Source organism: Thiomonas sp. OC7, assembly GCF_900634595.1.
GTDB classification, from domain to species: domain Bacteria; phylum Pseudomonadota; class Gammaproteobacteria; order Burkholderiales; family Burkholderiaceae_C; genus Thiomonas; species Thiomonas arsenitoxydans.
Window position 1 is genome coordinate 2,123,735 of record NZ_LR131953.1, and the last position, 57,671, is coordinate 2,181,405.

The window sequence follows — 57,671 nt, forward strand, 5'->3', positions numbered from 1 at the left end:
AGGCGAAACGTACCCCGGCGCGCTTGCCGATCCAGTTCTCCTGCATCAGCCGCACCCGCTCGGGCCAGCCGGAGAGATAGTTCTTGTCTTCGGGATCGGCCACGGCGGCCAGCAGTTCCTCGGCGTAATCGGTGATCTTGAGGTAGTAGCCGGGAATCTCGCGCTTTTCCACCACGGCGCCGCTGCGCCAGCCGCGGCCGTCGATCACCTGCTCGTTGGCCAGCACGGTCTGGTCCACCGGGTCCCAGTTCACCACTTGGGTGCGGCGCTCGGCGATGCCTTTTTCCAGCATCTTGAGGAACAGCCACTGGTTCCACTTGTAGTACTCGGGCGAGCAGGTCGCTACCTCGCGGCTCCAGTCGATCGCCAGACCCATGGCCTGCATCTGCCGCTTCATATAGGCGATGTTGTCGTAGGTCCACTTCGCCGGGGGCACCTTGTTTTTCATCGCGGCGTTTTCGGCGGGCAGACCGAAGGCGTCCCAGCCCATGGGCATGAGCACGTTGTGACCGTTCATCCGCAGATGGCGGGTGAGCATGTCGTTGATGGTGTAGTTGCGCACATGGCCCATGTGCAGCTTGCCCGAGGGGTAGGGCAGCATGGAGCAGGCGTAGAACTTTTCGCCCGGCTTGTCTTCGCGCACGCGGTAGGCGTCGGTGCTTTGCCAGTGGGCTTGCGCGGCGGCTTCCACCGCGCTGGCGTCATACTTCTCGTTCATCGTGAGGCTTGCAGGTTGAGGCCGCGCGGGCGCCCGGACAAGGATGGTTAAGCGGGCTGCGGCGTGAGGCTGCATGTTAGTGGTCGCGCAGCCGCTTGCGCCCGCACGCAAGCCGGTCTCCAATAAGGCCTTGCACCGACAACCCATCATCATGTCCCAGACTTCTACTGATTCCCCGCTGCCTCGCATTGTCATCGTCGGAGGAGGCGCCGGCGGGCTGGAGCTGGCCACCCGGCTGGGCGACACCCTGGGTCGCCGCCGTCAGGCCGACATCACGCTGATCGAACGCGGCCGCAGCCATCTCTGGAAGCCGCTGCTGCACCAGGCGGCGGCCGGCACCCTGGGCATCGACGACAACGAGCTGAACTACCTCGCCCAATCCACCTGGCATCACTTCAAGTACCGGCTCGGCGCCATGGACGGGCTCGACCGCGCGCGTCGCGAAGTGCTGGTCGCGCCCACGTTAGATGAGACCGGGCGCGAAATCGTGCCGCGACGGCGCATCGGCTACGACATTTTGGTGATCGCCGTGGGCAGCCAGAACAACGACTTCGGCACGCCCGGCGCGGCCGAGCATGCCATTGCGCTGGACACGCCCGAAGACTCCCGGCGTTTTCACCGGAGGCTGGTGAATGCCTGCATCGCCGCCAACACCCAGGTCGAGCCGCTGCGCCCGGAGCAGCTCAAGGTCGTGGCTATCGGCGCCGGAGCCACCGGGGTGGAGCTGGTGGCCGAGCTGCACAACTCCACGCGCGTGCTGGCCGCCTATGGCCTGGACCGCATCGACCCCGAGCGCGACGTGCGCCTGAGCCTGGTCGAGGCCGCGCCCCGCATCCTGCCCGCGTTGCCCGAGCGGCTGTCGGCCGCAGCCGCGGGCGAACTGGCCAAACTCGGCGTGCAGATGCATACCGGCAAGCGCGTGACCGAAGTCACCGCCACCGGCGTGCGCACCGCCGACGGCGACTTTCTTCCCGCCGAACTGGTGGTCTGGGCAGCGGGCGTCAAGGCCCCGGATTTCCTGCGCGACATCGACGGGCTCGAGACCAACCGCATCAACCAACTGGTCGTGCGCCCCACGCTACAGACCAGCCGCGACGACGCCATCTACGCGCTGGGCGACTGCGCCGCCTGCGTTTGGGAAGGCCATGCCGGCAACGTGCCGCCGCGCGCCCAGGCCGCGCACCAGCAGGCCAGCCTCATCGCCCGGCAGATCACGCGGCAACTGCAGGGCAAGCCGCTGCTGACCTTTCACTACCGCGACTTCGGCTCGCTGGTGTCGCTGGGCGAGCACAGCACCGTGGGCAATCTCATGGGTGGTCTATCGAAGGGCAGTATGTTCATCGAAGGCCATTTCGCCCGCTTCATCTATTGGCTGCTCTACCGCATGCACCTGCACGCCCTGCACGGTTTCTGGAAGACCGCCTTCCTCACCCTGGCGCGCATGATCTCTCGCACCACCGAGCCGCGTATCAAGCTGCATTGAGTTGAACCCGCATTGTCGGACCGGAAACCACGTCCGTTACAGTTTGGCAATTCATGCGGTTTGCATTAGGCTGAATCACACGACGAGGAGACAACACATGCGACACAAATCGTGGTTTATGGCGATCGCCACGGTAGCCATGGTTTCAACAGCATGGGCAGATAACTGGATGCCCGTGCTCAAGAACACGCCGCTGCAGCGCTTCAGCCAAGCCGACATCAACCAGCTATCGGAAGAAGGTGCGGCATTTTTGGGCAGCGATGCCACACTTCTGGAATGGCGCAACCCCGAGAGCCGCGCGGGCGGCAGTTTCAAGTTGATCGCCTCGGACACGCATGAAGGGCGGTTGTGCAAGACCTTTCGGGTGACGCTCTACACCCCGCGTGACCCGGCCAAGTCCGCCCGTTTGCGGGCCTGCCGCCAGCCCGCGGGCGAATGGCGCCTGGTTCCTTAGATAGCGTCGTCACGAGTTGTGGCATGATGGCGCTGTTCATACCAACCGCGCTATTGAGATGCCCGAGACGCTTCATCGACACGATCTATCAGATCGGCACTGGGAATTGCTCGAACCCCACTTGCCTGGACGAGCGGGAGTTTGGGGCGGGGTTGCGCGGGACAACCGCCAATTCATCAACGCCGTGTTCTGGATTCTTCGCACCGGTGCGCCGTGGCGAGACCTGCCCGCCTCATATGGCGGCTGGAAAAACACCCATCGGCGTTTTTGCCGCTGGCGCGACAAGGGCATTTGGGAGTCGCTCCTGGAGCAGTGCATTGATGAGCCCGATTTCGAGTGGATCATGATCGATGCCAGTCACTGCAAGGTTCATCCGCACGCAGCGGGTGCGCGGGGTGGCAATCAGGCGATGAGCCGCACAAAAGGGGGCTCAACACCAAGATACATCTGGCCGTGGATGCGCATGGTCTGCCGCTCCGAGCGGTTATTACAGAAGGTACCCGAGCGGATTGTGCAGAGGCTGAGCGGTTGATGGACGGGTTCAAGATGGACTACCTGCTTGCCGACAAAGGCTACGACAGTGACGCCATCGTGGCGCATGCCCAAGCGCAAGGCGCGCAAGCCGTGATTCCGCCACGCAAGAACCGCAAGCAACCCCGCACGTATGACAAAGCACTCTACAAACTACGTCACCTGGTCGAGAACGCCTTCCTGCATCTCAAGCGGTGGCGGGGCATCGCCACGCGCTACGCGAAAAACGTCGCCTCATTCGTTGCCGCCGTGCAAATTCGCTGCCTTGCCCTCTGGCTGCAAATCTTGTGACGACACTATCTAGGTTCAACAATTTGATATACAGAGTAGTCATCCGATTGCAGGCCATCGACGTCATCAAGTGCCCGTGGAATAACGCCACCCATCGTCAATGAGAGGCGATTTTTGACCTGCCCCCTCGCGCCGTACCAACGTTAAGTCAGGAGTCCGGGTTGCAAGGTTAATTCACCTCGTTGGGGGTTGCGGGGTGAGCAGCATCGCCAGCGCGCTGGCGATGCTGCTCGGCGAATCGCGCCGGAGGTATCCGACCCAGACTGCTGTGGGGCCGCACCTCGTTGAAGTCGCGGCGCCATTCAGCAATGGTCACTCTGGCTTGGTGCAGCGTCTCGAACCATTGCTCGTTGAGGCACTCGTCGCGGAACTTGCCGTTGAAGCTCTCGATGAACCCATTCTGCGTCGGCTTGCCCGGTGCGATCAGGATGTGGCGCACGCCGCGACTCGTGGCCCAGGCCATGAATGCCTGACTGGTGAATTCCGGTCCGTTGTCGGTTCGGACGGCTGCGGGGTAGCCGCGAAATTGGGCGGCTTGATCGAGCAGGCGCGTCACGTAGGCACCGGAAATGCCGTAGTCGACCGCAATGTCCACACATTCATGGCTGAAGTCGTCGGCCACGGTCAGGCACTTCAACCGTCGGCCGCTTACCAAACTGTCGCTGACAAAATCCATGCTCCACACCTCGTTGACCGTTTTGGCCAGTTGCAGCGGCACGCGCTCGGCCGCCGCGCGCTGGACCTTCTTGCGCTTGCGCACAGCCAGGTTGGCCTGGCTGTACAGCCGATACACCCGCTTATGGTTGATGCCCGGAAATGCGGGGCGCAGCAGGTCGTGGATGCGCCGATACCCGAACCGCCGCCGGACATGCGCGATCTCAACGATCTTGCCGTGCAGTGCCGTGTTGAGCGCATCCTGCTGGGGCGCATGGCGATAGCTATCTCTGCTGAGCCCCACGAGGCAGCACGCTCGGCGCTCGGACAAATGATGCTCGCTGATCATCTTGCCAATGGCCTCGCGTTTGACCCGTGGGGCTAGATAGAGTCGTCACGAGTTGTGGCATGATGGCGCTGTTCATACCAACCGCGCTATTGAGATGCCCGAGACGCTTCATCGACACGATCTATCAGATCGGCACTGGGAATTGCTCGAACCCCACTTGCCTGGACGAGCGGGAGTTTGGGGCGGGGTTGCGCGGGACAACCGCCAATTCATCAACGCCGTGTTCTGGATTCTTCGCACCGGTGCGCCGTGGCGAGACCTGCCCGCCTCATATGGCGGCTGGAAAAACACCCATCGGCGTTTTTGCCGCTGGCGCGACAAGGGCATTTGGGAGTCGCTCCTGGAGCAGTGCATTGATGAGCCCGATTTCGAGTGGATCATGATCGATGCCAGTCACTGCAAGGTTCATCCGCACGCAGCGGGTGCGCGGGGTGGCAATCAGGCGATGAGCCGCACAAAAGGGGGCTCAACACCAAGATACATCTGGCCGTGGATGCGCATGGTCTGCCGCTCCGAGCGGTTATTACAGAAGGTACCCGAGCGGATTGTGCAGAGGCTGAGCGGTTGATGGACGGGTTCAAGATGGACTACCTGCTTGCCGACAAAGGCTACGACAGTGACGCCATCGTGGCGCATGCCCAAGCGCAAGGCGCGCAAGCCGTGATTCCGCCACGCAAGAACCGCAAGCAACCCCGCACGTATGACAAAGCACTCTACAAACTACGTCACCTGGTCGAGAACGCCTTCCTGCATCTCAAGCGGTGGCGGGGCATCGCCACGCGCTACGCGAAAAACGTCGCCTCATTCGTTGCCGCCGTGCAAATTCGCTGCCTTGCCCTCTGGCTGCAAATCTTGTGACGACACTATCTAGCAGCCCGCTGGCCAAGTGCTCTGGCGTATTTGAAGGACTCCCATGCGCAAACCTTCCACTCCCCATCCCGGCGCTCAAACCTCGCCGCGTTCTGCCTTTTATTGCCGCTGCGGTGGCGATGAGGCCTCGCAGGTGCAGCGACGACTTGAGCGGGCATTTTCGCGCCGCGATTTTTTGCAGAGCGCGCTGGTTTTGGCTGCAGGCGTTGGCGGGCTCAGCCCTGCCGCTTCTGCGCAGCCAGCGCCCTCTGGTTCGGCAACGGCAGTTGCAGCGCCTATGGTTTTGCGCAATGTGCAGCTTTTCGATGGTCGGCGAACCCGCTTGCAGCCAGGCCTGCAAGTCGTGATCGAAGGCGCGCGGATTCGGGCCGTCGAGCCGCAGGGGCAAGGCGCACCGCAGGGTGCGCAGATCATCGACGGCGGCGGCCGGGTGCTCATGCCGGGGCTGATCGATGCGCATTGGCACAGCCTGATGGCGGCGATGTCCATGCAGCACTTGCTCATGGCCGATCCCGCGCTGATTCACTTGGCGGCTGGTTCTGAGGCGCAGCGCACCTTGCTGCGAGGTTTCACTACGGTGCGCGACGCAGGCGGGCCGGTGTTTGCGCTCAAGAGTGCCATCGACCAAGGACTGGTGCAGGGGCCGCGCATTTTTCCAAGTGGCGCCATGATTTCGCAGACCGCAGGGCACGGCGACTTCCGCTTTTTGCACGAGGTCGGGCCGGGCGCGGCCTGTAGCGCGGTAGGCCATGCCGAACACCTGGGCGCGTCGGCCATTGCCGACAGCGCCGACAGTGTGCGCAAGGCCACCCGCGAGCAATTGCTGCGCGGCGCTTCGCAGATCAAGCTCATGGCCGGAGGCGGCGCGTCATCGCTCTACGATCCACTCGATTCGGTGCAGTTCACCCTGCCCGAACTGCGCGCGGCGGTGGAAGCCGCCGAGGATTGGGGCACTTACGTCATGGCCCACGTCTATCTGCCCAAGGGCATGCAGCGCAGCATCGAGGCTGGCATCAAGGTCATCGAACACGGCCAGCTGACCGACGAGGCCACCGTGCGCCTGATGGCAGACAAAGGCATCTGGTGGTCTTTGCAGCCCTTCCTGCCGGAGGCCGCCCCGACGCCAATGGCCGATCCCGGCTCGCAGGCGAAGAGTGACGAGATCGCCACCGGAACGCGCCGGGCCTACGAACTGGCGATCAAACACAAGGTGCAAACCGGCTGGGGCAGCGACATTCTGTTCGCGCCGGGAAAAACCCATTACCAAACCGTGCGGCTGGTCGCCCTGGAAAATTGGTATTCGCCCCTGGACGCGCTCAAACAGGCCACCTCGCAAAACGGCGAATTGCTGGCGCTTGCCGGTCAGCGCAATCCCTATCTCGGCGCCAAATTGGGGGTGATCGAACCCGGCGCCTGGGCCGATCTGCTGGTGGTAGATGGCGATGTGTCGCGCTCGCTCAAGCCCTTGCTCGAACCCGATCAGCATCTCAAGTGCATCATCAAGAACGGGCGGGTGGTGAAAAACACCTTGTAGGCGCAGGGCCTCGTCTTTCGGGCCACCTTGCGCCGCGCCGAGGTGGGGGGCCTGTGTGGAGGACAATGCCCGTCCACACCACCGGGGATAGCCCATGAGCATGAAAAAGACAGACCTTGAAAAGCACCTTGCCAAGAAACTCGACGGCAAGCTGAAGTCGGGCACGATCCCGCAGCGCTTCGGTCAGGGCGCCAAGGCCGTGGCCGCGAAAGCCGAGGCCAAACCCAAGGAGAGTGCGCCCAAGCAGGTGCAACTCACCTGCAAACTGCCCGCCGATCTGGCGCAGCGCCTGCGCGACCGCGCCGTGACCGTCGAGGGCGGTGTGAATGCCATCTTGGCACAGGCCGCGAGGCAGTGGCTGGAATCGGCTGCGGGGGCCGGCCGGAAATATGAGGGTGGCAGGGCGACGGGCTAAGATCCGAACTCAGGTAGAACGACTGGATGCTATCCAGCTAGCCCCAAGTTTGCTAGTGTTCTCAACAAGAAGGAGAGCGTGAAATGCAAGAAGTGAAGATTGAGTTGCCCGATGATGAGATGCGACTCAAGTTCGAGGCGAATGAGTCTATCGTGTTCGCTTCGTCGTCCGGGCATTGCAACCTCGATTGCAGTTATTGCGTGGTCGAACCGGTGATCAAGCACAAGCCATCATTGACGTACGACGACCTCCGTTTTGTGCAAGATCGTCTCGGCGGACGTGTTTTTTTCATCTTTTCGGGCCGGGGCGACTTTTTCGCGGGGTACCGAAAGAGCGAACGCCTTCTCGCCCGACTACTGGAACATGAGGACGTCGCGGTGGCGCTGGACGTTAATGGCGTGGCGATTCATGAGTTTCTGGAATTGACCCGTGAACAGTTGACGCGAATTCGCCACATCAACCTGACGTTTCACTACCGGCAATTGATTGATCACCGCGCGCTTGGGACTTGGCACCGCAATGCGCTGGCCATGCTGGACGCCGCCGACGGCGACGATTTTTTTGTGAACTACATTCTCTCTCCCCCTGAGCGTGAACTGTGGGAGTCAGGTCTTTCTTGGTATCGGGAAAACATCTTTGATGTGTGCGGCAAACAGCTCGTGCTAATCAACAATGTGAACCTGCCGCTGTCGGGGGATGACGAAGCATTCGTTGCGGCACTGCGCGAACGGTACGGCTCAATGATCCGTAGCCTGCGCATTGGTAATTTTGAAAGCATTCTCAAAGAGTTCACGCAAGTCTCTTGCCCGGCCGGGCAGACATATTTACGAGTCTGGAATGATGGGCAAATCGACGCATGCCCGAATCTGGTCCCGCTCCAGAATATTGGTAACGCGAAGGAACGGCGCCTAGTGTAGTGTTTGATTCTTGAGTGAACTTAATTGAGTTGCTTGTCTCCAATGTTTTACTACGGTTTGCATTGGAGAGAGCAAGTGCGCGTTGCCCCGGCGATTGAATTGACCACCGAGCAGGAAAGCGAGCTGACGCGGCTGGCGCGTTCCAAGCGCACCAGCGTGCGACTGGCGCAGCGCGCGCGCATCGTGCTGCTGGCCGCCAAGGGCGTTCAGAACAAGGAGATCGCCGAGCAGCTTGGTATCGGTCGCGTGCAGGTCGCGCGCTGGCGCGAGCGCTATCTGCAAGCGGGGCTGCAAGGCATCGAGCGCGACCTGCCACGTGGCGCGCCGCCGGTCAAGGTGGACGCAGCCAAGCTGGTGGAGCTGACCACGCAAAGCACGCCCGAGACCGCCACGCACTGGAGCACACGCAAGATGGGTGAGGTTCTGGGCGTCAGTGCGAGCACTGTCATGCGGCATTGGCAGGCGCACGGTCTGAAGCCTCATATCGTGCGTGGCTTCAAGGTCTCGCGCGATCCGAAATTCGTCGAGAAGCTCGAAGACATCGTGGGGCTGTACATGTCCCCGCCCGAGCATGCGCTGGTGCTGTGCTGTGACGAGAAGAGCCAGGTCCAGGCGCTGGACCGCACGCAGCCGGGCTTGCCCATGAAGAGGGGCCGTGCGGCCACCATGACGCACGACTACAAGCGCAATGGCACGACCACGCTGTTTGCCGCACTCAACGTGCTTGACGGCCAGGTCATCGGCCAGTGCCAGCAGCACCATACCCACGTTGAATGGTTGAAGTTCTTGCGCCAGATCGACCGCGAGACGCCCAAGGACAAGACGCTGCATCTGATCGCCGACAACTACGCCACACACAAGCACCCGGCTGTGCAGGAGTGGCTGGCCAAGCACCCCAGGTTCAACATGCACTTCACGCCCACCTCTGCGTCGTGGCTGAACATGGTCGAGAGATTCTTCCGCGACATCACCACCGAGCGGCTGCGCCGCGGGGTGTTCACCAGCGTGCCCGAACTCGTGGCTGCCATCGACGAATACGTCGCACATCACAACGTCAACCCCAAGCCGTTCATCTGGACCAAGAGCGCTCGCGACATCCTGCAGAAGGTCATTCGCGCGAATAGACGCTTAAGTTCCAAACAGAATGGAACACTACACTAGATTTGCGCACGGAGCCGTTCTACTGCAGCGACGTCCGCCACTGCGACTGCTACCACCTAGTGTAGTGTTTGATTCTTGAGTGAACTTAATTGAGTTGCTTGTCTCCAATGTTTTACTACGGTTTGCATTGGAGAGAGCAAGTGCGCGTTGCCCCGGCGATTGAATTGACCACCGAGCAGGAAAGCGAGCTGACGCGGCTGGCGCGTTCCAAGCGCACCAGCGTGCGACTGGCGCAGCGCGCGCGCATCGTGCTGCTGGCCGCCAAGGGCGTTCAGAACAAGGAGATCGCCGAGCAGCTTGGTATCGGTCGCGTGCAGGTCGCGCGCTGGCGCGAGCGCTATCTGCAAGCGGGGCTGCAAGGCATCGAGCGCGACCTGCCACGTGGCGCGCCGCCGGTCAAGGTGGACGCAGCCAAGCTGGTGGAGCTGACCACGCAAAGCACGCCCGAGACCGCCACGCACTGGAGCACACGCAAGATGGGTGAGGTTCTGGGCGTCAGTGCGAGCACTGTCATGCGGCATTGGCAGGCGCACGGTCTGAAGCCTCATATCGTGCGTGGCTTCAAGGTCTCGCGCGATCCGAAATTCGTCGAGAAGCTCGAAGACATCGTGGGGCTGTACATGTCCCCGCCCGAGCATGCGCTGGTGCTGTGCTGTGACGAGAAGAGCCAGGTCCAGGCGCTGGACCGCACGCAGCCGGGCTTGCCCATGAAGAGGGGCCGTGCGGCCACCATGACGCACGACTACAAGCGCAATGGCACGACCACGCTGTTTGCCGCACTCAACGTGCTTGACGGCCAGGTCATCGGCCAGTGCCAGCAGCACCATACCCACGTTGAATGGTTGAAGTTCTTGCGCCAGATCGACCGCGAGACGCCCAAGGACAAGACGCTGCATCTGATCGCCGACAACTACGCCACACACAAGCACCCGGCTGTGCAGGAGTGGCTGGCCAAGCACCCCAGGTTCAACATGCACTTCACGCCCACCTCTGCGTCGTGGCTGAACATGGTCGAGAGATTCTTCCGCGACATCACCACCGAGCGGCTGCGCCGCGGGGTGTTCACCAGCGTGCCCGAACTCGTGGCTGCCATCGACGAATACGTCGCACATCACAACGTCAACCCCAAGCCGTTCATCTGGACCAAGAGCGCTCGCGACATCCTGCAGAAGGTCATTCGCGCGAATAGACGCTTAAGTTCCAAACAGAATGGAACACTACACTAGCGTCAGCTGGCAAGCTGACATATTTCCGCAACGTATCCAGCGATACACGGTCTGCCCCGCTTCCGCCTGCGCGGGGGGGCGGCCGTGTGCTGGCTTGGCTCAGGCAGGTGGTTCCGCGTTGAACCCAGATTGTCCATTTGCTTCATATTTCGGGAGTTTTGGGTCAGGTCTGGCTTCATAGCACTTGACTCCCCTGGTTTTCGCACCAAGAGCACGCCGAGGCAAAACAGCCTCAACCCACGGCTTTCTTCAGCATCTCACCGACCTGCTGTGGATTGGCGCGCCCGCCGGTGGCTTTCATCACTTGGCCGACCAGGGCGTTGAGGGCTTTGTCCTTGCCGGCGCGGTATTCCTCGACGTTCTTCGGGTTGGCGGCGAGTACGGCGTCGACGGCGGCTTGCAGTGCGGCGCTGTCGTTGACCTGCGCCAAGCCGCGGGCGTCGATGATGGCGGCCACATCGCCGCCGTGCTCGCCCGCCCACAGCGCGGCGAAGACTTCCTTGGCGGTCTTGCTCGACAGGGTGCCGTCGTCGATTTTGCGGGTGAGCGCGGCGAGTTGCGCGGCGCTCACGGGGCTGGCGCCGATGTCGCGCTCGTCGCGGTTGAGCTGGGCGGCGAGTTCGCCCATGATCCAGTTGGCTGCGAGTTTGGGCGCGGCGCCTGCGGCCACGCAGGCCTCGAAGTAGGCGGCGTGGGCGCGGGGCTGGGTCATCTGCGCCGCGGCATCCAGGCTCAGGCCGTGGGATGCGACGAAGCGCGCGGCCATCTGGCCGGGAAGCTCGGGCATGTCGGCGCGCACCCGCTCGATCCACTCGGGCGAGATGACCAGCGGCGGCAGGTCGGGGTCGGGGAAGTAGCGGTAGTCGTGCGCGTCTTCCTTGGTGCGCATGGTGCGGGTCTCGCCCTTGTCGGGGTCGTAAAGCCGGGTTTCCTGCACCACCTTGCCGCCGTCTTCGATGAGTTCGATCTGGCGGCGCACCTCGAATTCGATGGCTTTTTCGAGGAAGCGAAAGCTGTTGAGGTTTTTGATTTCGCAGCGCGTGCCCAAGGGTTCGCCGGGGCGGCGCACCGAGACGTTGGCGTCGCAGCGGAATGAGCCTTCCTGCAGATTGCCGTCGCAGATGTCCAGCCACATGACCAGCGCATGCAGCGCGCGGGCGTATTCGGCGGCTTCGCGGGCGCTGCGCATGTCGGGCTCGGTGACGACTTCGAGCAGCGGCGTGCCCGCGCGGTTGAGGTCGATGCCGCTGGCGGCGTTGCCCGCGCGGTCGAACAGCCCGGCTTCGTGCAGCGACTTGCCCGCGTCTTCTTCGAGGTGGGCGCGGGTGAGCTGCAGGCGGTGCGGTTTGCCGTCCACCAGAAACTCGACCACCCCGCCCTGCACCACGGGAATCTCGTACTGGCTGATCTGGTAGCCCTTGGGCAGATCGGGGTAAAAGTAGTTCTTGCGGGCGAAGACGGAGCGCGGCGCGATGGTGGCGCCTAAAGCCAGACCGAGGCGGATGGCGCGTTCCACCGCAGCGCGGTTGGCCACCGGCAACACGCCGGGCAGCGCCAGATCGACGGCGCAGGCCTGAGTGTTGGGCGCGGCGCCGAACGCGGTGGACGCGGCGGAAAACATCTTGGACTGGGTGGAGAGCTGAACGTGGGTTTCCAGCCCGATGACCACTTCCCATTGCATGACAAGATTCCTTGATTAGTTTGAACGGCGAAACGCCGAGAGCAGCAGCGCGGCGCCGATGAACAGGGTGCCAAAACTGCGCTGCAGCCAGAGTTGATGCTGCTTTGATCGCAGGGCGCGCAGCACCCGCGCGGCCAGCAGGGTGTAGCCGTTCATCACCACGATGTCGGTGATGAACAGCGACAGCCCGCACAGCAGATACTGCGGCAGTTGCGGCGCTGCCGGGTTGATGAACTGCGGCAGCACCGCCAGCATGAACACCAGCCCTTTGGGGTTGCTGGCGTTGATGAGAAAGCCGCGCAGCACGAGCTGGCCGCGCGTGGGCGGCGTGGTGTTTTTTGCGCTGCCGTCGGCATCGACCAGCCCATGCGCCGGGGCACGCCATTGCTGGATGCCCAGCCACAGCAAATAAGCCACGCCGAACCACTTGATCACGCTGAACGCGGTTTCGCTCGCAGCCAGCAGCGCGCCCAGCCCAGCGGCAACCACCACCAGAATGGCGGCGATGCCCAGTTGCAGGCCGAGGATGTTCCACACCCCCACACGCCAGCCGTGCCGCAGCCCCGTGGTCATGCACGAAATCGCGCCCGCACCGGGCGAGAGGCTGATGAGCCAGCTTGCGGCGAAGAAGGTCAGCCAGGTGTGCAGATCCATCGGCGGGCTCAGAAGGGGCTGCGGCGATGCCAGTCGCTCGCCTGCTGGAACTGATGCGCCACCTGCAGCAGACGCTCTTCAGCGAAGTGCGGGCCGATGAGTTGCAGGCCCACGGGGCGGCGCGCGTTGGCTCCCGCGCCGAAGCCCGCGGGCACGCTCATGCCCGGCAGCCCGGCCAGACTGGCCGAGAGGGTGTAGATGTCGGCTAGGTAATTGGCCAGCGGGTCGGCCTTTTCGCCTCGGTTCCACGCCACCGTGGGCGACACCGGCCCGGCGATCACGTCGCACTGGGTGAAGGCGCGGACGAAATCGTCGGCGATGAGGCGGCGGATCTTCTGCGCCTGCAGGTAGTAGGCGTCGTAATAGCCGTGCGACAACACATAGGCGCCGATCATGATGCGGCGCTTGACCTCGGGGCCGAAGCCTTCGGCGCGGCTCTTGCCGTACATCTCGGCCAGGTCTTTGTATTGCGCCGTGCGATGGCCGAAACGCACGCCGTCGAAGCGGCTCAGGTTGGAGCTGGCCTCGGCGGGGGCGATGATGTAGTAGGCCGGAATGGAGAGTTCGGTCAGCGGCAACGAGACGTCCACCAAGGTGGCGCCCAGGCTCTCGATCGTCTTGAGGGCGTCGCGCACGGCGGCTTCGACATCGGCGGCCAGGCCCGCGCCGAAGTACTCGCGCGGCAGGCCGATGCGCAGGCCTTTGAGCGGCTGCGCGGTGGTGGCGCCGGGCAGGGGTTGATCGAGCGCGGCGACATAGTCGGGCACGGCGCGCTGCACGCTGGTGGCGTCGCGCGGGTCGAAGCCGGTCATCGCGGTGAGCAGGGCGGCGCAGTCCCACGCGGTCTGCGCCATCGGGCCGGCCTGGTCGAGGCTGGAGGCGAAGGCGATCATGCCGTAGCGCGAGCACAGGCCGTAGGTCGGTTTGATGCCGGTGATGCCGCACATGGCCGCAGGCTGGCGGATCGAGCCGCCGGTGTCGGTGCCAGTGGCGGCGGGGACGAGCCTTGCGGCCACCGCCGCGGCCGAGCCGCCGCTGGAGCCGCCGGGAATGGCGGCCAAGTCCCAAGGATTGCGCACCGGGCCGTAAGCCGAGTTTTCGTTGGCCGAGCCCATGGCGAACTCATCCATATTGGTCTTGCCGACCGTGACCATGCCCGCGCCTGCAAAGTCGTCAGCGCCCGAGCCCAGACGGGCGACCACGGTGGCGTCGAACGGGCTGACATAACCGGTCAGCATGCGCGAACCGGCGGTGGCTGGGAGGGCGCGGGTGACGAACACGTCTTTGTGCGCCAGTGGCACGCCCAGTAGCGGCCGGGTGTCGCCCGCGGCGCGGGCGGCGTCGGCGGCTTGCGCCGCCTGCAGCGCACCTTCGGCATCGACGTGGAGGAAAGCGCCCAGATCGGCGTGGGCGGCGATGCGGTCGAGCGCCGCGCGGGTGAGCTCAGCGCTGGACACTTGCCGGGCGGCCAGCGCGGCGGACAGGGTGCGCAGGTCGGCTGTGGCGAAATCGGTCAGGGATGTGCTCATTCGACCACCCTCGGCACGAGGAACAGGCCGTCTTGTGCGTCGGGCGCGTTGCGCAGCGCGGCGTCGCGGATATTGCCCTCGGTCACGGCGTCGGCGCGCAGGCGCAGCGGCATGTCCTGCACGGCGGAGAGCGGGTGCGCCAGCGGCTCGACGCCGTCGGTATTGACCGCACGCATTTGCTCGACCACGGCGAAAAACGCGTTGAGATCGGTCAGCAGGTGGTCGCGCTCGCTGGCGGTCAGATCCAGCCGGGCGAGTTGCGCCAGGCGGTCGATATCGGGAAGAGTGAGTGACATGGTGGGGAGGCGGCAATCAGGGACGCAAAACAGGGACGCAAAACACGCCGCTCGGCGAGCGGGCGGATCGGGGGGCTTCCCCTGCAGATGGGTGCGGAAAACGTCATTTTATGCGCATGCATGGGTTATGATGCTTCGATTTGGCGCACGGGATTTGACCGAAAAATCAAGCCCGTTTGTTGCTTATTTCACACACCTCCAGAAAGCCGGGCGCGCGGTTGGCGCCCCCATATTCCATGTTCCGAACATTCCGGCAGTATTTTTCGACGGATCTGGCTATCGACCTCGGCACCGCCAACACGCTCATTTATGTGCGCGGCAAGGGCATCGTGCTCGACGAGCCGTCGGTTGTCGCCATCCGCCACGAGGGCGGCCCCAGCGGCAAGAAAACCATTCAGGCCGTGGGCAAAGAAGCCAAGCAGATGCTGGGCAAGGTGCCGGGCAATATCGAGGCCATCCGCCCGATGAAAGACGGTGTGATCGCCGACTTCACGGTGACCGAGCAGATGCTCAAGCAGTTCATCAAGATGGCGCACGACACCCGGATGTTCCGGCCCAGCCCGCGCATCATCATCTGCGTGCCCTGCGGCAGCACCCAGGTCGAGCGCCGCGCCATTCGCGAGTCGGCGCTGGGCGCGGGCGCCAGCGAGGTGTACCTCATCGAAGAGCCCATGGCTGCGGCCATCGGCGCCGGGCTTCCGGTCAGCGAAGCCACCGGCTCGATGATTGTGGACATCGGCGGCGGCACCACAGAAGTTGGCGTCATTTCGCTGGGCGGCACGGTGTACAAGGGCAGTGTGCGCGTGGGCGGCGACAAGTTCGACGAGGCCATCATCAACTACATCCGCCGCAATTACGGCATGTTGATCGGCGAGCCCACGGCCGAAGCCATCAAGAAGCAGATCGGCTCGGCCTTTCCTGGCTCCGAGGTCAAGGAAATGGAAGTCAAGGGCCGAAACTTAAGCGAAGGCGTGCCGCGCAGCTTCACCATTTCCAGCAATGAAATTCTCGAAGCGCTGACCGATCCGCTCAACCAGATCGTCTCGGCGGTGAAAAACGCGCTCGAACAAACCCCGCCCGAACTGGGCGCCGACATCGCCGAGCGCGGCATGATGCTCACCGGCGGCGGTGCGCTGCTGCGCGACCTCGACCGCCTGCTGGCCGAAGAAACCGGCCTGCCGGTGCTCGTGGCCGAAGACCCGCTGACCTGCGTGGCCCGCGGCAGCGGCATGGCGCTGGAGCGCATGGATCGGCTGGGCACCATTTTCACGTCGGAGTAATCGGCGCCTTTTGCGGTTGTTTTGCGGCGGTTTTTTGATCGGCGGTCTTCCCGGGGTGCGCCAGGGTGCTTCACTGATACCGCCACGCACCTGATCCGGGCACTTTCGATTCGAACCGTTTCGACTCGATCCTTTTCCGCCCTGCGTTTGTTCTCTTTCCCATGGCCTACGGCACTCTTGAGCGTTCACCTCCGCCGTTTTTCCGGCAGGGGCCTTCTGCGCTCACGCGGCTGGTGCTGTTCTCCGCGCTGGCCATTTTGCTGATGGCGCTGGATGTGCGGTTCAAGGTCACGCCCATGCTGCGCCAGGGCCTGTCGGTGGCGATCTATCCCTTGCAGCGCATGGCTCAGGCGCCGGTGGACTGGTCGCGGCAACTGAGCGGCTATCTTGAAGCGCCGGCCAAGGCGCAAGCTGAAATCAGCCGCTTGCAACGCGCCAATGTGGCCTTGTCGTTGCAGTCCCAGTTGGAAGCGCAGTTGCGGCTGGAAAACAACCGCCTGCGCGGTCTGCTCCAGTTGCAGCAGAGCCTGCCGCCGAAGTCGGTGGCGGCGCAGATCAGTGCGCAGGCCAGCGACCCGTTCAGCCGCACCGTGGTGATCGACCGCGGCAGCCTGCAGGGCGTCGAACTCGGCTCGCCGGTGATCGACGAAACCGGGCTGCTCGGCCAAGTTACGCGTGACTACCCGTGGAGCGCCGAAGTCACCCTCATCACCGACCGCGACGCCGTGGTGCCGGTGCAGAACCAGCGTACTGGCGAACGCGGCGTGGTGTACGGCGAGCCGGGGCTGGGCCAGGGCGGCATGGAGCTGCGCTGGATGCCTGCTGCCGCCGATGTGCGCGTGGGCGATGTGCTGGTGACCAGCGGGGTGGACGGCATCTATCCGGCAGGCCTGCGGGTGGCGCGGGTGACTGCCGTCACGCGCCAGCGCGATACCGCGTTTGCTCGGGTGATGTGTGCGCCGCTTGCCGATGTCGAAGGCGGACGGCATGTGCTGGTGCTCCAGCCGCTCACGCCGCTGGTGGCGGGGCCATCGGTCAAGGCCACCGAGCCGCAGGTGCAAAAGTCGGGCAAGGCGGTGCCCAAGCCTGCTGCCGCCGCTTCACATTGATCTGACTGCTGTGTCTTTCCTGCCCCGCCGCCGTCGCTCCGATCAGGGCGCCATGCCTTCCGCACGAGCCCCTGCGGGCGGCGCGCGCGAGGTGTTGCTGCTGCCGGTCAACCCCTGGTTCATCGCGCTGAGTCTGCTGATAGCGCTGCTGATCGACTTTTTGCCGCTGGGCCGTCTGGCCTGGATGCCCGATATGGTCGCGCTCACCCTGGTGTTCTGGAATGTGCATCAGCCGCGCCGCGTGGGCATGGCCGTGGCGTTCGTGCTGGGGCTGGCGGTGGATGTGCAGCAGGGTTCGGTGCTGGGGCAGCATGCGCTGGTTTACACGGTGCTGAGCTATTTCGCCATCACGCTGCACCGCCGGCTGCTGTGGTTTCCGCCGCTGCAGCAGGCTTTGCATGTGCTGCCGCTGTTCGTGGCCACGCAGGTGCTGTTGCTGCTGGTGGGCATGTGGGCCGGCGGCAGCTTTCCAGGCTGGGCATTTTTGCTGGCGCCGGTTGTGCAGGCGGCGCTTTGGCCCTTGTTGTCCTGGCTGCTGCTGGCGCCGCAGCGGCGCGCACCGGATTCCGACCGCAATCGGCCTTTGTGATGGCGACCGTGCTGAACCTTGCGCCCGCAACGGGCTCAATCTCTATTTACGCCTCTTTGCGATGACCGAGCTGCGCAACATCGAACGCGAGCTGTTCCGCTTTCGCCGCCGTCTGATTCTGGCCGCGGCCGTGGTGGTGCTGAGCTTTGCGCTGCTGATCGGTCGCTGGGTGTGGCTGCAGGTGGTGCGGCATCGGCAGTTTTCGACCCAGGCGCAGGACAACCGCATTGCGCTGGTGCCGATTCCGCCGCAGCGCGGGCTGATTCTCGACCGCAACGGCATCATCCTGGCCAACAACTACGCGGCTTACACGCTGGAAATCACGCCGTCGAAGGTCAAGGGCACATTGCAGGACACCATCGATGCGCTCAAGGCCATCGTGCCCATCACGCCGTTCGACGAGCGGCGCTTCAACAATCTGCTGGGGCAGTCGCGGCGCTTTCAGTCGCTGCCGATTCTCAACAAGCTCAGCGATGATGAGGTGGCTCGCTTCGTGGCGCAGCGCTTTCGTTTTCCGGGCGTGAATGTGCGGGCAAGGCTGTTTCGCAACTATCCGCTGGGCGCGCTGGGTTGCCATCTGCTGGGCTATATCGGCCGCATCAACCAAGCCGAGCAGCAGCGCATCGACGACAGTGACGACGCCAGCAACTACCTCGGCACCGACCATATCGGCAAGCTGGGCGTGGAGCAGGCTTACGAGACGCAGCTGCACGGCATCACCGGCTATGAGGAAGTCGAGGTCAATGCCGTGGGGCGGCCGGTGCGCAAGATCAAGACCGTGGCGGCCACGCCCGGACAGAATTTGGTGCTCGGAGTCGATATCCGCCTGCAAAAGCTCATCGAAGACCTCTATGGCAAGCGGCGCGGGGCTTGCGTGGCCATCGATCCGCGCAACGGTGAAGTGCTGAGCTTCGTCTCCATGCCCACCTTCGATCCCAATCTGTTCGTCGACGGCATCGATCAGGTCAACTGGGACGCGCTCAACACCTCGCCCGACCGGCCGCTGCTCAACCGCGTGTTGCGCGGCACCTTTCCGCCGGGCTCGACTTACAAACCTTATCTGGCGACGGGCGCGCTGACCGACGGCATCCGCACCGCGCAGTGGAGCTTTCACGACCCCGGTTTTTTCATGTTCGCCGGACACCGTTTTCGCGATGACGTGCCAGGCGGGCATGGCATCGTCGACATGCACAAGGCCATACAGGTGTCGTGCGACGTGTATTTCTACATGGTCGCGCATGATTGGGGCGTGGACGGCATGGCCAAGTGGACGCAGCAGTTCGGCTTCGGTCAGGCTACCGGCATCGATCTCAAGGGCGAGGCCAAGGGCGTGCTGCCTTCGCGCGAGTGGAAGCGCAAGGCCTTTCGCAGCCCGGCGCAGCAGCGCTGGTATCCCGGCGACACCATCAGTCTGGGTATCGGCCAGGGCTACAACAGCTTCACCCCGCTGCAGATGGCCACGGCGCTGTCCACGCTGGCCAATCAGGGCACGCGCTACGAGCCGCGCGTGGTGCGTGCGATCGAAGACATGGGCACGCGCCGCTTCACGCCGGTGGTCGCGCCAGTGGCCCAGCGCATCGACCTCGATCCGGCGTACTGGCAGGTGGTGCATGGAGGCATGATGGCGGTGAACCAGACCGGCGGCACGGCGGCGGAAGCCTTCAAGGGCGCGCCTTACACCACGGCGGGCAAGACCGGCACCGCGCAGGTGTTCAGCGTGGGCCAAAACCAGACCTATGACGCCAAGGACATCGCCCATCATCTGCGCGACCATGCGCTGTATGTGGTTTACGCCCCGGCCGACAACCCGGTGATCGCCCTGGCGATGATTGTGGAGAACGCCGGATTTGGCGGGGTTGCGGCCGCGCCCATCGCGCGCAAGGCGCTCGACTATCACCTGCTGGGCCTCTACCCCACCGACGAGGAAATCGAGAAGATCAGCGGCGCCAAGCCGCAGCCGGTGCAGTTTGCCTACGCGGGCGAGCGTGAAGGCGTGCCGATCATTCCTGGCGCCAAGCCACCGCCTGTTCCGGCGACATCCGCCCCGGCGGGCGCTGCTTCTGGAGCTGCTTCTGGAGCCGCCGCGATGGGGGCCGCAGGAGTTGCGGCGAAACCCGCACCTGCACCGGCGGCTGCGTCTCGGGCACGCGCCCAGCCCACCGCCTTCGATGCGGAGGCCGTGGGCAACTATCCGCGCACCGCCTGCACGGGTGGTTTGCGCGCGCCGCTGTTCACCCGCTTCGGCGCCCGGCCCGATGTGAGTGATGAATCGGAAGGAGTGAGGCTATGAGTGCGACCTTCGGCCGTCCGCCGCTCTGGCGGCGAGTGCGCCCCTATCTCACCGGCTTCGATGCGCCACTGGCCGCGGCGCTGCTGTGGCTGGTGGCCATCGGCTGCATCGTGCTGTTTTCCGCGCTGCAAGATGCGCATGTGCCGTTCGACGATCATCTGCGCAATCTGGGCATCGGTTTTCTGGTGCTGTTCGTCGCGGCGCAGGTGCCGCCGCAGCGGCTGATGCAGATCGCCGTGCCGGTCTACACCTTTGGCGTCGCGCTGCTCATCGCCACGGCCATGTTCGGGCTGGTGCGCAAGGGCGCGCGCCGCTGGCTCGATCTGGGCGTCACCGTGGTGCAGCCGTCCGAGATCATGAAAATCGCCGTGCCGCTGATGCTGGCCTGGTACTTCCAGAAGCGCGAGGGCCAGATCCGGGTGAAGGATTTTTTCATCGCCACGGTGCTGCTGCTCATCCCCGTCGGTCTCATCATGAAGCAGCCCGACCTCGGCACCGCGCTGCTGGTGCTGCTCACCGGGGCCTTCGTCATCTTCTTCGCCGGGCTGTCGTGGCGGGTCATCGCCTTGCTGTTTGCGCTCGCCGCCGCCAGTGCCCCGGTGATGTGGCACTTCATGCACGACTATCAACGGCAGCGGCTGATGATGCTGCTCGACCCGCAGAGCGATCCGCTGGGCAAGGGCTTCAACATCATCCAGAGCATGATCGCCATCGGCTCCGGCGGGGTGTTCGGCCAGGGCTATCTGCACGGCACCCAGGCGCATCTGAACTTCGTGCCCGAATCGCATACCGACTTCGTGTTCTCGGTGCTGGCCGAAGAGTGGGGGCTGGCCGGCAATCTCATGCTGCTGGCCGCCTATACCTTCTTCATCGTGCGCGGGCTGATGATCGCCGCCAACGCGCCCACGCTGTTCTCGCGCCTGCTGGCCGCGTCGGTCACGCTGATTTTTTTCATCTACGCCTTCGTCAACATGGGCATGGTGTCGGGCATCCTGCCGGTGGTCGGCGTGCCGCTGCCCTTCGTCAGCTATGGCGGCACCGCGCTCATCACCCTCATGCTCGGCGCGGGCATGCTGTTTTCCATCGCCAAATCCAAGCGCCTGGTGCAGAGTTGAACACTCGGTAGTTGGAGATTCGCGCGGGATCATCCATAAATTCGATATCCGTCAGCCAAAGAAATCCCTGTTTTTGCTGCGCTGCTCCTGCGAATAATCGGCACTCCAATCATCATTACAACTGGAGGAGTCGAATGAAAATCGCTCGAAGGGGTTTGCCCAAGGGGTGGATAGGAACGTGGCTGTTCGCGCTCGCTGCGGTGACGAGTGCCGCGCAGGCGGCTGTGCTGCCGGGCGCGCTGGTGACGCCGCCCTGGCTGCACGACCACGCGAAGCAGGTGCAGATCGTCGATATCCGCGACAGCCTGGGCTCGCTCACCAACGATCCCAAGTACGCCACGGTCAATGGGCAGAAAGTGCTCGAAGAGGTGGGCGGGCATATTCCGGACGCGCTGTCGGTCAACTTCTGGGGCCTGCGACAAAAGCATGTGATCGACGGCAAGGCGATCGACTTCATGTTGCCCACAGCCAAGGAGTTTGAGGAAACCATGCAGGCCGTGCAACTGGAGCCGGGCAAGCCCATTGTGATCGTGCCTACCGGCGACGACGCCACCTCGCTGCAGGAGGCGGCGTTCTTCGCCTGGGAACTGCAGGTATTTGGCGTGCCGCAGGAGCAGATTGCGATTCTCAACGGCGGCATGCACGCCTGGACTTCGGCTGGTTATGACGTAGATACCGACGCCATCGCCCCCATGAGTTCCAGCAAGTGGAAGGCCCAGGCGCCGAACCCGGCACTGCTGGCGACGACGGCCGAAGTGCAGGCGGCGCAGCGTGCGCATGGGCTGCTGCTAGATGCGCGTCCGCTGGCTCAGATCGCGGGCCTTGAGCGCACGCCCGTGGTGCCGACTGCCGGAAGACTGGCCGGCGCCTCTCCCCTGCCGGCCGAACTGCTTTATCGCAACGCGGATGACGGCTCCTGGCGGTTTCTCTCTGCGCACGTCTACCGCAAGGTGCTGGCCGGTAGCGGCGTGCAACGTGTCGCTCCGGGCATCGTGTATTGCAACACCGGGCAGTACGCGGCTGGCGCCTGGTTCGTGATCGACCGCATCATGGGGCGCAAGGGTCTGCGCGAATTTCCTGGCGGCATGAACGAGTGGGAGCAGCGCGGCCTGCCCGTGGTCAGTTTCTGAACGCTCGCTTGTGCAGGGCTGGCCGCGTGCCGGGCGGCCCTGCGCAAAGTGCGCCGGCAAGTGGCGACCAACAACAGGTGACAGGCGATACACCCTGAAGCAAATGCCGTCGCCAACGCGTGATAAAAAGCATAAAAGATATTCATCCCATACCGAGGAGACAAACATGATTCGTACCCCCCTTCACCGCAAGCTGATGCGTCCCGCGCGCCATCTGACTCTGGCTTTTGCCCTGCTGGGCGCCGGTCTGATGCAGGCACAGGCGGCCAATCCGTCGATGCTGAACGACTTCAAGTTCGACGCGCCGACCTACATTCACAAGCTGCCATTCGCCAAATACGACGTGGTGTTGCAAGTCAGCGAAGATGAACCCGCCCGCTGGGATCTGGTGCTCAACAACGCGCAGAACATTCTCGACGCCGTGGGTCAGGAAAATGCGCGCGTAGTCGTGGTGGCCTTTGGCCCGGGGCTGAAGATGCTGTTCAAGAACAGCCCGGTGGCCAAGCGCATTTCCTCGTTGAACGATGAAGGCATCGAATTCGACGCTTGCCACAACACCATGGAAGGCATGGCGAAAAAACTCGGCCACCTGCCGGTACTGGTGCCGCAAGCGGTCATCGTGCCCGCCGGGGTGCTGCGCATCATGCAGCTCGAACACGCGGGGTTTGAATACATCAAACCCTGACGTGACGGGCTGATTGTTTTCGCGGCTTTGGCAGGTCTGTAGGGCCGATCTGCACGATTCAAGTAACCCCTTGCGCGGGCTGCGCTGCGGCATTAACGGTCTCTTGCAGGCGGGTCGGCTCGACCTGTGCGAAAGCGATCAAGCCCTGCAGCGCGGCCACATAGGCCAGCAGTGCCTCACGACCCGTAGTCGTTAGCGAGTAGACGGTTTGCGGGCGTGGTCCGTCGCTGGTTTTGTGAGATTGCACATAGTCTGCGGCGATCAGCTTTTTCAAGTGGGCATCGAGGTTTCCGTCAGACACCCCGATCAGGCGCTTGAGGTCGGAGAACGTGGCTTGTCCCGCACCAGCCAGATAGGCCGCGATCTGCGTGCGCAGCGGCTGGTGCAGCAAGGGATCAAGGGCGTCGATGCTCACGGCGCGGGCGGATTCAGTGCGTCCATCTGGAGGTGCAGCACGGCGGCATCTTTGCCGTCCTTGCCGGGGATGTGCATCTGGAATTGGGTCTTGAGCATCTGGTCCCAAGGCCTCCAGTGCTGGCCGTCCAGGCTGGCGTATTGCCGGTAGCCATAAATGCCGCGCTTGAGCACGATGTGCAGGGTGGATTCGGCGCCCTGGGTGAAGGCGCTGCCGTCCACCACGGTGCGGATGGGCAGCGGCGTCCCGGCGGGGAAGTACAGCACATAGGCGTCGCCGCTGGGTAGCGGCTGACCAATGGTGACCACGGGCAACTTGGACGTTTCGGCCGCCGTGGGAGCGGGGCCGGGGGGCAGGCTGCTGCAGGCCGCCAGCGAGGCGCTGGCGAGCAGTAGAGGCAAGAGCAGGTTTCGCATGAAAAACTCCAGTTGGGGTTGAAAGAGGACGGATCAGGACGGGTCGCGTGCGGTCATATTCACCACCAGCCCGATTTGCAACTGCGGGCCGACGCCCGGTTGCAGCGTGGCGCGCATCCAGGGAATAAGCAGGGCCGTTGGATAGCCTTCGTGCTGCCAGGGACCTGTGGGGTAGCGCCATTGCCCCGTCGGTCGCCCGTGCTCGACCAGCACTTCCACCGGGCGTTTGAGTACCAGGGGCAGCACCGAACTGGCGCTGGGAGAAAAGGCATCGCCTGACACCTCGACGTGCACCGGTATGGACAGCCCGGCAGGCAGCAGCACGGTCTGCCGCGTCAGCGGATTGCGGGCACATTCCTGCAAAGTCTGCAGCGGAGCGGCGGCGGGCTGCTGCGCGTCGGCCAGGCGCTGTGCCAGCAGCGGCGGGACAAGCACCACGCCCAGCCAGAGCAGCAGCTTGGCGCCGCGCAGCCAAAACGGTGTCGACGTTGCATGCCTTTGGCCCTGCAGCAGGGCGAGCAGCGGCATTCCGAGGCCGAAGGCGGCTGCAGCCAGGTACTGCAAGGACTGTGCATCCAGACGAAACAGCACCGAGCACACCCCGAGGGCGATGAGCAGACCGCCGACCCACTCGACCGTCTGCTCCGAAAACAGGCCATGCACATACAGACCCAGGCCGACGAGCACCAGCCAAAGGGGGAAGACGAGGTAGGCGCCGCCAAAGAAAAAGGTGGCGAAGGTGCCCAGCACGCCGGCCGACAGCAGCAGCCACCACACCTTGAGCACCTGGCGATGGATGAACGACCATAGTTCGTCGCGCGCCAGCTTGGCTCGCCGGGTGAGCTGCCAGTCCAGCAGGCTGACCGCACCGAGCAGCAGGGACATCAGTCCCAGCCAGGCCATGGCGCGCGTTGCGGCGTCGGGGATCTGATCGGCGGTCAACAGGTGGTTGCTGACCAGGGCCAGACCGCCAAAGCTCGTCCCCCACAGAATCAGGCTATGAGACTCCAGGCGCAGGCTGCGCTGCCCGGCACCCAGCATGGCGTGGATGCTGTCGAGCTGCTGTGAGGCGATGGATGGCATGCGATCTCCCTGAATCACTCTGTTTCGCAGAGCTTATTACTCTGCGAAACAGAGTGTCAAGCGGAGATTCGCCGAAGTCAGGCATTTTTCAGGGCTCTGAGCGCGTCGTCAAAGGCGCTGATCAGCGCATGCGCGTCGCTTTCGGTGTGCGCCGGGCTGGCCAGCAGCATGTTGTGGAAGGGGGTTAGCAGCACGCCGCGGTTGAGCAGCGCGAGCTGCAGCGCGGGCTCCAGCGCGTCGTCGAAGGCGGCGCGGGCCTCGCTGCCGTTGCGCGGGCGCTGAGGGGCGAACTGCACTTCGCAGCGCGCGCCGATGCGCGTCACCGTCCAGCGCAAACCGTGGTTCGCGATCACGCGTTCCAGCCCGTCGGCCACACGGTTGGCAATGGTGAACATCTGGGCGTAGGCGGCCTCGGTCATCACCTCGGCCAGCATGGTGCGCATCAGTCGCAGGGTGAGCAGCCCCGCTGACAGGGTGGTGCCGATGCCGGAATGGCCCGGCGGCGATGCGGTCTTGACGGCTTGCATGCGCGCGCCGACTTGCGTTGTGAAGCCATAGGCCGCGCCGGGCGTACCCCCGGCGATGGGCTTGCCCAGGACGAGCACGTCGGGCTGCAGATCGTTCGCCCGGCAGTAGCCGCCGGGGCCGCAGGAGATGGTGTGCGTCTCGTCCATCACCAGCAATGCGTCGTGCTCGCGGGTGAGCGCGCGCACGGCTTCGAGAAAACCGGGCTCGGGCAAGACCATGCCGATATTGGTGAGCACCGGCTCGGTGAGCACGCAGGCGACGTCGCCTGCGGCCAGCGCGGCCCGCAGGCCGTCGAGGTCGTTGAACTCGACCACGCGGGTGTAGGTGGTGAGGTCGTGGACCTGACCCAGCAGGCTGGGACGGGTGTGGGCGGCCCCCTGCGCGTCGAGATCGACGAACACATCATCGACTGTGCCGTGATAGCAGCCGTTGAACACCACGATGTGCTTGCGCCCGGTGAGTGCGCGCGCCCAGCGCAGCACGAAGCGGTTGGCATCGCTGGCCGTGGCGGTGAACTGCCACATCGGCAGGCCGAAGCGCTGCTCCAGCAGGTCAGCGACTTCAAGCGCTACCGTGGACGGCAACATGGTGGTGGCGCCATCCGCGCCGTATTCCGCCAGGGTGCGGGCGATGGCTGCGGGGCTGTGGCCGAACATGGCGCCGGTATCGCCAAGACAAAAGTCGATGATGGCGTGGCCGTCCACGTCGAACAATCGGGCGCCCTGCGCCTTGTCCACATAGAGCGGCACGGGCGCAGGCGCATCGGCCATCCAGTGCAGGGGCACGCCGAACAGAAAGTGGCGCTGCGCCTGCTGGTGCAGCCCGACGCAGCGCGGATGCGCGGCCAGGAAGCGGGCGGCCTCGATCGCGTGAAAGCGGGCAACGCGGTCGGCGGGAAGGCTTGTGGGGCTCATGACGGTGGGCGTCGGAAGACGCTGTGGAAAACGGCCGACGCGCAGTATCGCCAAGCCCGCGGGGGCATGGCAAGCCCCGAAATGGCCCCGCGCGCGGTGGGCAAAGTGGTTCTATCGTTCATGAAAAATTGTCGATATGGTTCAGACCGCTTGCAGGGCTTCATTGGCGTGGACTGAACTTCGCAGTCCGTTCACTTATTCGAAAAATATGGTTCAACACGCTTTTGCCTATCTGTCGCAGCAACGGTTTCTCGGCGCAGCAGCCAGCGCCGAGAATGCGCCGACGTCCCGCTTCGGCGTGGCCGGCGTGGCCTGGGACGGGGCGGTGACCAACCGCCCCGGTGCCCGATTCGGGCCGAACGCCATCCGCCAGGCCAGCCAGATGCTGTGCGATGCGACGCACCCGTTTTTCGATCTTTCGCCTACCGCAGACCTGTTCGATCACGGCGATCTGTATCTGCCCAACACCAGCCTGGAGACCCTGCGCGCCGCGCTCGAAGCCCAGGCGCGAACACTCTTGGCGCGTCAGCACATGGTGTGGCTGGGTGGCGATCATTCCATCACCTTGTCTTTGCTACGGGCTTTGCGCGCGGTGCATGGCCAGCCGCTGGCGGTGCTGCATTTCGATGCGCATTGCGACACCTGGACCGACCACTTCGGTGAGCCATCGGGGCACGGCACCTGGGTGTTTGAGGCGGTGCAGGAAGGGCTGGTGGTGCCGCAGGGTTTTGTGCAGGTGGGCATCCGCTCAGCCGCCGAGCGCGAGGCGCGTGAATACGTCAACGCCATCGGCGGCCGGGTGATCACAGCGCGCGAACTGCGCGGCCTGGAGAGCCCGTCGCAGCTTGCACCGATCACCGCCGATATTCGCGCCCGGCTGGCCGCGAGCAACGCCCCGGTGTATGTCACGCTCGACATCGACTGTCTCGACCCCGCCTTCGCCCCCGGCACCGGCACGCCCGAGCCCGGCGGCTTGAGCAGCGCGCAGGTGCTGTCGCTACTCGAAGAGTTGTGCGCCATGCAGCTGCCTTTTGTCGGCATGGACTGCGTGGAAGTGTCGCCGCCCTACGACCACGCCGAACTCACCTCCAATATCGCCGCGCTGTGCGTCTGGACTTATCTGTGCGCGCGACTCGCTTCAGAAAAAACTGTCACCCCCTGACCCGGAAGGATCCCGCGCATGATGCGGCTGGAACAACAGGCGCAGAGCCTGATCGAGAACTCGTATTACGTCGATTCGGCGCACGCCGCGCCGCGCCATGCGCCCCTGCAGGGCGAGGTGCAGGCGGATGTGTGCATCGTCGGCGGCGGTCTGGCGGGGCTTTCGGCCGCGCTGGAACTGCGCAAGCGCGGCATGCAGGTGGTGTTGCTCGAAGGGCGACACATCGGCTGGGGCGCTTCGGGCCGTAACGGCGGCCAGGCGCTGGCGGGCTATGCCAGCGAGATGGAGCCGTTCGAGCGCCAGCTCGGCGCCAAGAGCGCGCACTTCGCCTGGGAAATGTCGCTCGACGCCATTCGCCTGATGCGCAGTCGCATTGATGAATACGCCATCGACTGCGACTGGACGCCCGGCGCGATGAGCGTGGCGGTCACGCCCAAGAAAGCCCGCGCGCTGCACGCCTGGGCCGAGCACATGCGGCGCGAATACGGCTACACCCATCTGCAGAGCTTCGATGCGCAGCAGACCCGCAGCCTCATCGCCAGCAAACGCTATTGCGCCGCGGTGCTGGACGATTTCGGCGGCCACCTGCACCCGCTCAACTACACCTTGGGACTCGGCCGCGCCGCTCTCAACGCCGGGGCGGTGCTGCACGAGCAATCACCGGTGCTGAGCGTCAAACCCGCCGCGCAGGCAGGGGGCGGCAAAGCCCTGGTGCAGACCGCCCGGGGCAGCGTGCGCGCGCGCCATGTGCTGCTCGCCGGCAATGTGCAGCTCGGCGATGTGGCGCCCAAGCTGGCCCGGCGCATCATGCCTGTGGGTACTTACATCATCGCCACCGAAGCGCTCGGGGCGCAGCGCGCGAAGTCTCTGGTGCGCAACCGCGCCTGCGTGTGCGACACCCAGTTCGTCCTCGATTACTACCGCCTCACTGGCGACGACCGTCTGCTGTTCGGTGGCCGGGTGAGCTATTCCACCGCCACCCCGCGTGATCTGGTCGCCACCATGCGCCGAAGCATGCTGGCGGTGTACCCGCAGCTTAGCGACGTGAAGATCACCCATGCCTGGGGCGGCTTTGTCGACATCACCATGAACCGCGCGCCCGACTTTGGTCGCATCGCCCCGGATGTGCTGTATCTGCAGGGCTTCTCGGGTCACGGTCTGGCGCTGACCGGCATGGCGGGGCTGCTCGCCGCCGAGGCCATCGCCGGACAGGCCGAGCGCTTCGACCTATTCACCCGCCTGCGCCACAAACCCTTCCCCGGCGGCGACCTGCTGCGCACCCCCGCGCTGGTGCTCGGCATGCTGTGGTACCGGCTGCGCGATCTGGTTTGAAGAAGGCTTAACCGCTCTGCGGCGTTGGAGTGTGATTCCCCAAACTCAAGGCAAAACACCTTCGCCCCGCTGGCGATTTCTGCGGGTACACCCTCGTTGTTTGGCGAAGTTTTTCACCGCGCTATAACGTTCGCTCACACGGGTTACATGAGGTTTCAATTCATCCCGGTTCCTCCTCTATCTCTTTTCCGGTCGCCTCCCTATAGTCGTCTCGGTTCACAAAAAACGTCATTTCAGTTCGTTGACACAACAGGAGACAGGCATGAACAAGGAAGATTCGAAAGAGCAGGTTCAGATGGATCGTCGCACGCTGATCAAGGCGGGCGGCGCGGCAGGTTTGGCCGCTTTGCTGGGCACGCAGGTGCCGAGCTGGGGTGCTAGCGAGACGCCAGTGAAGATCGGCATGATCGACCCGATCACCAGCACATTTGCAGCGCTCGGGCAGAGCGAAATCAAGGGTGCCAAATTCGCTGAAGCGGAGATCAACAAGGCGGGCGGCGTAATGGGACGTCCTCTGCAGATCTTCGTGGAAGACAGCGCAGGCAATCCCGGCACTGCGGTCGACAAGGCCTCACGTCTGCTGAGCCAGAACAAGGTTGATTTCCTCATGGGCACGGTCAACTCGGCGGCCTCGCTCGCCGTGTCGCAGTTTGCCAACCGCCACGACAAGCTCTTCGTCTGTACCGGCGGCCACGTCGACAGCCTGACCGGCAAGGAGTGCAAGACCACGACCTTCCGCACCTGCTCGACCACCTGGATGCTGACGGCCGGCGACTTCGAGACGCTCTACAAGAAATTCGGCAAGAAGTGGTACTTCCTGACCACTGACTACGCCTTTGGCCAGTCTGAGCAGGCCGACTACACCACACAGCTCAAGAAGGCGGGAGGCTCCGTGGTGGGCGGTGCGCTGGTGCCCGTGGGGGCGACCGATTTTTCGTCCTATCTGATCGACGTGAAAGCCAAGTCGCCCGACGTGCTGTGCCTGCTGTTGGCCGGTAACGATCAGGTCAACTGCATGAAGCAGATCGCGCAATTCGGCATCAACAAAGACATCGTCGTGGGCGGTGCTTTGTTCGAGCTGGAGCAGGCGCAGGCATTGCCCGAGGCGGCCCGCTACGGCTGGTGGACCATGGAGTGGTACTGGAACCAGCCGAACACCCCGCATGTGGCGGACTTCGTCAAGCGTTACACCGCAGCCAACAAAGGTGAATATCCGACGGCGCGCGCATGGTTTGGTTTTGCCACCACGCATGCCATCCGCCTCGCGGTCGAAAAAGCCAAGTCGCTGGAGACCGCCAAGGTGGTCAAGGCAATGGAGGGCTTGGTGCTGCCGCCGGAGATCGCGCTGCAGCCCGGCAATGTGTTCTACCGTCCGCAGGATCACCAACTGATGCTGGGCATGTTCCCGGGGCACGTGATTCAGACGGGCAAGTATCCGAACCTGTTCGACGTTTCGGGCATCGTGCCGGGCGAGAAGATCGCGCTGCCGCCTTCAGAAACCGGCTGCGTGCTTCCGCGCGCCTGAAGCGCCACTGCGCGTGCCTGCGGACCCGCCGCTGCGCGGGTCCGCAGCCTGTCCATCTGCTGCTGCGGAGGCATTGCCTTGAATCTCGTCCTTATTTTCAACACGTTCAACGGTCTGATCACCGGCGCGTTCTATGCGCTGCTGGCGCTCGGTCTGGCGCTCATACTCGGGCTGAACAACACCATCAATTTCGCCCAGGGCGCCTTCATGGCGCTGGCGGCCTACTTTGCGTACACGCTGGAGCCGAGCCTGGGGTTCTGGGGAGCGCTGGCGGTTGCGCCACTGCTCGCCGGGGTGCTGGGTCTGGTGGTCGAGGTGTTTCTCATTCGCCGCCTGTACAAACGCGATCCGCTGTATTCGCTGTTGCTGACCTTCGGTCTGGCGCTGATCATGCAGGACGTGATCCGCACCGTCTGGGGCGCCAACGGGGTGCCGCTGTCCATACCGGAATCGCTGGGACATCCCCTCAGCCAGACCTACTTCTTTCTCACCGGCTACCGCCTCTTTGTTGTCGCTGTTGCTCTGGTGGGTACTGCCGTGCTGTTCGCCGTGCTGCGCTACACCCGACTAGGCATCCGCATCCGCGCCGGCAATGCCGATCTCGAAACCGTATCGGCGCTTGGCGTGAACATTTACCTGCTGCGCACCGCGAACTTTGTCATCGGCATCGTGTTTGCAGGCGTGGCCGGCATTCTGGCGGCGGGCCAACTCGGGCTGGAGCCGACGATGGGAGACGGCCTGCTCATGCCGGCCTTTGTCGCCATCGTGGTCGGGGGCGTGGGTTCTCTGCTGGGTTCTCTGCTGGGCGGTCTGCTCATCGGGGTGGCCTCGGGCATCACCACGGCCTACTTTCCCGCGGCGAGTGAGGCGGTGATTTACCTCATCATGGGGCTGATGCTGGTGGTGCGACCGCGCGGACTCATGGGACAGGAGGGATTGTTCGAATGAGTACGCCCGCCTATACCGCTCCACCTCCCCGATCTGCCATGCAAACCTCCAACCTCAAACAGCATCTCGGCACCGGCATTCTGGCGCTGGTGCTGCTCACCGCCCCGGCCTGGCTGCACTATGTCGGCGGCTACAACGACATCGCCTCGCGCGTGCTGATCTACGGCCTGGCCGCCATGGGGCTGAATCTGCTGCTCGGGCATACCGGCGGCCTGTCGTTCGGGCATGCCGCCTATTTCGGGCTGGGCAGCTACGGCGTCGGCTTGATGCTCAAGTACATGACGCACAACGTGCTGTTGGCGCTGCTCGGGGGCACTTTGCTGGGGGGCGTTGTGGCCGCCGTGCTCGCGCCCATCGCCGTGCGTCGTCGCGGCATCTACTTCGCCATGATCACCATTGCGATCGGACAGATGTTTTATTTCATCGCCATTCGCTGGCAGGCCGTGACCGGGGGCTATGACGGGCTGACCGGCTTTTCCCGGCACACCCTGCATCTGTTTGGGTTCGACTGGACCATGGGCTCTCTGGGCTTTTATTACCTCGTCGTGGCCTGCTTCGCGCTGGGTGCCCTGGTGCTGTGGATCGTGCTGAACTCTCCGCTGGGGCACACCTTTGTGGCCATCCGCGAAAACCAGAAGCGGCTGACCTTTCTCGGCCTGCCGGTGCAGCGCTATGCGGCGATTTCCTTCGCTCTGTCTGGCCTGATCGTGGCGCTGGCCGGCGGTCTCAACGCCCTGCTCGACAACTTCACCTCGCCCAACACTTTGAACTACACCTTTTCAGGCGACTTGGTGGTGATTGCGGTGCTGGGTGGTATGCGCAACTTCTGGGGGCCACTGGTCGGGGCGGCCATCTTCGTGCTGGTGCGGGATTACGCCAGCTCGGTGACTGACAACTGGATGTCCGTCATCGGCCTGATCTTTGTGCTGTCGGTGCTGTTTTTCCCGCTGGGTGTGATGGGGTTTTTGCAGCGCAAGGGGAAGGCATCATGAGCTTGCTGCAGTTGCACAACGTCTCGCGCCGCTTTGGCGCACTCAAGGCGCTGACTGACATTTCCATCGACGTGCAGCCCGGAGAGTTGCGCGCGGTCATTGGCCCCAACGGCGCGGGCAAGACCACGCTGTTCAATCTGATCAGCGGCTTCTTCCCGCCCAGTGACGGGCAGATCTTGTTTGACGGTAAGCCCATCCAGACCGTCAACCCGGCAGAACTGGTCAAGCGGGGCATCATCCGCACGTTTCAGATCACCGAGATCTTCCGCTCGCTCACGGTGTATGAAAACCTGCGCATTGCCGTTGAGGTGGCGCAGGGCGTGAACTTGCGTCCCTGGATGGGGCGCGCCCTGCGTAAACGCATCGACGATCAGGTGGATGAGTTGATGCATCTGGTGAAGATCAGCGGCAAAGCGGACCGGGTGACGGGCGAGATGTCGCACGGCGACCAAAGGGTGGTCGAGGTGGGCATTGCGTTGGCCCGCCGTCCCAAGCTGCTCCTGCTCGACGAGCCCACCGCCGGGATGGGAGATGAAGAGACGCACCATATGACCGCGCTGATCCGTGATCTGAACAAGAACCAGGGCATCGCCACGCTGTTCGTGGAGCATGACATGGAAATCGTGTTCGGCATCGCCGATCGCATCACCGTGCTCGACAACGGCACGCTGCTCGCCGAGGGCACGGCCGATGAAATTGCCAACAACGCAAGGGTGCAGGCGGCTTATCTGGGTCAAGCGGCCTGACCGCCCTGACCCAAGCCGACATCCCCACAGGACTTTCCGCTTATGACCGCCGTTCTCGAACTCGACAACATTCATACCTACTACGACAAAAGCCATATTCTCAAAGGCGTGTCGATGACCGTGGGCGAAGGCGAACTCGTCGCGCTGCTGGGCCGCAATGGCGCTGGCAAGACCACGACGATGCGCTCGGTCATGGGGCTGACGCCGCCGCGCCAGGGCAAGATCAAATTCTTCGGCAAGGACATGACTGGCGCCTCGCCGCACCGCATTGCGGGCCTGGGCGTGGGTTATGTGCCCGAGGGCCGCAAGATCTTCGGGCACCTCACGGTGCACGAAAACCTGCTGGTGGTGCACGAAACGCCGGGACGCTGGAATATCGATGGCGTGTACCAACTCTTTCCACGTCTGCATGAACGTCGCACCAGCAAAGGCGGGCGCCTTTCAGGCGGCGAGCAGGAGATGCTGTCCATTGCGCGCGCGCTGCTGCTCAACCCCAAGCTACTCATTCTTGACGAGCCTTCGCAGGGTTTGGCGCCTGTGATCGTGCAGGAGGTGATGCGCACGGTGGGACGCATGAAGGAAGAAGGGATTTCCGTGCTGCTGGTCGAGCAGAACGCCTTTCTCGCGTTGCAACTGGCTGACCGCGCCTACGTGCTGTCTGAAGGCGAGATGGTCTTTTCGGGTGATGCGGCCGCCTTGCGCGACGACAAGACCCGGATGGAACAATTGGCGGGCGTGGCCCACGCCGCTTGATTGCGGCTCAGGGCCTTCTCACGCTATTTTCGCGGGTGCACCAATAGCGTGAACAGGCCCTAGTCGGGAAGCTGGCTGCGGATGAGCATGCACAGCTTCTGCGCCCAGGGCGGTACGCGCTCGGTGGGGACGTAGGCATAGCCGAGGATCAGCCCGCGTCGCTGCGGTGCGCCGAGGTAATAGCGCGATAACGGCCGCACCGTCATGCCCTGGGCATCGGCGGCGCGGGCGATGGCTTCGTCGTCCACCTCGGGTGTGTTGAACAGCAAACAGAGGTGCAGGCCGGATTCCTGGCCGGAGATCTGCACCCGGTCGCCCAGACAGCGCTGAATGCGCCGCGCCAGTTCGTCGCGCCGCGCCTGGTAGGCCACGCGCAGGCGGCGGATCAGGGTGTTGAGATGGCCTTCGGTGATGAAGTCGGTCAGTGCGGCCTGCAGCATGAGCTGACCCGGGCGGTACAGGTCGTAGAGCCCGGTGTTGAAGGCGGGCAGCAGATCGGTCGGAACCACCAGATAGCCCAGCCGGATGCCGGGGTACATCACCTTGGAAAAGGTGCCTGAATAGAGCACCTGGGCATGATCGTCCAGCCCCTGCAGGCTGGCGAAGGGACGGCCGCCGAAGCGGAATTCACTGTCGTAATCGTCCTCAAAAATCCAGCAGCGTTGTTGCGCGGCAAACTGCAGCAGGGCGCGGCGGCGCTGCAGGCTCATCACATGGCCCAGCGGATATTGATGCGAGGGCGTGACGTAGATCAGCCGTGGCCTGCCCTGCTGCCAGTCGGCGGCTGACGGCGCCATGCCCTCCAAGTCCACCGCGATCGGCTTGAGCTTCAGCCCGGCGGCCTGCAACGCCCGGCGCGCGCCCCAGTAGCAGGGGTCTTCCACCCAGGCCTCGTCGCCGTGATCGGTGAGCAGGCGCGCGGCCAGATCGAGCGATTGCTGCGTGCCCGAGGTGATGAGCACCTGCTCGGGCGTCACCCGCACCGAGCGCGACAGGCTGAGGTACTGCGCAATGGCCACGCGCAGCGGCATATAGCCGCCTTCCTGGCCGTAATCGAGCAGGTCGCGGTCGAGGCTGCGCCAATACTTGGCCTGCAGCTTTTGCCAGAGCTGAATGGGGAATTCGGCAAACTCGATCTCGCCGGGCGCGAACGGCTGCACCTCAAAGTCTGCCGAGCCCGACTGCGCGGTGAGCAGATTGCCGCGCTGCGAGAGTTCGCGCGGCGAGCCGCTGTTCGCACTGGCGGCCTGCGCCAGCTTGCGTCCGCGTACTGCCGGGCTGAGCGGGCCGAGTTCCGGCAGGGTGTCGGAGACGAAGGTGCCGCTGCCCTGGCGCGCGGTGAGGTAGCCTTCCGCCGTGAGCTGGTTGATGGCCGACATGACCGTATTGCGCGAGAGATTCAGGTCGCGCGCCAGATCGCGGGTGGACGGCAGTTGCACCCCGGCGGTGATGCGACCCGCCAGAATGGCGCCGCGCAGCGAGAGATACAGGCGCCGGTTGAGCGGCGGGGCTGCCGCCGCGTCGCCTTCGGTGCGCTGAAGTTCGGTGAGCAGGAGTTCGGACAGGGCAAGGGGTCGCATGAGTTGGGCGCGGCAGGTAAAAACTGGCTCCATGATAAAAGCAGGGAGTGGCACTTCCGAGAGTACCAGTTGGCAGGTAAATTGAGCCTATAGAATCACGCTAAGTCATGGAAAACCCTAGTATTTTTTGTTTTTCAGGCCAATTCAGAATGGTGCCTTGCCTTATTGCGTCGCACCAAATCAGGGCGAAAATCGAGCGGCTGCCTCAGGCTCTGCCTCTTGTTGCAATGCACTAAAACAGGGAACATGCCTGTGTGCTTCCACCCTTGTTTCCTGGGCCTTTGATCCAGCTTTGATGATGTCCAACCTCACCTTCTTGCCTCGCGTTGCGGTCACCACCGATCTGAAGCTGATCGGCGGGCACCCGACATATGCGGTGACGCAAAAATATGTCGACCCGCTGCTGCCGCTGTCGGGCGTGTTGCCCTGGCTGCTGCCTTCGATGGGCGCGAACCTGCCGCTGGATGCGGTGCTGGGTGATGTGGACGGGCTGGTGTTCACCGGTTCGCCGTCGAATATCGAGCCGCACCACTATGGCCAGGCGCTGAGCAACCCTGAGTCGCCAGCCGACCCGGCGCGCGATGCCACCACCCTGCCCCTGATCCGCGCCGCCATTGCGCGCGGCATTCCGGTGCTCGGCATCTGCCGCGGCTTTCAGGAAATCAATGTCGCGCTCGGCGGCAGTCTGCTGCAGGAAGTGCACAACACCGAAGGCTTTGATGATCATCGTGAAGACGACGCGCTGGATGTCGCCGGGCAGTACGGCCCCGCGCACCGCGTGCAGGCTGTGTCCGGCGGCATGCTGCAGGCCATCGTTGGCGCCGACTCCTGGGAGGTCAACAGCCTGCACGGCCAAGGCATCCAGACCCTCGCCCCCGATCTGCTGGCGCAGGCGCATGCGCCCGACGGCCTGGTCGAGGCGTACACCTATCAACCCGCTCACCGCACCGACGCTGGCTTTCTGCTGGCGGTGCAGTGGCATCCCGAATGGCAGGCCGCGCAAAACCCCGTGTCGCGCGCGATCTATGCCGCTTTCGGCAACGCCTGTCGGCAGTTCGCCGCGCGCAAGCGCGACGACTCGCTGGCGCGCGCTGCCTGAGCAAACCGCGCCTGCACCTTTGGCGTTCAAAGTGCAGGCGATGGATGGAACCATCCTTGAAACGCAAACTGGAATCACATCATGAGTAGCGACAACCGCAAGCAGTGGACCTTCAACGATCTTGAAGGCTGGCTCAACGCCCAACGCATTACCGAAATCGAATGCCTCGTGCCCGACCTGACCGGGGTGGCGCGCGGCAAGATCCTGCCGCGCAGCAAGTTCACCGAAGACCGCGGCATGCGTCTGCCGGAAAGCATCATCGGCCTCACCGTCACCGGCAACTGGCCGGAAGACAGCCACATCGACACCCTCATCGCCGATACCGACCGCGACATGAATCTGGTGCCCGATCCGAGCACCGCGCGCGTCGTGCCCTGGGCCACCGACCCCACCGCACAGGTCATCCACGACTGCTATTTCAAGGATGGCGACCCGGTGGATTACGCCCCGCGCACCGTGCTGAAAAACATGCTCAAGCTTTACGCCGACAAGGGCTGGGCCCCGGTGGTGGCGCCCGAGCTGGAGTTTTATCTGGTGGCCAAGAACAACGATCCCGACCAGCCGCTGCGTCCGCCCATCGGCCGCTCGGGCCGCGCCGAAACCTCGCGCCAGCACTACAGCATCGACGCGGTCAACGAGTTCGATCCGCTGTTCGAAGACATCTACGACTACTGCGAGGCGATGGACCTCGACGTGGACACGCTGATTCACGAAGTCGGCGCCGGGCAGATGGAAATCAACTTCCTGCATGGCGATCCGCTCGATCTGGCCGACAAGGTGTTCTTCTTCAAGCGCACACTGCGCGAAGCGGCGCTGCGCCACAATATGTTCGCCACCTTCATGGCCAAACCCATGGCGGGCGAACCCGGCAGCGCCATGCATGTGCACCAGAGCATCGTCGATCGCAAGACCGGGCAGAACATATTCAGTAACGGCGACGGCAGCGCGTCCGAGCTGTTCCTGCACTACATCGGCGGCCTGCAGAAATACATTCCGCACGTCATGGCGCTGTTTGCGCCCTACGTCAATTCCTACCGCCGCCTGGTGAGCAATACGGCCGCGCCGACCAATGTGGAATGGGGTGCGGACAACCGCACCGTGGGCATCCGCGTGCCGTTCTCCAATGCGGAAAACCGCCGCATGGAAAACCGTGTGATCGGCGCCGACGCCAATCCCTATGTCGCGCTGGCCGCCAGCCTGGCCTGCGGCTATCTGGGTATGGTCAACAAGATCAGTCCGCTGCCCGAAATGAAGACCAACGCCTACGCGGCGCCCAACGCCATTCCGCTGCCGCAAAGCCTGTCTGAATCGGTGCGTGCGCTCGACGATGTGCCCGAACTCGAAGCCATTCTGGGCAAGCGCTTCTGCGGCATCTACAAGGCGGTGAAGATGAGCGAGTACGCCGAGTTCATGAAGGTCATCAGCCCCTGGGAGCGCGAGCACCTGCTGTTGCACGTTTGACCGGTGCAGTGCCCTTAAGAAAACATCGTCCTGAAACGGAGACTCCCATGAAACCCAATGATCTGCCCCAGTTCGACACCGCCGCGCTGCGCGCCAAGGACGCCGCGCACCACCTGCATCCCTTCACCGACACCAAGAGCCTGAACGCCGCGGGCAGTCGCGTCATCGTGCGCGGCGAGGGCGTGCGCATCTGGGACTCGGAGGGCAACGAAATCATCGACGGTATGTCCGGCCTGTGGTGCGTCAACCTTGGCTACGGGCGTCAGGATCTGGTGGACGCCGCCACCCACCAAATGCAGACCCTGCCGTTCTACAACGCCTTTTTCAAGACCACCACGGCCCCGGCAACCGAGCTTGCGGCGCTGCTGCCGCAGGTGGCGCCGCCCGGTTTCAACCATGTGTTCTTCACCAACTCGGGCTCCGAAGGCAACGACACCATCATCCGCCTCGTGCGCCGTTACTGGGATCTGATGGGCCAGCCGCAGCGCAAGACGATCATCAGCCGCCACAACGCCTATCACGGCAGCACGCTGGGCGGCGCCTCGCTGGGCGGCATGAGCGGCATGCACGAACAGGGCGACCTGCCGCTGCCGGGCATCACCCACATCGACCAGCCCTACCAGCTGCAGCACGGCCAGCCGGGCGAGAGTGCGCTCGACTTCGGTCTGCGCGCTGCAAGCTGGCTGGAGGCCAAGATTCTCGAACTCGGCGCCGACAAGGTGGCCGCCTTCATCGGCGAGCCGGTGCAGGGCGCGGGCGGGGTCATCATTCCCCCGGCCAGCTACTGGCCCGAGATTCAGCGCATCTGCGATAAGTACGGCCTGTTGCTGATCTCCGATGAAGTCATCTGCGGCTTCGGTCGCCTGGGGCACTGGTTCGGCTGCCAACACCCGCACATCAACTCCAAACCCGACCTCATCACCTTCGCCAAGGGCGTGACTTCGGGCTACCTGCCGCTGGGCGGGGTGCTGGTGGGCGACCGTGTGGCCAAGGTGCTGATCGAGCAGGGCGGCGATTTCAACCACGGTTTCACCTACTCCGGCCATCCGACCTGCTGCGCCGTCGCCATCGCCAACGTCAGCGCGCTGCGCAACGAGGGCGTGGTCGAGCGCGTGGCCACAGACACCGCGCCTTACCTGAAGGCGCAATTCGCCACCCTGGCCGATCATCCCCTGGTGGGCGATGTCGATTCGCTCGGCATGGTGGCTGGACTGGTGCTCTACAAGGACAAGGCCAGCCGTACATTGTTCGACGCCGATCTGGGCGTGGGCTACCTCTGCCGCGACCACTGCTTCAAGAACGGCGTGGTGATGCGCGCCGTGGAAGAACGCATGATCATCGCCCCGCCGCTGGTGATGACGCATGTCGAAATCGACGAGATGATCCGGCGCATTCGCCGTAGCCTGGACGACACGCTGGCTGGTCTGCGTGCGCAGGGCTTGGTATAAATCGCCATTTCCGTTTCGGTCGGTCACGGCATACTGGTACGGGAATTGCAAAGCCTCACCCTGCTGCACCTGTTGTTTTCAATTGGCTTCACACACACTTGAGAGGTTTTTCATGTCACAAAAACTGCATACGAAGTCAGTCCGTCGCAAGCTGCTGGCGGCATGCCTGGCGGGCGCCGCGGCGCTAACCCTCGGCGCTGCCGCCCCGGCGCAAGCCGCCGGCGTGCTCAATATCTACAACTGGTCCGACTACATCGCCCCGACCACGGTGCCGGGTTTCGAGAAGGACACCGGCATCAAGGTGCGCTACGACACCTTCGACTCCAACGAAACCCTGTTCGCCAAAATGGTGGCGGGCGATACCGGCTATGACATCGTGGTGCCGTCGTCGAACTGGGCGGCCATCGACATCAAGGGCGGCCTGCTGCATCCGCTCGACAAAGCCAAGATCCCCAACTACAAAAACCTCGATCCGGGCCTGATGAAGCAGCTCGCTGCGGTTGATCCGGGCAACAAATACCTCATTCCCTGGATGTGGGGCTACACCACGGTAGGCATCAACGTCAACCAGGTGAAAAAGGTGCTGGGCAACACCCCCATGCCGGCCAATCCCTGGTCCTTGATTTTTGATCCGACCTACGCTGACAAGATCAAGTCCTGCGGCATCTCCATGCTCGACTCGGGCGGCGACATCATGGAGGCTGCGTTCAACTATCTCGGCATTCCGCAAGACACCCAGAGCCCGGCCGACTTCGAGAAGGCCTACGCCATGGTGCAGAAGGTGCGCAAGGACGTGAGCATCTTCTCTTCCTCGGGCTACATCAACGACCTGGCTGGCGGCTCCATCTGCATGTCGCTGGGTTGGTCGGGTGACATGGGCATTGCCGCGGCGCGCGCCAAGGCGGCAAAAAACAAGCAGGACATCGAAGTGTTCCCGCCCACGCATGGCGCCGTGATCTTCATCGACACCATGGCCATTCCCGCCGATGCCAAGAACCTCGACAACGCCTACAAGTGGATGAACTACGTGCTCGAGCCCAAGGTGGCCGCGGCCGACACCAACACGGTGACCTACGCCAACCCGGTGCCGTCGTCGCTGCCCTATGTCGATGCCAAGATCAAGGACAACGACTTCGTGTTCCTCAAGCCCGATATGGTGGCCAAGCTGATTCCGCCCAAGGTCTACACCCCGGAGCAGCGTCGTCTCGTGACCCGTCTATACACCAAGTTCAAGACCGGCCTGTGATCTGACCCCTGTTGCCGCGCTCTCCGTTTTTTGTCGGAAGGGGCGCGGCAACACCCCATACCTCAACCTTGTTGGACCGATGATGGAGTTCGCGTTGTGACGCCCCCTTCCACGAGTGCAAAACCCTTCCTGCGCATCGACGGCATCACCCGTCGCTTCGATGAGGTCGTCGCGGTCAATGACATTCATCTCGACATCCAGCAGGGCGAAATTTTTGCCCTGCTCGGATCGAGTGGCTGCGGCAAGTCCACCTTGCTGCGCATGCTCGGGGGCTTCGAGACGCCGACCTCCGGCCACATCTATCTGGAGGGCGAGGACATCACCGATCTGCCGCCCTATGAGCGGCCGATCAACATGATGTTCCAGTCTTACGCGCTGTTTCCGCACTTGACCGTGTTCGACAACATCGCCTTCGGTCTGAAACGCGACGGCATGCCCAAGGCGGACATCGCTACCCGCGTGGAGCAGATGCTCGACCTGGTGCAGCTCAAGCCCTACGGCAAGCGCAAGCCGCACCAGCTCTCCGGCGGCCAGCAACAGCGCGTGGCTTTGGCGCGCAGTCTGGCCAAACGCCCCAAGCTGCTTTTGCTCGACGAGCCGCTGGCCGCACTCGACAAAAAGTTGCGCGAGCGTACCCAGCTCGAACTCGTCAACATTCTGCGCAAGGTCGGCGTGACCTGCGTGATGGTCACCCACGACCAGGAAGAGGCCATGACCATGGCCGACCGCATCGCGGTGATGAAGGATGGCGAGTTTCTTCAACTCGGCACCCCCATCGAGATTTACGAACACCCGCAAACCCGCTTCATCGCCGATTTCATCGGCAACGTCAATATGTTCGACGGCAGGCTGGTGACCGACGAGCCCGACCATTGCGAAGTGCAGACCGATGATGCGTTGTTCTACATCGGCCACGGCATCAGCGGCACGCTCAACATGGAGCTGGGCATCGCCTTGCGTCCGGAAAAAATGACTCTGACCGAGGGGCACCAGAGTCACCCGAACAACGCCTTTCAGGGCACGGTGTCCGGGCGCTCGTACATGGGTAGTTACACCGCCTACGAGCTGCTGCTGCCGAGCAAGCGGCGCGTTCGCGTCACCGTGTCCAACGCCGATCGCCATGCCGATCCGTTTGATGTGGGGGCCGCGGTTACCGCGCATTGGGCGGATAACGCGCCTGTGGTCATCGTGGACTGAGGCACAGCGCCAACGCATCATGCCAACAAACAGCGACACCCCCACCCCGCGCAAAGTGCGCAAGCCCTTCAACTGGGGCCGCAAGATCGTGATCGGCATTCCGCAGATCTGGCTGCTGGCCTTTCTGCTGGCGCCTTTTTTCATCCTGCTCAAGATCAGCGTGTCGGGAAGCGATGCGTTGGGTATCGGCTTCGATCCGATCGTCACCTATGTGCATGATGCGCTGCAGGTAAACATTCACTTCTCGCCCTACATGGCGCTGGTGCGCGACAGCCTCTACATCATCACCTATCTGTCGTCGCTGTGGTACGCGTTGATGACCACAGTGCTGTGTCTGGTCATCGGCTATCCGTTTTCCTACTTCATCGCCCGTGCCAAGCCCACAGTACGGCCCGCCCTGCTGATGCTGGTCATGCTGCCGTTCTGGACGTCTTTCCTCATCCGCATCTACGCCTGGAAGAACCTGCTCGACGTCAACGGCCTGGTCAACCAGTTCCTGATGTGGGTCGGCATCATCCACACACCGTTGCGCATGATGTTCACCGAGTTTTCGTTCATGGTCGGCATGGTGTATGGCTACATTCCCTTCATGATTCTGCCGCTCTACGCCACGCTGGTGAAAATGGATCACCGGCTGGTGGAGGCTGCGGCGGATCTGGGCTCCACGCCGTTCAAGACCTTTTGGCTGGTTACCGTGCCGCTGTCCAAGTCGGGCATCATCGCCGGCAGCCTGCTGGTGTTCATTCCGGCGGTGGGCGAATACGTCATTCCCGAACTGCTTGCGGGCCCGTCCACGCTCAACATCGGTAGGGTGATGTGGAATGAGTTCTTCCTCAACCTCGACTGGCAGCGCGCCTCCGCGGTGGCCATTGTGATGATCGTGCTCATCCTGCTGCCGATTGCGGTGTTCAACAAGTACCAGACCAAGAGCCTGGAGGGCGCGCGATGAAAAAGACCGCCGTGCTGCCCCTGACCTGGATGATCCTGGTCTACCTGTTCCTCTACCTGCCCATTGTGGTACTGGTGGTGTATTCGTTCAACGATTCGCGCATGGTCACCCTCTGGGGCGGCTGGACCTTCAAGTGGTACGGCGCGGTGGTGCATGACCATGAAGTTATCAGCGGCTTGATTCTGTCGCTCAAGGTGGCGCTGGCGACGGCCACCACTTCGGTGCTGCTGGGCACATTGGCAGCATTTGCCCTGGTGCGCTATCGCCACTTCGCGGGAAAAAGCCTGCTCAACTTCATGATCAACATCCCGCTGGTCATGCCGACCGTGGTTATCGCGCTGGCACTGCTGTTGTTTTTCGTGACGGTGCAGAAGGCCATGGGGTTTCCGCAGAAGGGGTTTTTCACCATCTTCATCGGCCATACCGTCATGGCCATTTCCTATGCCGCCGTGGTCATCCAGTCGCGCCTGAAGGAAATGGACCGATCAATCGAGGAAGCCGCCATGGACCTAGGCGCGCGCCCTTTCCAGGTGTTCATGTTGGTCACCCTGCCGTCCATTTCGCAGGCCCTGGTGTCGGCCTGGCTGCTGGCGTTCTCGCTGTCGCTCGATGAAGTGGTGATCTCCGCCTTCCTCTCCGGCCCGGGCAGCACCACCTTGCCGGTGGTGATCTTCTCGCGCGCCCGTCTCGGTCTGAGTCCGACCATCAATGTGGTCGGCGCCATTACCGTTTACCTGGTCATCATTGCCGTGGCGGTGAGTAGCCTGCTCATGGCGCGTCGTGAGCGTCAGCGCGCAAAACAGGCCGCGCAGGCCTTGCGCCTGGATGTCGAGCCACAGCCAGCAAGAGAATTCGGCGTCGGATTGATGACCGCCGAGGGGCGATGAACCGTCGCCGGATGAACGGTTTTCTGAGCAAGTGCAGCACCCTGTCAACATCTAAAAACACCTGGAGGACACATTGATGAACAAGTTCAAACTCACCGTGCTGGCGGCCAGCCTGGGGCTTGCCCCACTGGCTCATGCCGACACCAACGCCGACATCCTGAACGAGCTGCAAGCGCTCAAGGCCAAGGTGCAGCAACTCGAAGCGCAGGTCAAGGCGCAGCAAACCCAGATCACTGACAACCAGAAAGCCACTGATGAAGCCACGACGGTTGCGAACCACGCCGACGTGCAGGTGTCAGGCATCAAGGAGGAAACCGAGTCGTCTGGCTTCAAGGGGCTGAAGATCAGCGGCATGATCGCCCCGGCCTATGTCTACAACCAGGATCAGCAGTCCAGTTCATTCGTGTTCCTGAATCGGTCGAATGGCGATCCGAGTGCGTACTCGCTCTACAACTACGACAACTCGTATTTCGGCGGCGCCTACATCCAGTTCCAGAAAAAGACCGCCGGAGGCGTGGGCTGGAACCTGACCCTGGCGCCCGACCGTGGCGCTGGCGTCAACATGAATGGCAACTCCATCATTCACGAAGCTTCGGTGTCCATTCCGGTGAATAACGACACCAAGATCATCGCCGGTCAGATCCCTGACTGGGAAGGCTATGAATACACCTGGGACAACCAGACCAAGACCATCACCCATAATCTGCTGTTCGATTTTGCTGAGCTCACTGCCTATACCGGCGTTGGCATTGACCAGACCGTGGGCGATTGGGAATGGAAGAGCATGATCGCCAACGTCAACTCGCCACGCTATTACTACGGCGGGGACGGTGGTCGTGCGCCAGCGCTGGTGTTCAGGGCGGACTACAGCATTCCGGGTTACGACAGTGCGGGAGTCGGCTTCTGGGGCTTGGTCGGCAAGCTGCCGAATTCGAATGTGGACTTGGCCGATGGCACAACGCCAGTGTCATTGACCGGAACGACAACGGCCCAGATGTTCGAAGTGGACGGCTACCTGAATCAGGGCAACTGGGGCTATTACGGCCAGGCGAGCTTCGGCCAGCAAGCCCAGGCCGCTTACAACAACGGCAAGGCACGTTGGTGGGGTCTGTCGGGGCTGTTGACCTACAACTTCACCCCGCGCTTCCTCGGGTTGGTGCGCGCCGACTACTTGAACAACTCGCACAACGGCGGCGGTCTGGCCGGCGGCTACATGAATTCCAGCAGCGGTGGCGCTGGGCAGACCTTCAATGGCGTCAATGGCTTTGGCCCAGGCTACGTCAACGACGGATCGGGCAACTGGGCTATCGTCGACCCCAACAAGGGCGCCAACCGCTACGCCCTTACCGTGGGCTGGAACTATCTGCTGACCGAGTCGACCACGTTGAAGATGGAGTATCGCTATGACCGCTCCAGCCTCGCTACCTTCTACAACGTGTCGGATGGCAGCTACAAAAAGGACAACAATCTCCTTGCCGCTTCGGTGGTCGTGAGCTTCTGATCTGTCCTTTCGCGGCGGGTGTCTTGCCCGCCGCCTCACTGTTTTTTCCTACTCCATCATGCACCATCCCATCGCCTTCACAACGAACGGGGTGGCGCCCGAAACCGTCGCTTCAGCGCCCGACCGGGTGCTGCGCGGTGACCCGCAGCAACTGGCCTGGAATCACTACACCGACGCCACCGGTCAGTTCTCCGCAGGCATCTGGCAGGGCGAGCCCGGCGCTTGGCGGGTGCGCTACGACCCGCATGAAGAAGAGTTCTGCGTGCTGCTCGAAGGGCATATGACGCTCACCGCAGACGACGGCGCGGCGCAGGAATTCCACGCTGGAGACGCGTTCGTCGTGCCCGGCGGCTTCACCGGTATCTGGGAAAACCATACCCGCGTGCGCAAACACTACGCCATCATGGCGCTCAAAAAGAACTAAACCTTATCCCAGGAGATTCGCATGACCGAGAACTTCAATCGCATCTGGCATCAGCGCGCCGACGATCTGCTCAAGCGCGGTATCGACGGCCGCATGGTGATCGACGGCCGTCGCTGGAACGCGGCAGACGGCAGCCTGTTCGACTGCATCTCGCCCGTTGACGGCAAGGTGATCGCCCGCGTCGCCCGCGGCAAGGCGGCGGACATCGACCGCGCCGTGGCCTCGGCCCGCGCTGCATTCAATGACCGCCGCTGGGCTGGCCAGCCGCCCGCTGCGCGCAAGAAAGTCATGGTGGCTTTCGCCGAGCAACTGCGCTCCGCGCGCGACGAACTCGCGTTGCTCGAAACCCTCGACATGGGCAAGCCGATCAAGAACAGCCTGTCCACCGACGTACCGTCCGCCGCGCGCTGCTTGCAGTGGTTCGGCGAAGCGGTGGACAAAATCTACGACGAAATCGCCCCCACCGGTGACAACGCGTTGGCGCTCATCACGCGCCAGGCCATCGGCGTGGTCGGTGCCATCGTGCCGTGGAACTACCCCATGCTGATGGCCTCGTGGAAGCTGGGGCCCGCGCTGGCCGCGGGCAACAGCGTGGTGCTCAAGCCTTCTGAAAAATCGCCGCTCACCGCGCTGCGTCTGGCCGAACTGGCACTGGAGGCCGGGTTGCCAGAGGGCGTGTTCAACGTGGTGCCGGGCTTCGGCCATGAGGCCGGCGAGGCGCTGGCTCTGCACATGGACGTGGACGCCATCGGCTTTACCGGCTCCACCCGCACCGGCCGCCGCATGCTCGACTATGCCAGCCGCAGCAACTTGAAGCGCGTGTACAACGAACTCGGTGGCAAGTCGGCCAACATTGTCTTCGCCGACTTCGACGATCTCGACCGCGCCGCCGCCACGGCCATTGGCAGCATGTTCTACAACCAGGGCGAGAGCTGCAACGCGCCCTCACGCCTGCTGGTGCAGGACAGCATTGCCGATGCCTTCGTCGAGAAGCTCGCTGCGCTCACTCCGCAATACCACCCGGCCGACCCGCTGGATGCCAGTACCGTGCTCGGCGCGTTGGTCGATGAAACCCAGACGCAGACCGTGCTCGGCTATATCCAGTCGGGCGTGGACGAGGGCGCGCGCTGCGTGGCCGGTGGCTGCCGCGCGCTGCAGGAGACCGGCGGGCAGTACGTCGCCCCGACGGTGTTCGACGGCGTGAAAAACAGCATGAAAATCGCGCAGGAAGAAATCTTCGGCCCGGTGCTGGCGGTCATTCGCTTCAAGACCGAAGCCGAGGCCATCGCCCTGGCCAACGACAGCGCCTACGGCCTGCACGCCGGGGTGTGGTCGCGCAATATCGACCGCGCGGTACGCGTATCTCGCGCGCTGCAGGTGGGCACCGTGCACGTCAACCAGTACGACGAGGACGACATCACCGCGCCCTTCGGCGGCGTCAAGCAGTCGGGCAACGGCCGCGACAAATCACTGCACGCCTTCGACAAATACACCGAACTCAAAACTACCTGGATGCGCATCGATCCGGCCTGACCCCGGACAGTTTTTGAAAAGGACACACCATGAACCACTCACTGAATGAACAACTCCAGGCGCGCCGCGCCGCTGCCACGCCCCGCGGCGTGGGCGTGATGGCCAGCTTCTACGCCGACCGCGCCGAGGGCGCCGAGCTGTGGGACGTCGAAGGCCAGCGCTATATCGACTTCGCCGGCGGCATCGCGGTGATGAACGTCGGCCATCGCCATCCCAAGATCGTCGCCGCGCTGCAGGAGCAACTGCAGCACTTCACCCACACCTGCTATCAGGTCGTGCCGTATGAAAGCTATGTCAGCCTGGCCGAAAAGCTCAACGCCCTCACGCCCGGCAGCCACGCCAAGAAAACCGCGCTGTTCTCCACCGGCGCTGAGGCGGTGGAAAACGCCATCAAGATTGCCCGCGCCTACACCAAGCGCCCAGGGGTGATTGCCTTTGGCGGCGCCTTCCACGGCCGCAGCCTGTTTGCCGTGTCGCTCACCGGAAAAGTGCAGCCCTACAAGGCCGGCTTCGGCCCCTTTCCGCCCGAGATCTATCACGCTCCGTTTCCCTGCCACTGCGCCAGCCTCGACGAGACGAAAAAGGCGGTGGAACTGCTGTTCAAGGCCGACATCGAGCCCGCGCGCGTGGCCGCAATCATCTTCGAGCCGATCCAGGGCGAGGGTGGCTTCAACGTCATTCAGGCCGAGGCGGTGAAGTGGCTGCGCGCGCTGTGCGACCAGCACGGCATCGTGCTCATCGCCGACGAGGTGCAGACCGGCTTCGGCCGCACCGGCAAGCTGTTCGCGATGGAACACTTTTTCGAGCAGACCGGCGTGCTGCCCGACCTCATGACCATCGCCAAATCGCTGGCCTCGGGCATGCCGCTGTCGGCGGTGACCGGCCGCGCCGAGATCATGGACGCCCCGGCCCCCGGCGGGCTGGGAGGCACCTACGCGGGCAACCCGATGGCGGTGGCCGCCGCGCACGCCGTGATCGACGTGATGCACGACGAGCAACTCCCGGCGCGCGGCCAGCGGCTGGGCGATCAGCTCAAGGCCCGGCTCGAAAGCCTGCGCGCGCAAGTGCCGCAGATCAGCGATGTGCGCGGCCTGGGCGCCATGATTGCGGTGCAGTTCAACGACCCCGCCTCTGGCAAACCGGACGCGGCCTATACCAAGGCCGTGCAGGCCGAGGCGCTCAGGCGCGGCCTCATCCTGCTGACCTGCGGCGTGGACTACAACGTGGTGCGCTTCCTGTTCCCGCTGACGATTTCAGACGCCGTGTTCGCCGAGGCGCTCGACATCCTCGAAGCGTCGCTGCTAGCGGCCAAGGGTTAAGGCCTGTTCACGCTATGTATGCACCCGCCTGGGGGCAACCCTTCGGGCCGGGGGGCTGGGCGGCGCACTGCCACGTTGCCGTCCGCTTGCGGTGCAACACACTACGGCGCGGCCTGCGCCTCGCATTGCCTCCGCCCAGACCCCCGGCGTGGGTGCATCAATAGCGTTAACAGGCCCTAGTGCCAGGGCCGCGATGCGGCGATGGACAAACCGAGCGACCCGCTATCCATCGCCGACGCCCGGGCCGCGCAGGGCGCGCAAGATCTGTCCGCACTGAGCCAGATTGCAGTGGAGTAGATCGCTGCGCTGCAACCACTCGAGTGGTGCAGCGATCTGGCGCAGATTTCCCCTTGGGAATATGCGCAATATGCCGAGCGATTTTGATCTGAGCTCCAGCAAGGCCAGACCCGGCTGACTTCTTCAGGCCGCGCCCTGAGCCAGCCTGTGTGAACGTTGGGCGCGCGATCACCGTTGCGCATCAGCGTTTTTGCGAACGCCTGAATCGACAAACGCCGGCCAGACCCCGGCACGCCGGAACACTTCTCCATCACAGCGTGAGCAATCCGCCATCTGCGTTTTTTGCGGGTCTGTACGCAAACGTACAGACCCGCAAAGGCTTTTGGCCTACGTTGCAACAACAGTTCCAAGGCAGCGCCCTGCGCTCTTTGGAACGACTGTTCTGCTGAGGGTCCAGATCCTCGAAAAGCCGTCAAAAAAGCGCCTGCAATTCAGCTGATCTCTGGCCGTGCAAGGGTTCGGCTCGACGGCTTCTGCGCCACTTGGTAGCCACTTTCTCAAGTTGCCAGCGCCGCCATGTCCAACATTCCCATCCAGTCTCCACTGTTCCTCCTCCTGGCCGTTCTGGCGCTGTTTCTGGCCTCGTCCCTCAAGATCATCTACGAATACCAGCGGGCCGTGGTGTTCCAGCTCGGTCGCTTCCAGCGGGTCAAAGGGCCCGGGCTGATTCTCGTGATCCCCGTGTTGCAGCGCATGGCCCGAATGGATTTGCGCACCGTGGTGCACGAGGTGCCATCGCAGGACGTGATCTCGCGGGACAACGTGTCCGTCAAGGTGGATGCGGTGCTGTATTTCCGCATCGTCGATCCAGAAAAGGCCTTTATCCAGGTGGAAGATTTTTTCTCCGCAACCAGCAAGCTGGCGCAAACCACCTTGCGCGCGGTGCTGGGCAAGCACGACCTGGATGAAATGCTGTCCGAGCGCAGCAAGATCAATGCCGATATTCAGGCCATTCTGGACGCCCAGACCGAGGCCTGGGGCATCAAGGTCAGCGTGGTGGAGATCCGAAATATCGAACTGACCGAAGACATGGTGCGCGCCATCGCCAAGCAGGCGGAGGCTGAACGCGACCGCCGCGCCAAGGTGATTCATGCCGACGCTGAATTCCAGGCCGCGCAGACGCTGGTGAATGCGGCGGCCATTCTGGCGTCGGCGCCCGGCGGCATGCAGCTGCGCTATTTGCAAACGCTGTCGGAAATTGGCACCGAGAAAAATTCCACGGTCATCTTCCCGATGCCGATCGATCTGATCAAACCGATTCTGCAGATCATTGAAAAAGTCGCGGATCAGCACTGATCCGCCGCCATCCTGCCTTGCGCGCTGTGTCCCAGCAGGCGCAATGCCCTTCTTGTTGATCCAACCGAAAGCCCGCCATGCCCAGCAAATCTCCCACCCGCCCCATTGATGCAAACAGCCAGCCCGCGATTCCGCAGATGAAGGCCACAGGCCAAAAGCGCAGTTTGGTGCGCGGCAAGTCCACCCGCAAGAAAAATCCGGGCAAACGCTCCCACCATGGAGGCTGACGCGATGCGTGCAACGCAGTGCACGGCGTTGAAGGCTGAGAGAGCCGGCGTCCAGGTGCGGCCGCTGCAAGCCGGTTGCGGGGCCGCCTTTCATCGTCGTGGCGCGAGGTCACTTCACCGGCGCCTCATGAGAAAACGTAGGGCCGCCCCAAGTTTTCTTGTCCACCTTGCGGCTTGCAAGCTGCTCGGATTCGGCTCCGTCCAAGCTGCCGCAGGGCAGCTTGGAGCCGCGGGCCTCATCCCCCTCGGGGGGCCTGACGCGAATGCGGCAGGTCTGGGGGTGCTCTCATCTTGAAATTCTGGGCTCTTCACGCCAAACCCCATTGGCCGCAACTGGGTAGTCGACTGCTGCGCCCGGCCATCTTTCGCCCGGCACAGGTGGACGAACCCGTGCTGCGCTCGGATTTGCTCAGCGCCGATCAGATGGAGCAGCATGGCGTGGTGCTGGCCGCACGGCATCAGGCCTCCATGCGGCCGCAGAACAATGCCTTGCTCACCCGGCTTGCCGACAACGCGGACACGCTGGCGCATGCCAGCACGGTGCTGACGCAGGCGGTGTACCAGGGGCATCGCATCACACCGGCAGCGGAGTGGCTGCTCGATAACGATTACCTGATCGAGGAGCAGATTCGCACAGCGCAGCGCGACCTGCCCAAGGGCTACAGCCGTGAGCTGCCGTGGCTGATCAACGGCCCTTCGGCCAACCTGCCGCGGGTCTATGACATTGCGCTGGAAACCATCGTCCACGCCGATGGCCGCCTGGACGGCGAAAGCCTGCGCCGCTTCGTCGCCGCCTACCAGACGGTGACGCCGCTCAAGCTGGGCGAGCTGTGGGCCGTTCCGATCATGCTGCGACTGGGGCTGATCGAGAATCTGCGCCGGGTCGCGGTGCGGGTGATGGCCGAATGGGGCGACCGCAACGTGGCCGGGCAGTGGGCCGATCGCATGGCCGAAGTCGCCGAGAGCGACCCCAAGAGCGTGGTGCTCGCCGTGGCCGACATGGCGCGCTCGGGTCCGCCCATGGCCTGCTCCTTTGTGGCCGAACTCACGCGGCGGCTTCAAGGCCAGGGGCCCGCACTGGCGCTGGCGTTGACCTGGGTGGAGCAGGCGCTGTCGGAATCCGGGCACAACATCGAGCGGCTGGTACAGCTCGAAGCCCAGCAGCAGGCCGCTGATCAGGTGACCATCGGCAACAGCATCGGCAGTCTGCGTACGCTGTCCAGCATGGACTGGCGCACCTTCGTCGAGTCCATGAGTCATGTGGAGCAGGTCTTGCGCCAAGACCCGGCAGGCATCTATGCCGCGATGGACTTCACTACCCGCGACCACTACCGCCATGTGGTGGAACGCCTGGCCAAGCGCACCACCCGCAGTGAAGGCGAAGTGGCCCGCGCTGCGGTTGATCTGGCGAGTCACACCGCGCCGGGCGCGACCGAGCAGCCGTCGCAGAGCCACGTCGGTTACTTTCTCATCGACCGCGGACTGGCCGCGCTAGAACAGCGTGTGGCCGCGCAAGATTCGGCCCGCGACGCGCTGCGGCGGTTCGCCCTGCGCGCGCCCCTCACCCTGTACCTCGGCTCGGTTTTGCTGTTGCTGGCTCTGCTGGCGCAGCCTCTTCTGCGTGTCGTGCAGCGCAATGGCCTGCATGGCTGGGAATTCTTGGCTATCGCTGTTGCGGTGGGGTTGATCAGCAGCCAGCTGGCCATCAGCCTGGTGAACTGGCTGCTGTCCATCGTGGTGTTGCCGCGCATCCTGCCTCGGCTCGATTTTTCCACGGGCCTACCGCCCGAGGTGCGCACCCTGGTGGTGATTCCAGCCATGCTCAGCAGTGCGCAGGACGTGGAGGCCCTGGCCGATGCGCTCGAGGTGCGCTTCCTGGCCAATCGCGACCCGCATCTGCACTTCGCCCTGCTCACCGATTTTGTCGATGCCCAGAGTGAAGTGCTGGAGACCGACGCGGCGCTGCTGCAACAGGCCACCGAGCGCATCGACGCGCTCAACGCCAGCCACCCCGACGCACAGGCCGACCGTTTCTTTCTGCTGCACCGGCCGCGCCGCTGGAATGCGACCGACAAGGTGTGGATGGGTTACGAGCGCAAGCGCGGCAAGCTGACCGAGCTCAACGGTCTGCTGCGCGGCGCAGGCGGCACGCGGTTTATGCAGATCGTGGGCCGCATCGAAGTGCTCACCGAGGTCAAGTACGTCATCACCCTGGATACCGATACGCAGTTGCCGCGCGACGCCGCGCGCCAGTTCATCGGCGCCATGGCGCACCCGCTCAATCGGCCGGTGATCGACACCGCCACGCAGCGCGTCATCGCCGGGCACGCCATCCTGCAACCGCGCGTGGGTATCAGCCTGCCCAGCGCGGCGCGCTCGATGTACGCGCGATTCTTCGGCAGCGACGCCGGTATCGACCCCTACACCAGTGCGGTGTCAGACCTTTACCAGGACCTGTTCGGCGAAGGCTCGTTCATCGGCAAGGGCATTTACGACGTCGATGCGTTCGAGCAAGTTCTGGCGAATCGCTTCGCCGAGAACAGCATCCTCAGCCACGATCTGGTGGAGGGCTGCTTCGCCCGCTCTGGCCTGATCAGCGACGTGCAGTTGTTCGAAGACTATCCGTCGCGGTATGGCAGCGACGTGAACCGCCGCCATCGCTGGATTCGCGGCGACTGGCAGTTGCTGCCGTGGGTTCTGCCTTGGGTGCGTACGCCACAGCGCCTGCGCACGCGCAACCCGCTGTCGGCCTTGTCGCGCTGGAAGATCCTTGACAACCTGCGACGCAGTCTGGTGCCCGCCGCGCTGCTGGCGCTGCTGCTGCTCGGCTGGTTTGTCATCACGCAGACCGCGGCGTGGACCTTGGCTGTGCTCGCCGTGGTGGTCGTGCCGCCGCTGCTGGCGCTGCAACTCGATCTGTTCATCAAGCCGCGTGACGTGCTGCTCGGCCAGCACCTGCGCCTGGCGCTACGCAGCATGGGCCAGCATGCCACGCATGTCCTGCTCACCCTGGCTTGGCTGCCGCATGAGGCGCTCTACAGCTTCGACGCCATTGTGCGCACGCTGTGGCGCATGGCCGTCACGCGGCGCCTGTTGCTGCAGTGGAACCCGTCGCAGGCGGTGGAGCGCAGCGTCAGCACCACGCTGGCCGCCACGTTCAAGTCGATGGCGATCGGGCCGCTGCTGGGGCTGCTGGTCGCGGGCGCGTTGGCGCTGCTGCGGCCCGGCGCGCTGCTGGTGGCTGCGCCCTTGCTGCTGCTGTGGCTGGCCTCGCCCGCCATGGCCTGGCGCATCAGCCAGCCGCCGGTCATGCAGACCTTCATGCCCACGCCTGAAGCCCAGCGGCTTCTGCGGCGGCTTGCGCGCAAGACCTGGGCGTTTTTCGAAGCCCATGTCGGCACGCTGGACCACGGCCTGCCGCCGGACAATTTTCAGGAGCAACCGGCCCCGGTGGTTGCGCACCGCACCTCGCCCACCAATATGGGGCTGGCGCTGCTGGCAAATCTGGCGGCCTACGACCTCGGTTACATCGGCATCGGTCGGCTGTTGCGGCGCACCGATCAAACCTTGCAGACCCTGCAGGGCCTGCAACGCTACCGCGGGCATTTCTACAACTGGTACGACACCCTCACCCTGCAGCCGCTGGCGCCGCGCTACATCTCAGCGGTGGACAGCGGCAATCTCGCCGGGCATCTGTTGACCCTGCGCCCCGGCCTGCTGGCGCTGGCGGATGATCCGCTGTTCGATGCGCGCCTGCTGCAAGGCCTGGACGACACCCTCGCATTGCTCGAAGAAGCTTTGCAAGACCGCGACCACAGCGGCGCTGCGCTGGCACCGTTCCGCCAGGCCCTCGACGCTGCGCTGGCCAGTCCGCCGCGCACGCTGGCGGCTGCCGTGGCCTGCCTGCAAGGCTTACTGGCCGCAGCGGACGCGCTCGCGCTCGACACCGAGCCGGCCACGCCCGATGCGTTGGAAGCCGCCGGCGCCACGACCCTCAGCGATGTCGCCTTCTGGCTGCAGGCGCTGCGCGCGCAATGCCGCGATGCCAGCGCCACACTGCAGCCGTTTTCGGCCTGGACGCCATTGCCGCAGGACGGCGAAGCGCAGGCCATGCCAACCCTGCGCCAGCTGGTGCAGGCCAGCAGCGCCGCGCCGCACGCTGTGCAGCAGCGCGCCGCAGACCTGCTGCAGACCATCGAACAACTGGCGCAGCAGGCGGGTGCCATGGCGCTGATGGACTACAGCTTTCTCTACGACAGTCAGCGTGACTTGCTGTCGATTGGCTACAACGTCGATGAGCGCCGGCTCGACGCCGGGTTTTACGACCTGCTGGCCTCGGAAGCGCGGCTCACCAACTTTGTCGCCATCGCGCAGGAACAATTGCCGCAGGACAGCTGGTTTGCGCTGGGACGCTTGCTCACCAGCAGTGGCGGCGAGCCAGTGTTGTTGTCGTGGTCTGGCTCGATGTTTGAATATCTGATGCCGCTGCTGGTGATGCCCAATGTGCCCGGCACCCTGCTCGATCAGACCTGCCAGGCCGCAGTGGCACGGCAGATTGAATACGGCCAACAGCTGGGTCTGCCCTGGGGCGTCTCCGAGTCGGGCTACAACACGCAGGACACGCAGTTCAACTACCAGTACCGCGCCTTTGGCGTGCCGGGGCTGGGCCTCAAACGCGGCCTGAGTGAAGAGCGGGTGGTGGCGCCCTATGCCTCGGCCCTGGCGTTGATGATCGACCCGGCTGCCGCCTGCGTCAACCTGCAACGCCTGGCCGACGCCGGGGTGGAAGGCCGCTACGGCCTGTACGAAGCGGTGGACTACACCCCGGCACGCCTGCCGCGCGGCCAGGACTCTGTCGTGGTGCGCTCGTTCATGGCGCATCACCAGGGTATGAGCCTGCTCGCGCTTGACCATCTGTTGCAGCAGCGCCCGATGCAGCGCCGCTTCGAGTCCGACCCCAGCCTGCGCGCCACCTTGCTGCTACTGCAGGAGCGCGTGCCAAAAACCGCGGCGGAATATCGCCATGCCACCGCCGCTGCTTCGCCGCAGGCGCTCACGCGCGTGGCGGAAACCAGCTTGCGCGTCTTCACCGATCCGGACCGCGCCCGGCCCGCCGTGCAGCTGCTCTCGAATGGGCGCTATCACGCCATGGTCAGCAGTGCGGGCGGTGGCTACAGCCGCCATCGCGACATGGCGGTGACGCGCTGGCGCGAAGACATCAGCCGCGATGATGCCGGCACGTTTTGCTATCTGCGCGATGTCAGCAGCGCCGCGTACTGGTCGAGTGCGCATCACCCGGCTCGCCGCACGCTCAAGTCCTACGAGGCGATTTTCTCCGACGCTCGCGCCGAGTTCCGCACACGCACACCAGACTTCGACACCCACACCGAGATCGCGGTGTCGCCGGAAGACGATGTCGAACTGCGCCGCCTGCGCGTGACCAACCGCAGCCGCAGCCGCCGCACGATCGAGATCACCACCTATGCCGAAGTGGTGCTGGCGCCCGCGCTGGCCGACGCCATGCACCCGGCCTTCAGCAAGCTGTTTGTGCAGACCGAACTGGTGCGCCCGCTGCAGGCCATCGTCTGCACCCGGCGTGCACGCTCAAGTGCCGAAGCGGTGCCGTGGATGTGCCATCTTCTGGCTGTGCACGACGCCCACATTGACGAAATTTCTTACGAAACCGATCGCGCCCGATTCATTGGCCGTGGCCGCAGCACGTCAGATCCGCAGGCGATGGACAGCATCAGCCAGCGTCCCCGCAACCTGTCCAACAGCGCAGGCTCGGTGCTCGACCCCATCGTCGCCATCCGCTGCCGTATCACACTTGAGCCCGAGCAATCGGCGCTGGTGGACATGGTGACCGGCGTGGGCGACAGCCGCGACGCCTGCCTGCAACTCATCGAAAAATTCCGCGACCGTCATCTGGCCGACCGGGTGTTCGACCTCGCGTGGACGCATAGCCAGGTGATGCTGCGCCAACTCAACAGCAGCCAGGTCGATGCGCAGCTCTACGAAGACTTGGCATCCTGCCTGCTCTATGCCCATGCATCACTGCGCGCCGACGCCGGCACCCTGCGCGCCAACCGGCGCGGTCAGTCGGGCTTATGGGGCCAGGCCATTTCCGGCGACCTGCCCATCGTGTTGCTGCACATTGCCGACCCGGCGAACATCGAACTGGTTCGGCAACTGGTGCAGGCGCACGCCTACTGGCGCCTCAAAGGCTTGGCGGTTGACTTGGTGATCTGGAACGAGGACAACGCCGGTTACCGCCAGCAATTGCAGGATCAGATCATGGGGCTGATTTCATCGGGCGTGGAAGCCAGTCTGATCGACCGCCCTGGCGGCATTTTCGTGCGTCCGGCGCAGCAGATTTCCAACGAAGACCGCATTCTGGTGCAGTCCGCCGCGCGCGTGATCTTGAGCGATAGCCGCGGATCGCTGGCCGAGCAGGTCGGGCGCCGGCGCCTGCACAAGCTGCCGGAGGCCTTCATCCCCTCGCGCCCGCGACTGGCCGAATCGACGCGTGCGGACAACGTGGTCGCGGAGACTGACACGGCCGCCCAACCTGTGCTGCTGGGCAACCGCTTCGGCGGCTTCAGCGCCGATGGCCGCGAGTATGTGATCGACCTGGCGGCGGGACAGAACACCCCCGCGCCGTGGGCCAACGTGCTGGCCAATGGGCAGTTCGGCACGGTGATCTCGGAGAGCGGCGGCGCCTACACCTGGGGCGAGAACGCGCACGAATTCCGCCTCACGCCCTGGCACAACGACCCGGTGACCGACGCCAGCGGCGAAGCCCTGTATGTGCGCGACGAAGAGAGCGGCCATTCCTGGTCGCCCACGCCATTGCCCCGGCGTGGCCAAGGCGCATATCGCACCCGCCACGGCTTTGGCTACAGCGTGTTCGAGCACAGCGAAGACGGCATCCGCACCGAGTTGTGGGTGTATGTGGCGCTGGACGCGGCGGTGAAGTTCTCGGTGCTGAAGGTGCGCAATGTCTCCGGACGCGCGCGCCGCCTGTCGGCCACCGGCTATGTCGAATGGGTGCTCGGAGATCTGCGCGAGAAAACCGCCATGCATGTGGTCACCGAGTCCGACCCGGTGACCGGTGCCCTGTTCGCGCGCAATGCCTACAACACCGAATTCGCCGGTCGCGTGGCGTTTTTCGATGTCGACAACCCGGCGCGCAGCGTGACCGGCGACCGCAGTGAATTCATCGGCCGCAACGGCACCCTGCGCGACCCGGCGGCGCTGCGCAACGCGCGGTTATCCGGGCAAGTCGGCGCGGCGCTGGACCCCTGCGCGGCCATCCAGATTTCCTTCGATCTGGGCGCGGGCGACACGCGAGAAATCATTTTCCGCCTGGGCGTGGCCGAGAGCCCCAAGGCCGCCAGCGCGCTGGTGCAGCGCTGTCGCGGACTGGGCACGG

47 protein-coding genes and 1 pseudogene (1 of these 48 cut by a window edge) are annotated in these 57,671 nt (G+C 63.9%); 37 read left to right on the forward strand and 11 right to left on the reverse strand.

Annotated features, from left to right (window positions below; all coding sequences use genetic code 11):
• On the reverse strand, positions 1-718 hold a 718-nt coding region (locus tag BIO17B3_RS10155), incomplete at its 3' end, for a class I tRNA ligase family protein (RefSeq protein WP_156055273.1).
• Positions 719-869: 151 nt separating this feature from the next.
• Here BIO17B3_RS10155 and BIO17B3_RS10160 point away from each other — a divergent pair.
• The 3 genes from BIO17B3_RS10160 (at position 870) to BIO17B3_RS10170 (ending at position 3,477) form a co-directional block, all read left to right on the forward strand.
• Positions 870-2,201: an NAD(P)/FAD-dependent oxidoreductase gene (locus tag BIO17B3_RS10160; protein WP_156053952.1), complete on the forward strand. Its 1,332-nt coding sequence runs from the start codon at positions 870-872 to the stop codon at positions 2,199-2,201.
• A 97-nt stretch (positions 2,202-2,298) separates the two neighbouring features.
• A complete protein-coding gene (locus tag BIO17B3_RS10165; protein WP_156053953.1) occupies positions 2,299-2,655 on the forward strand; it encodes an RT0821/Lpp0805 family surface protein in 357 nt (118 codons plus the stop codon).
• 58 nt (positions 2,656-2,713) lie between these two features.
• A protein-coding gene (locus BIO17B3_RS10170) for an IS5 family transposase (RefSeq protein ID WP_156052812.1) occupies positions 2,714-3,477 on the forward strand; the annotation gives its coding sequence in 2 pieces (ribosomal slippage) (positions 2,714-3,086 and positions 3,086-3,477; 765 coding nt in all).
• A 169-nt stretch (positions 3,478-3,646) separates the two neighbouring features.
• Here the strand turns inward: BIO17B3_RS10170 and BIO17B3_RS10175 are convergent.
• Positions 3,647-4,516, reverse strand: a pseudogene (locus BIO17B3_RS10175) (IS3 family transposase); the annotation flags it as partial.
• A 58-nt stretch (positions 4,517-4,574) separates the two neighbouring features.
• On the opposite strand from BIO17B3_RS10175, the gene BIO17B3_RS10180 reads away from it, so the two are divergent.
• The 6 genes from BIO17B3_RS10180 (at position 4,575) to BIO17B3_RS10205 (ending at position 10,603) form a co-directional block, all read left to right on the forward strand.
• Positions 4,575-5,338 (forward strand): IS5 family transposase gene (locus BIO17B3_RS10180; protein WP_156052812.1). Its coding sequence is split into 2 segments (ribosomal slippage): positions 4,575-4,947 and positions 4,947-5,338, totalling 765 coding nucleotides; the frame shifts between segments, so codons are not numbered across the junction.
• Positions 5,339-5,393: 55 nt separating this feature from the next.
• Positions 5,394-6,884, forward strand: a complete 1,491-nt coding sequence (locus BIO17B3_RS10185) for an amidohydrolase family protein (protein ID WP_156053954.1) — start codon at positions 5,394-5,396, stop codon at positions 6,882-6,884.
• Positions 6,885-6,978: 94 nt separating this feature from the next.
• The gene (locus tag BIO17B3_RS10190; RefSeq protein WP_156053955.1) at positions 6,979-7,299 is read left to right on the forward strand and encodes a hypothetical protein; all 321 of its coding nucleotides are present in this window, start codon (positions 6,979-6,981) and stop codon (positions 7,297-7,299) included.
• Positions 7,300-7,382: 83 nt separating this feature from the next.
• Positions 7,383-8,216 carry a radical SAM protein gene (locus BIO17B3_RS10195; RefSeq protein ID WP_156053956.1) on the forward strand — a complete coding sequence of 278 codons (834 nt, stop codon included), beginning with the start codon at positions 7,383-7,385 and terminating at the stop codon, positions 8,214-8,216.
• Between the two features lie 75 nt (positions 8,217-8,291).
• Positions 8,292-9,377 (forward strand): IS630 family transposase, encoded by a 1,086-nt coding sequence (locus tag BIO17B3_RS10200; RefSeq protein WP_370512643.1) that lies wholly within the window; start codon positions 8,292-8,294, stop codon positions 9,375-9,377.
• 140 nt (positions 9,378-9,517) lie between these two features.
• Positions 9,518-10,603: an IS630 family transposase gene (locus BIO17B3_RS10205; RefSeq protein ID WP_370512643.1), complete on the forward strand. Its 1,086-nt coding sequence runs from the start codon at positions 9,518-9,520 to the stop codon at positions 10,601-10,603.
• A gap of 232 nt (positions 10,604-10,835) precedes the next feature.
• Here BIO17B3_RS10205 and gatB read toward each other — a convergent pair whose 3' ends face one another.
• Genes gatB through gatC form a run of 4 tightly spaced genes read right to left on the reverse strand, consistent with a single transcriptional unit; the run spans position 10,836 to position 14,763 of the window.
• Complete coding sequence (gene gatB, locus BIO17B3_RS10210; RefSeq protein ID WP_156053957.1) at positions 10,836-12,284, reverse strand: Asp-tRNA(Asn)/Glu-tRNA(Gln) amidotransferase subunit GatB; 1,449 nt, start codon at positions 12,282-12,284, stop codon at positions 10,836-10,838.
• A 15-nt stretch (positions 12,285-12,299) separates the two neighbouring features.
• The gene (locus BIO17B3_RS10215) at positions 12,300-12,938 is read right to left on the reverse strand and encodes a LysE family transporter (protein ID WP_156053958.1); all 639 of its coding nucleotides are present in this window, start codon (positions 12,936-12,938) and stop codon (positions 12,300-12,302) included.
• 8 nt (positions 12,939-12,946) lie between these two features.
• A complete protein-coding gene (gene gatA / locus BIO17B3_RS10220) occupies positions 12,947-14,467 on the reverse strand; it encodes an Asp-tRNA(Asn)/Glu-tRNA(Gln) amidotransferase subunit GatA (RefSeq protein ID WP_156053959.1) in 1,521 nt (506 codons plus the stop codon).
• Positions 14,464-14,763 carry an Asp-tRNA(Asn)/Glu-tRNA(Gln) amidotransferase subunit GatC gene (gene gatC / locus BIO17B3_RS10225; protein WP_156053960.1) on the reverse strand — a complete coding sequence of 100 codons (300 nt, stop codon included), beginning with the start codon at positions 14,761-14,763 and terminating at the stop codon, positions 14,464-14,466. The genes gatA and gatC overlap by 4 nt, the downstream gene beginning before the upstream one ends.
• Before the next feature lie 236 nt (positions 14,764-14,999).
• On the opposite strand from gatC, the gene BIO17B3_RS10230 reads away from it, so the two are divergent.
• The 7 genes from BIO17B3_RS10230 to BIO17B3_RS10260 all read left to right on the forward strand — a co-directional run bounded on the left by BIO17B3_RS10230 (position 15,000) and on the right by BIO17B3_RS10260 (position 22,961).
• A complete protein-coding gene (locus BIO17B3_RS10230; protein ID WP_156053961.1) occupies positions 15,000-16,043 on the forward strand; it encodes a rod shape-determining protein in 1,044 nt (347 codons plus the stop codon).
• Positions 16,044-16,204: 161 nt separating this feature from the next.
• The gene (gene mreC, locus BIO17B3_RS10235; protein WP_156053962.1) at positions 16,205-17,152 is read left to right on the forward strand and encodes a rod shape-determining protein MreC; all 948 of its coding nucleotides are present in this window, start codon (positions 16,205-16,207) and stop codon (positions 17,150-17,152) included.
• A gap of 52 nt (positions 17,153-17,204) precedes the next feature.
• Positions 17,205-17,741, forward strand: a complete 537-nt coding sequence (gene mreD, locus BIO17B3_RS10240; RefSeq protein ID WP_156053963.1) for a rod shape-determining protein MreD — start codon at positions 17,205-17,207, stop codon at positions 17,739-17,741.
• Positions 17,742-17,802: 61 nt separating this feature from the next.
• Positions 17,803-20,031, forward strand: coding sequence for a penicillin-binding protein 2 (gene mrdA, locus BIO17B3_RS10245; RefSeq protein ID WP_156053964.1), 2,229 nt, complete (start codon positions 17,803-17,805; stop codon positions 20,029-20,031).
• Positions 20,028-21,146 (forward strand): rod shape-determining protein RodA, encoded by a 1,119-nt coding sequence (gene rodA / locus BIO17B3_RS10250; protein ID WP_156053965.1) that lies wholly within the window; start codon positions 20,028-20,030, stop codon positions 21,144-21,146. Before mrdA ends, rodA begins: the two co-directional genes overlap by 4 nt.
• Positions 21,147-21,280: 134 nt before the next feature.
• A complete protein-coding gene (locus tag BIO17B3_RS10255; RefSeq protein ID WP_156053966.1) occupies positions 21,281-22,276 on the forward strand; it encodes a sulfurtransferase in 996 nt (331 codons plus the stop codon).
• A gap of 166 nt (positions 22,277-22,442) precedes the next feature.
• Complete coding sequence (locus tag BIO17B3_RS10260; RefSeq protein ID WP_156053967.1) at positions 22,443-22,961, forward strand: hypothetical protein; 519 nt, start codon at positions 22,443-22,445, stop codon at positions 22,959-22,961.
• 58 nt (positions 22,962-23,019) lie between these two features.
• Here the strand turns inward: BIO17B3_RS10260 and BIO17B3_RS10265 are convergent, their stop codons facing one another.
• The 4 genes from BIO17B3_RS10265 to BIO17B3_RS10280 all read right to left on the reverse strand — a co-directional run bounded on the left by BIO17B3_RS10265 (position 23,020) and on the right by BIO17B3_RS10280 (position 26,317).
• A complete protein-coding gene (locus BIO17B3_RS10265) occupies positions 23,020-23,376 on the reverse strand; it encodes a transcriptional regulator (RefSeq protein WP_156053968.1) in 357 nt (118 codons plus the stop codon).
• Positions 23,373-23,792: a hypothetical protein gene (locus BIO17B3_RS10270; protein WP_156053969.1), complete on the reverse strand. Its 420-nt coding sequence runs from the start codon at positions 23,790-23,792 to the stop codon at positions 23,373-23,375. The genes BIO17B3_RS10265 and BIO17B3_RS10270 overlap by 4 nt, the downstream gene beginning before the upstream one ends.
• Before the next feature lie 33 nt (positions 23,793-23,825).
• Positions 23,826-24,875: an MFS transporter permease gene (locus tag BIO17B3_RS10275; RefSeq protein ID WP_156053970.1), complete on the reverse strand. Its 1,050-nt coding sequence runs from the start codon at positions 24,873-24,875 to the stop codon at positions 23,826-23,828.
• 77 nt (positions 24,876-24,952) lie between these two features.
• Positions 24,953-26,317 carry an aspartate aminotransferase family protein gene (locus BIO17B3_RS10280; RefSeq protein WP_156053971.1) on the reverse strand — a complete coding sequence of 455 codons (1,365 nt, stop codon included), beginning with the start codon at positions 26,315-26,317 and terminating at the stop codon, positions 24,953-24,955.
• Positions 26,318-26,525: 208 nt separating this feature from the next.
• On the opposite strand from BIO17B3_RS10280, the gene speB reads away from it, so the two are divergent.
• The 7 genes from speB (at position 26,526) to BIO17B3_RS10315 (ending at position 33,775) form a co-directional block, all read left to right on the forward strand.
• Positions 26,526-27,479 (forward strand): agmatinase, encoded by a 954-nt coding sequence (gene speB, locus BIO17B3_RS10285; RefSeq protein WP_156053972.1) that lies wholly within the window; start codon positions 26,526-26,528, stop codon positions 27,477-27,479.
• 18 nt (positions 27,480-27,497) lie between these two features.
• Positions 27,498-28,811, forward strand: a complete 1,314-nt coding sequence (locus BIO17B3_RS10290; protein ID WP_156053973.1) for an FAD-binding oxidoreductase — start codon at positions 27,498-27,500, stop codon at positions 28,809-28,811.
• A 262-nt stretch (positions 28,812-29,073) separates the two neighbouring features.
• On the forward strand, positions 29,074-30,336 hold the full coding sequence (locus BIO17B3_RS10295; RefSeq protein WP_156053974.1) for an ABC transporter substrate-binding protein: 1,263 nt from the start codon (positions 29,074-29,076) through the stop codon (positions 30,334-30,336).
• Positions 30,337-30,414: 78 nt separating this feature from the next.
• Positions 30,415-31,284 carry a branched-chain amino acid ABC transporter permease gene (locus BIO17B3_RS10300; RefSeq protein ID WP_013121971.1) on the forward strand — a complete coding sequence of 290 codons (870 nt, stop codon included), beginning with the start codon at positions 30,415-30,417 and terminating at the stop codon, positions 31,282-31,284.
• Positions 31,281-32,276: a branched-chain amino acid ABC transporter permease gene (locus tag BIO17B3_RS10305; RefSeq protein WP_156053975.1), complete on the forward strand. Its 996-nt coding sequence runs from the start codon at positions 31,281-31,283 to the stop codon at positions 32,274-32,276. The genes BIO17B3_RS10300 and BIO17B3_RS10305 overlap by 4 nt, the downstream gene beginning before the upstream one ends.
• Positions 32,273-33,022, forward strand: a complete 750-nt coding sequence (locus BIO17B3_RS10310) for an ABC transporter ATP-binding protein (RefSeq protein WP_156053976.1) — start codon at positions 32,273-32,275, stop codon at positions 33,020-33,022. Before BIO17B3_RS10305 ends, BIO17B3_RS10310 begins: the two co-directional genes overlap by 4 nt.
• A gap of 42 nt (positions 33,023-33,064) precedes the next feature.
• A complete protein-coding gene (locus BIO17B3_RS10315; RefSeq protein ID WP_156053977.1) occupies positions 33,065-33,775 on the forward strand; it encodes an ABC transporter ATP-binding protein in 711 nt (236 codons plus the stop codon).
• A 59-nt stretch (positions 33,776-33,834) separates the two neighbouring features.
• On the opposite strand, the gene BIO17B3_RS10320 is transcribed toward BIO17B3_RS10315, so the two are convergent.
• The gene (locus BIO17B3_RS10320) at positions 33,835-35,355 is read right to left on the reverse strand and encodes a PLP-dependent aminotransferase family protein (RefSeq protein WP_156053978.1); all 1,521 of its coding nucleotides are present in this window, start codon (positions 35,353-35,355) and stop codon (positions 33,835-33,837) included.
• A gap of 298 nt (positions 35,356-35,653) precedes the next feature.
• Here BIO17B3_RS10320 and BIO17B3_RS10325 point away from each other — a divergent pair, with 298 nt between their 5' ends.
• The 14 genes from BIO17B3_RS10325 to BIO17B3_RS10390 form a co-directional block, all read left to right on the forward strand.
• Positions 35,654-36,454 carry a gamma-glutamyl-gamma-aminobutyrate hydrolase family protein gene (locus tag BIO17B3_RS10325; RefSeq protein ID WP_232054257.1) on the forward strand — a complete coding sequence of 267 codons (801 nt, stop codon included), beginning with the start codon at positions 35,654-35,656 and terminating at the stop codon, positions 36,452-36,454.
• Positions 36,455-36,535: 81 nt separating this feature from the next.
• Positions 36,536-37,915, forward strand: a complete 1,380-nt coding sequence (locus BIO17B3_RS10330; RefSeq protein ID WP_156053980.1) for a glutamine synthetase family protein — start codon at positions 36,536-36,538, stop codon at positions 37,913-37,915.
• 47 nt (positions 37,916-37,962) lie between these two features.
• Positions 37,963-39,363, forward strand: a complete 1,401-nt coding sequence (locus BIO17B3_RS10335; protein WP_156053981.1) for an aspartate aminotransferase family protein — start codon at positions 37,963-37,965, stop codon at positions 39,361-39,363.
• 112 nt (positions 39,364-39,475) lie between these two features.
• A complete protein-coding gene (locus BIO17B3_RS10340) occupies positions 39,476-40,609 on the forward strand; it encodes an extracellular solute-binding protein (RefSeq protein WP_156053982.1) in 1,134 nt (377 codons plus the stop codon).
• A 96-nt stretch (positions 40,610-40,705) separates the two neighbouring features.
• Positions 40,706-41,806 (forward strand): ABC transporter ATP-binding protein, encoded by a 1,101-nt coding sequence (locus BIO17B3_RS10345; protein ID WP_156053983.1) that lies wholly within the window; start codon positions 40,706-40,708, stop codon positions 41,804-41,806.
• Between the two features lie 19 nt (positions 41,807-41,825).
• Positions 41,826-42,755 (forward strand): ABC transporter permease subunit, encoded by a 930-nt coding sequence (locus BIO17B3_RS10350; RefSeq protein ID WP_156053984.1) that lies wholly within the window; start codon positions 41,826-41,828, stop codon positions 42,753-42,755.
• Positions 42,752-43,642 (forward strand): ABC transporter permease, encoded by an 891-nt coding sequence (locus BIO17B3_RS10355; protein ID WP_156053985.1) that lies wholly within the window; start codon positions 42,752-42,754, stop codon positions 43,640-43,642. The genes BIO17B3_RS10350 and BIO17B3_RS10355 overlap by 4 nt, the downstream gene beginning before the upstream one ends.
• Positions 43,643-43,718: 76 nt before the next feature.
• The gene (locus BIO17B3_RS10360; RefSeq protein ID WP_156053986.1) at positions 43,719-45,143 is read left to right on the forward strand and encodes a DUF3138 family protein; all 1,425 of its coding nucleotides are present in this window, start codon (positions 43,719-43,721) and stop codon (positions 45,141-45,143) included.
• A gap of 58 nt (positions 45,144-45,201) precedes the next feature.
• Positions 45,202-45,567 carry a cupin domain-containing protein gene (locus BIO17B3_RS10365; RefSeq protein WP_156053987.1) on the forward strand — a complete coding sequence of 122 codons (366 nt, stop codon included), beginning with the start codon at positions 45,202-45,204 and terminating at the stop codon, positions 45,565-45,567.
• 21 nt (positions 45,568-45,588) lie between these two features.
• On the forward strand, positions 45,589-47,100 hold the full coding sequence (locus BIO17B3_RS10370) for an aldehyde dehydrogenase (protein ID WP_156053988.1): 1,512 nt from the start codon (positions 45,589-45,591) through the stop codon (positions 47,098-47,100).
• A 29-nt stretch (positions 47,101-47,129) separates the two neighbouring features.
• Positions 47,130-48,419: a 4-aminobutyrate--2-oxoglutarate transaminase gene (gabT, locus tag BIO17B3_RS10375; protein ID WP_156053989.1), complete on the forward strand. Its 1,290-nt coding sequence runs from the start codon at positions 47,130-47,132 to the stop codon at positions 48,417-48,419.
• A gap of 813 nt (positions 48,420-49,232) precedes the next feature.
• Positions 49,233-50,012: a slipin family protein gene (locus BIO17B3_RS10380; protein WP_172979043.1), complete on the forward strand. Its 780-nt coding sequence runs from the start codon at positions 49,233-49,235 to the stop codon at positions 50,010-50,012.
• Positions 50,013-50,089: 77 nt separating this feature from the next.
• Positions 50,090-50,239, forward strand: a complete 150-nt coding sequence (locus tag BIO17B3_RS10385) for a hypothetical protein (protein ID WP_156053990.1) — start codon at positions 50,090-50,092, stop codon at positions 50,237-50,239.
• A 291-nt stretch (positions 50,240-50,530) separates the two neighbouring features.
• A protein-coding gene (locus BIO17B3_RS10390) for a glycoside hydrolase family 94 protein (RefSeq protein ID WP_156053991.1) crosses the window boundary here: on the forward strand, positions 50,531-57,671 show its 5' portion. The gene runs 1,547 nt beyond the window's last position; the window shows 7,141 of its 8,688 coding nt (coding positions 1-7,141); it begins with the start codon at positions 50,531-50,533; the stop codon falls past the right edge of the window.

Bases quoted from the DNA above. Each gene is read 5' to 3' on its own strand.
- gatB (WP_156053957.1), bottom strand. From the start codon at position 12,284: ATGCAATGGGAAGTGGTCATCGGGCTGGAAACCCACGTTCAGCTCTCC.
- BIO17B3_RS10185 (WP_156053954.1), top strand. From the start codon at position 5,394: ATGCGCAAACCTTCCACTCCCCATCCCGGCGCTCAAACCTCGCCGCGT.
- BIO17B3_RS10350 (WP_156053984.1), top strand. From the start codon at position 41,826: ATGCCAACAAACAGCGACACCCCCACCCCGCGCAAAGTGCGCAAGCCC.
- BIO17B3_RS10340 (WP_156053982.1), top strand. From the start codon at position 39,476: ATGTCACAAAAACTGCATACGAAGTCAGTCCGTCGCAAGCTGCTGGCG.
- speB (WP_156053972.1), top strand. From the start codon at position 26,526: ATGGTTCAACACGCTTTTGCCTATCTGTCGCAGCAACGGTTTCTCGGC.
- BIO17B3_RS10195 (WP_156053956.1), top strand. From the start codon at position 7,383: ATGCAAGAAGTGAAGATTGAGTTGCCCGATGATGAGATGCGACTCAAG.
- BIO17B3_RS10290 (WP_156053973.1), top strand. From the start codon at position 27,498: ATGATGCGGCTGGAACAACAGGCGCAGAGCCTGATCGAGAACTCGTAT.
- BIO17B3_RS10310 (WP_156053976.1), top strand. From the start codon at position 32,273: ATGAGCTTGCTGCAGTTGCACAACGTCTCGCGCCGCTTTGGCGCACTC.
- gabT (WP_156053989.1), top strand. From the start codon at position 47,130: ATGAACCACTCACTGAATGAACAACTCCAGGCGCGCCGCGCCGCTGCC.
- BIO17B3_RS10260 (WP_156053967.1), top strand. From the start codon at position 22,443: ATGATTCGTACCCCCCTTCACCGCAAGCTGATGCGTCCCGCGCGCCAT.
- BIO17B3_RS10385 (WP_156053990.1), top strand. From the start codon at position 50,090: ATGCCCAGCAAATCTCCCACCCGCCCCATTGATGCAAACAGCCAGCCC.
- mreD (WP_156053963.1), top strand. From the start codon at position 17,205: ATGCCTTCCGCACGAGCCCCTGCGGGCGGCGCGCGCGAGGTGTTGCTG.
- BIO17B3_RS10160 (WP_156053952.1), top strand. From the start codon at position 870: ATGTCCCAGACTTCTACTGATTCCCCGCTGCCTCGCATTGTCATCGTC.
- BIO17B3_RS10230 (WP_156053961.1), top strand. From the start codon at position 15,000: ATGTTCCGAACATTCCGGCAGTATTTTTCGACGGATCTGGCTATCGAC.
- mreC (WP_156053962.1), top strand. From the start codon at position 16,205: ATGGCCTACGGCACTCTTGAGCGTTCACCTCCGCCGTTTTTCCGGCAG.
- BIO17B3_RS10305 (WP_156053975.1), top strand. From the start codon at position 31,281: ATGAGTACGCCCGCCTATACCGCTCCACCTCCCCGATCTGCCATGCAA.
- BIO17B3_RS10325 (WP_232054257.1), top strand. From the start codon at position 35,654: ATGTCCAACCTCACCTTCTTGCCTCGCGTTGCGGTCACCACCGATCTG.
- gatA (WP_156053959.1), bottom strand. From the start codon at position 14,467: ATGAGCACATCCCTGACCGATTTCGCCACAGCCGACCTGCGCACCCTG.
- BIO17B3_RS10365 (WP_156053987.1), top strand. From the start codon at position 45,202: ATGCACCATCCCATCGCCTTCACAACGAACGGGGTGGCGCCCGAAACC.
- BIO17B3_RS10370 (WP_156053988.1), top strand. From the start codon at position 45,589: ATGACCGAGAACTTCAATCGCATCTGGCATCAGCGCGCCGACGATCTG.
- BIO17B3_RS10380 (WP_172979043.1), top strand. From the start codon at position 49,233: ATGTCCAACATTCCCATCCAGTCTCCACTGTTCCTCCTCCTGGCCGTT.
- BIO17B3_RS10255 (WP_156053966.1), top strand. From the start codon at position 21,281: ATGAAAATCGCTCGAAGGGGTTTGCCCAAGGGGTGGATAGGAACGTGG.
- BIO17B3_RS10280 (WP_156053971.1), bottom strand. From the start codon at position 26,317: ATGAGCCCCACAAGCCTTCCCGCCGACCGCGTTGCCCGCTTTCACGCG.
- BIO17B3_RS10330 (WP_156053980.1), top strand. From the start codon at position 36,536: ATGAGTAGCGACAACCGCAAGCAGTGGACCTTCAACGATCTTGAAGGC.
- BIO17B3_RS10335 (WP_156053981.1), top strand. From the start codon at position 37,963: ATGAAACCCAATGATCTGCCCCAGTTCGACACCGCCGCGCTGCGCGCC.
- BIO17B3_RS10275 (WP_156053970.1), bottom strand. From the start codon at position 24,875: ATGCCATCCATCGCCTCACAGCAGCTCGACAGCATCCACGCCATGCTG.
- BIO17B3_RS10190 (WP_156053955.1), top strand. From the start codon at position 6,979: ATGAGCATGAAAAAGACAGACCTTGAAAAGCACCTTGCCAAGAAACTC.
- BIO17B3_RS10315 (WP_156053977.1), top strand. From the start codon at position 33,065: ATGACCGCCGTTCTCGAACTCGACAACATTCATACCTACTACGACAAA.
- rodA (WP_156053965.1), top strand. From the start codon at position 20,028: ATGAGTGCGACCTTCGGCCGTCCGCCGCTCTGGCGGCGAGTGCGCCCC.
- BIO17B3_RS10320 (WP_156053978.1), bottom strand. From the start codon at position 35,355: ATGCGACCCCTTGCCCTGTCCGAACTCCTGCTCACCGAACTTCAGCGC.
- BIO17B3_RS10270 (WP_156053969.1), bottom strand. From the start codon at position 23,792: ATGCGAAACCTGCTCTTGCCTCTACTGCTCGCCAGCGCCTCGCTGGCG.
- BIO17B3_RS10215 (WP_156053958.1), bottom strand. From the start codon at position 12,938: ATGGATCTGCACACCTGGCTGACCTTCTTCGCCGCAAGCTGGCTCATC.
- BIO17B3_RS10165 (WP_156053953.1), top strand. From the start codon at position 2,299: ATGCGACACAAATCGTGGTTTATGGCGATCGCCACGGTAGCCATGGTT.
- gatC (WP_156053960.1), bottom strand. From the start codon at position 14,763: ATGTCACTCACTCTTCCCGATATCGACCGCCTGGCGCAACTCGCCCGG.
- mrdA (WP_156053964.1), top strand. From the start codon at position 17,803: ATGACCGAGCTGCGCAACATCGAACGCGAGCTGTTCCGCTTTCGCCGC.
- BIO17B3_RS10355 (WP_156053985.1), top strand. From the start codon at position 42,752: ATGAAAAAGACCGCCGTGCTGCCCCTGACCTGGATGATCCTGGTCTAC.
- BIO17B3_RS10295 (WP_156053974.1), top strand. From the start codon at position 29,074: ATGAACAAGGAAGATTCGAAAGAGCAGGTTCAGATGGATCGTCGCACG.
- BIO17B3_RS10360 (WP_156053986.1), top strand. From the start codon at position 43,719: ATGAACAAGTTCAAACTCACCGTGCTGGCGGCCAGCCTGGGGCTTGCC.